This is a genomic window from Streptomyces sp. NPDC007164 (assembly GCF_040634135.1).
GTDB lineage: Bacteria > Actinomycetota > Actinomycetes > Streptomycetales > Streptomycetaceae > Streptomyces > Streptomyces sanglieri.
Map to the genome: position 1 here is coordinate 1 of NZ_JBEYFB010000033.1, position 57,671 is coordinate 57,671.

The 57,671-nt window shown below is 70.1% G+C and carries 43 protein-coding genes and 1 pseudogene; 10 read left to right on the forward strand and 34 right to left on the reverse strand.

The genetic code is table 11. The features are described from left to right. Positions 1–222 (forward strand): annotated as a pseudogene (locus ABZ622_RS30550) (ATP-binding protein); the annotation flags it as partial. A gap of 73 nt (positions 223–295) precedes the next feature. On the opposite strand, the gene ABZ622_RS30555 reads toward ABZ622_RS30550, so the two are convergent. From ABZ622_RS30555 to ABZ622_RS30595, 9 genes are all read right to left on the reverse strand, one after another. Next, positions 296–499 (reverse strand): acyl-CoA carboxylase subunit epsilon, encoded by a 204-nt coding sequence (locus ABZ622_RS30555; RefSeq protein ID WP_360548661.1) that lies wholly within the window; start codon positions 497–499, stop codon positions 296–298. Between the two features lie 66 nt (positions 500–565). Further along, entirely contained in the window at positions 566–2,149 is a 1,584-nt protein-coding gene (locus tag ABZ622_RS30560; RefSeq protein ID WP_360548663.1) for an acyl-CoA carboxylase subunit beta, read from the reverse strand. A gap of 153 nt (positions 2,150–2,302) precedes the next feature. Beyond that, complete coding sequence (locus ABZ622_RS30565) at positions 2,303–3,538, reverse strand: carbohydrate ABC transporter substrate-binding protein (RefSeq protein ID WP_360548665.1); 1,236 nt, start codon at positions 3,536–3,538, stop codon at positions 2,303–2,305. Continuing rightward, entirely contained in the window at positions 3,535–4,542 is a 1,008-nt protein-coding gene (locus ABZ622_RS30570) for a hypothetical protein (protein WP_360548667.1), read from the reverse strand. Before ABZ622_RS30570 ends, ABZ622_RS30565 begins: the two co-directional genes overlap by 4 nt. Beyond that, positions 4,539–5,948 (reverse strand): hypothetical protein, encoded by a 1,410-nt coding sequence (locus ABZ622_RS30575; protein WP_360548669.1) that lies wholly within the window; start codon positions 5,946–5,948, stop codon positions 4,539–4,541. Before ABZ622_RS30575 ends, ABZ622_RS30570 begins: the two co-directional genes overlap by 4 nt. Next, on the reverse strand, positions 5,948–8,296 hold the full coding sequence (locus ABZ622_RS30580) for a tetratricopeptide repeat protein (protein WP_360548671.1): 2,349 nt from the start codon (positions 8,294–8,296) through the stop codon (positions 5,948–5,950). The genes ABZ622_RS30575 and ABZ622_RS30580 overlap by 1 nt, the downstream gene beginning before the upstream one ends. Continuing rightward, positions 8,293–9,675 (reverse strand): serine protease, encoded by a 1,383-nt coding sequence (locus ABZ622_RS30585; protein ID WP_360548673.1) that lies wholly within the window; start codon positions 9,673–9,675, stop codon positions 8,293–8,295. Before ABZ622_RS30585 ends, ABZ622_RS30580 begins: the two co-directional genes overlap by 4 nt. Positions 9,676–9,832: 157 nt before the next feature. After that, a complete protein-coding gene (locus ABZ622_RS30590; RefSeq protein WP_360548675.1) occupies positions 9,833–13,705 on the reverse strand; it encodes an endo-alpha-N-acetylgalactosaminidase family protein in 3,873 nt (1,290 codons plus the stop codon). A 124-nt stretch (positions 13,706–13,829) separates the two neighbouring features. After that, positions 13,830–14,867 carry a helix-turn-helix domain-containing protein gene (locus ABZ622_RS30595; protein ID WP_360548677.1) on the reverse strand — a complete coding sequence of 346 codons (1,038 nt, stop codon included), beginning with the start codon at positions 14,865–14,867 and terminating at the stop codon, positions 13,830–13,832. Positions 14,868–15,026: 159 nt separating this feature from the next. Here ABZ622_RS30595 and ABZ622_RS30600 point away from each other — a divergent pair, with 159 nt between their 5' ends. Next, positions 15,027–15,863, forward strand: coding sequence for a serine protease (locus ABZ622_RS30600; protein WP_360548679.1), 837 nt, complete (start codon positions 15,027–15,029; stop codon positions 15,861–15,863). A 101-nt stretch (positions 15,864–15,964) separates the two neighbouring features. Next, positions 15,965–16,936 (forward strand): helix-turn-helix domain-containing protein, encoded by a 972-nt coding sequence (locus ABZ622_RS30605; RefSeq protein ID WP_360548681.1) that lies wholly within the window; start codon positions 15,965–15,967, stop codon positions 16,934–16,936. 88 nt (positions 16,937–17,024) lie between these two features. Here ABZ622_RS30605 and ABZ622_RS30610 read toward each other — a convergent pair whose 3' ends face one another. Further along, a complete protein-coding gene (locus ABZ622_RS30610; RefSeq protein ID WP_360548683.1) occupies positions 17,025–18,398 on the reverse strand; it encodes a deoxyribodipyrimidine photo-lyase in 1,374 nt (457 codons plus the stop codon). 58 nt (positions 18,399–18,456) lie between these two features. Beyond that, positions 18,457–20,010, reverse strand: a complete 1,554-nt coding sequence (locus ABZ622_RS30615; protein ID WP_360548685.1) for an SDR family oxidoreductase — start codon at positions 20,008–20,010, stop codon at positions 18,457–18,459. A gap of 229 nt (positions 20,011–20,239) precedes the next feature. Here ABZ622_RS30615 and ABZ622_RS30620 point away from each other — a divergent pair, with 229 nt between their 5' ends. Further along, complete coding sequence (locus tag ABZ622_RS30620) at positions 20,240–20,617, forward strand: nuclear transport factor 2 family protein (RefSeq protein ID WP_360548687.1); 378 nt, start codon at positions 20,240–20,242, stop codon at positions 20,615–20,617. 287 nt (positions 20,618–20,904) lie between these two features. Here ABZ622_RS30620 and ABZ622_RS30625 read toward each other — a convergent pair whose 3' ends face one another. Continuing rightward, on the reverse strand, positions 20,905–21,366 hold the full coding sequence (locus ABZ622_RS30625) for a hypothetical protein (protein WP_360548689.1): 462 nt from the start codon (positions 21,364–21,366) through the stop codon (positions 20,905–20,907). A gap of 111 nt (positions 21,367–21,477) precedes the next feature. Between ABZ622_RS30625 and sigJ the strand changes: the two genes are divergently transcribed. After that, positions 21,478–22,395, forward strand: a complete 918-nt coding sequence (gene sigJ / locus ABZ622_RS30630) for an RNA polymerase sigma factor SigJ (protein WP_360548691.1) — start codon at positions 21,478–21,480, stop codon at positions 22,393–22,395. 6 nt (positions 22,396–22,401) lie between these two features. Here sigJ and ABZ622_RS30635 read toward each other — a convergent pair whose 3' ends face one another. Together ABZ622_RS30635 and ABZ622_RS30640 are read right to left on the reverse strand one after the other, a co-directional pair. Further along, on the reverse strand, positions 22,402–23,274 hold the full coding sequence (locus ABZ622_RS30635; RefSeq protein ID WP_360548693.1) for an MBL fold metallo-hydrolase: 873 nt from the start codon (positions 23,272–23,274) through the stop codon (positions 22,402–22,404). A 117-nt stretch (positions 23,275–23,391) separates the two neighbouring features. Further along, on the reverse strand, positions 23,392–23,835 hold the full coding sequence (locus ABZ622_RS30640) for an ATP-binding protein (protein ID WP_360548695.1): 444 nt from the start codon (positions 23,833–23,835) through the stop codon (positions 23,392–23,394). 111 nt (positions 23,836–23,946) lie between these two features. On the opposite strand from ABZ622_RS30640, the gene ABZ622_RS30645 reads away from it, so the two are divergent. From ABZ622_RS30645 to ABZ622_RS30655, 3 genes are all read left to right on the forward strand, one after another. Beyond that, on the forward strand, positions 23,947–24,771 hold the full coding sequence (locus ABZ622_RS30645; RefSeq protein ID WP_360548697.1) for a helix-turn-helix transcriptional regulator: 825 nt from the start codon (positions 23,947–23,949) through the stop codon (positions 24,769–24,771). Further along, positions 24,768–25,016: a DUF397 domain-containing protein gene (locus ABZ622_RS30650; protein WP_360548699.1), complete on the forward strand. Its 249-nt coding sequence runs from the start codon at positions 24,768–24,770 to the stop codon at positions 25,014–25,016. The genes ABZ622_RS30645 and ABZ622_RS30650 overlap by 4 nt, the downstream gene beginning before the upstream one ends. Positions 25,017–25,174: 158 nt before the next feature. After that, entirely contained in the window at positions 25,175–26,404 is a 1,230-nt protein-coding gene (locus tag ABZ622_RS30655) for a glycoside hydrolase family 64 protein (protein WP_360548701.1), read from the forward strand. A gap of 639 nt (positions 26,405–27,043) precedes the next feature. Here ABZ622_RS30655 and ABZ622_RS30660 read toward each other — a convergent pair. From ABZ622_RS30660 to ABZ622_RS30675, 4 genes are all read right to left on the reverse strand, one after another. Next, positions 27,044–27,481 carry an Imm1 family immunity protein gene (locus ABZ622_RS30660; RefSeq protein ID WP_360548703.1) on the reverse strand — a complete coding sequence of 146 codons (438 nt, stop codon included), beginning with the start codon at positions 27,479–27,481 and terminating at the stop codon, positions 27,044–27,046. Next, positions 27,478–32,274, reverse strand: coding sequence for an RHS repeat-associated core domain-containing protein (locus ABZ622_RS30665; RefSeq protein ID WP_360548768.1), 4,797 nt, complete (start codon positions 32,272–32,274; stop codon positions 27,478–27,480). Before ABZ622_RS30665 ends, ABZ622_RS30660 begins: the two co-directional genes overlap by 4 nt. A 104-nt stretch (positions 32,275–32,378) precedes the next feature. Beyond that, entirely contained in the window at positions 32,379–34,085 is a 1,707-nt protein-coding gene (locus ABZ622_RS30670) for a hypothetical protein (RefSeq protein WP_360548705.1), read from the reverse strand. 134 nt (positions 34,086–34,219) lie between these two features. After that, on the reverse strand, positions 34,220–37,111 hold the full coding sequence (locus tag ABZ622_RS30675; RefSeq protein WP_360548707.1) for a LamG domain-containing protein: 2,892 nt from the start codon (positions 37,109–37,111) through the stop codon (positions 34,220–34,222). Positions 37,112–37,936: 825 nt separating this feature from the next. Here ABZ622_RS30675 and ABZ622_RS30680 point away from each other — a divergent pair. Beyond that, positions 37,937–38,224: a DUF1905 domain-containing protein gene (locus ABZ622_RS30680; protein WP_360548709.1), complete on the forward strand. Its 288-nt coding sequence runs from the start codon at positions 37,937–37,939 to the stop codon at positions 38,222–38,224. A gap of 27 nt (positions 38,225–38,251) precedes the next feature. On the opposite strand, the gene ABZ622_RS30685 is transcribed toward ABZ622_RS30680, so the two are convergent. The 6 genes from ABZ622_RS30685 to ABZ622_RS30710 form a co-directional block, all read right to left on the reverse strand. Further along, positions 38,252–39,034 carry an alpha-ketoglutarate-dependent dioxygenase AlkB gene (locus ABZ622_RS30685; RefSeq protein WP_360548711.1) on the reverse strand — a complete coding sequence of 261 codons (783 nt, stop codon included), beginning with the start codon at positions 39,032–39,034 and terminating at the stop codon, positions 38,252–38,254. Continuing rightward, complete coding sequence (locus tag ABZ622_RS30690; protein ID WP_360548713.1) at positions 39,018–40,253, reverse strand: hypothetical protein; 1,236 nt, start codon at positions 40,251–40,253, stop codon at positions 39,018–39,020. The genes ABZ622_RS30685 and ABZ622_RS30690 overlap by 17 nt, the downstream gene beginning before the upstream one ends. 65 nt (positions 40,254–40,318) lie before the next feature. Beyond that, a complete protein-coding gene (locus tag ABZ622_RS30695; protein ID WP_266688398.1) occupies positions 40,319–40,564 on the reverse strand; it encodes a hypothetical protein in 246 nt (81 codons plus the stop codon). Further along, a complete protein-coding gene (locus ABZ622_RS30700; protein WP_360548715.1) occupies positions 40,561–41,514 on the reverse strand; it encodes a hypothetical protein in 954 nt (317 codons plus the stop codon). The genes ABZ622_RS30695 and ABZ622_RS30700 overlap by 4 nt, the downstream gene beginning before the upstream one ends. Before the next feature lie 61 nt (positions 41,515–41,575). Next, on the reverse strand, positions 41,576–42,052 hold the full coding sequence (locus ABZ622_RS30705; protein WP_360548717.1) for a hypothetical protein: 477 nt from the start codon (positions 42,050–42,052) through the stop codon (positions 41,576–41,578). Positions 42,053–42,226: 174 nt separating this feature from the next. After that, positions 42,227–42,751 (reverse strand): hypothetical protein, encoded by a 525-nt coding sequence (locus ABZ622_RS30710; RefSeq protein WP_360548719.1) that lies wholly within the window; start codon positions 42,749–42,751, stop codon positions 42,227–42,229. Positions 42,752–43,067: 316 nt separating this feature from the next. On the opposite strand from ABZ622_RS30710, the gene ABZ622_RS30715 reads away from it, so the two are divergent. Continuing rightward, positions 43,068–43,697: a YceI family protein gene (locus tag ABZ622_RS30715; RefSeq protein ID WP_360548721.1), complete on the forward strand. Its 630-nt coding sequence runs from the start codon at positions 43,068–43,070 to the stop codon at positions 43,695–43,697. A gap of 105 nt (positions 43,698–43,802) precedes the next feature. On the opposite strand, the gene ABZ622_RS30720 is transcribed toward ABZ622_RS30715, so the two are convergent. The 10 genes from ABZ622_RS30720 to ABZ622_RS30765 form a co-directional block, all read right to left on the reverse strand. Continuing rightward, positions 43,803–44,771, reverse strand: coding sequence for an NAD(P)/FAD-dependent oxidoreductase (locus tag ABZ622_RS30720; protein ID WP_360548770.1), 969 nt, complete (start codon positions 44,769–44,771; stop codon positions 43,803–43,805). A 185-nt stretch (positions 44,772–44,956) separates the two neighbouring features. Further along, positions 44,957–47,608 (reverse strand): SpoIIE family protein phosphatase, encoded by a 2,652-nt coding sequence (locus ABZ622_RS30725; protein WP_360548772.1) that lies wholly within the window; start codon positions 47,606–47,608, stop codon positions 44,957–44,959. A gap of 207 nt (positions 47,609–47,815) precedes the next feature. Continuing rightward, positions 47,816–49,183, reverse strand: coding sequence for a hypothetical protein (locus tag ABZ622_RS30730; RefSeq protein ID WP_360548723.1), 1,368 nt, complete (start codon positions 49,181–49,183; stop codon positions 47,816–47,818). A 53-nt stretch (positions 49,184–49,236) separates the two neighbouring features. Continuing rightward, positions 49,237–50,661: a GH1 family beta-glucosidase gene (locus ABZ622_RS30735; RefSeq protein ID WP_360548725.1), complete on the reverse strand. Its 1,425-nt coding sequence runs from the start codon at positions 50,659–50,661 to the stop codon at positions 49,237–49,239. A 27-nt stretch (positions 50,662–50,688) separates the two neighbouring features. Beyond that, positions 50,689–51,702 (reverse strand): ABC transporter ATP-binding protein, encoded by a 1,014-nt coding sequence (locus ABZ622_RS30740; protein WP_360548727.1) that lies wholly within the window; start codon positions 51,700–51,702, stop codon positions 50,689–50,691. Beyond that, positions 51,699–52,679 (reverse strand): ABC transporter permease, encoded by a 981-nt coding sequence (locus ABZ622_RS30745; protein WP_360548729.1) that lies wholly within the window; start codon positions 52,677–52,679, stop codon positions 51,699–51,701. The genes ABZ622_RS30740 and ABZ622_RS30745 overlap by 4 nt, the downstream gene beginning before the upstream one ends. Before the next feature lie 3 nt (positions 52,680–52,682). Continuing rightward, positions 52,683–53,663, reverse strand: a complete 981-nt coding sequence (locus ABZ622_RS30750; RefSeq protein WP_360548731.1) for an ABC transporter permease — start codon at positions 53,661–53,663, stop codon at positions 52,683–52,685. Next, complete coding sequence (locus tag ABZ622_RS30755; protein ID WP_360548733.1) at positions 53,660–54,793, reverse strand: ABC transporter ATP-binding protein; 1,134 nt, start codon at positions 54,791–54,793, stop codon at positions 53,660–53,662. The genes ABZ622_RS30750 and ABZ622_RS30755 overlap by 4 nt, the downstream gene beginning before the upstream one ends. A gap of 31 nt (positions 54,794–54,824) precedes the next feature. Continuing rightward, a complete protein-coding gene (locus ABZ622_RS30760) occupies positions 54,825–56,498 on the reverse strand; it encodes an ABC transporter substrate-binding protein (protein WP_360548735.1) in 1,674 nt (557 codons plus the stop codon). A gap of 126 nt (positions 56,499–56,624) precedes the next feature. Then, on the reverse strand, positions 56,625–57,599 hold the full coding sequence (locus ABZ622_RS30765; protein ID WP_266911749.1) for a LacI family DNA-binding transcriptional regulator: 975 nt from the start codon (positions 57,597–57,599) through the stop codon (positions 56,625–56,627). Positions 57,600–57,671: the final 72 nt, after the last annotated feature.

Below are 57,671 nucleotides of genomic sequence, written 5' to 3' on the forward strand. Positions count from 1 at the left end.
TGCTTCCCCGCCGTCGACTACTTCGAGAACAGCGGCCTGCCGTTCGTCATCGCCCTCAACGGCTTCGACGGACACCAGCCCTACACCCCCGACGAGGTCCGCGAGGCCCTCCAGATCGGCCCGGACACGCCGATCCTGACGACGGACGCGCGGCACCGCGCGGACGCCAAGAGCGCGCTGATCACGCTCGTCGAGCACGCCCTCATGGCGCGTCTGCGGTAGGGCCCCCGGGCCGGACATACGGAAAGGGCCCCGCACTCCCGAAGGAGTGCGGGGCCCTTTCGCGCGTGGTCCGTCAGCCCTGCCAGGAGTGCGGGGCCCGGAAGCCCGGCGTGCGCTCCAGGCGGCGCCAGCCGGCGGTGTCGCGGCCCCGGTGGGCGGGGGGTGCGGCGGGCTGGGCCGCGGCGCGGGCGAGCAGGACCGCGGTTATCGCGGCCAGCTCCTCGGGGTCGGCAAGGCCCTTCTCGACGCGCAACACGGACTCGGCAGCAGTGCTCATGGGTTGTTTCTCCGTCTTCTCGGCAGGTCTTCGCGGGCTCGGCAGGGGTGCTGCGCGGGGTGCGGACTACTGCGGGGGGTTGCCGTGCTTGCGGGACGGCAGGTCAGCGTGCTTGGAACGGAGCATGGCGAGCGAGGCGATCAGCACCTCGCGGGTCTCGGCGGGGTCGATGACGTCGTCGACCAGGCCGCGCTCGGCTGCGTAGTACGGATGCATCAGTTCCGCCTTGTACTCCTTGACCATGCGCTTGCGCATGGCTTCCGGGTCCTCGGCGTCGGCGATCTGCCGACGGAAGATGACGTTGGCGGCGCCCTCGGCGCCCATCACCGCGATCTCATTGGTCGGCCAGGCGTACGTCAGATCCGCACCGATGGACTGGCTGTCCATCACGATGTACGCACCGCCGTAGGCCTTGCGCAGGATCAGCGAGATCCTCGGCACCGTGGCGTTGCAGTACGCGTAGAGCAGCTTCGCACCGTGCCGAATGATTCCACCGTGCTCCTGATCGACCCCGGGCAGAAAGCCGGGTACGTCCAAAAGAGTGATGATGGGGATGTTGAATGCATCACACATCTGGACGAAGCGGGCCGCCTTCTCGGAGGCTTCGATGTCCAGGACGCCGGCGAGGGTCTGCGGCTGGTTGGCGACGATGCCGACGACCTGGCCGTCCATCCGGGCCAGGGCGCAGACGATGTTGCGGGCCCAGCGCTCGTGGATCTCCAGGTAGTCGCCGTCGTCGACGAGCTCCTCGATGACCTTGTGCATGTCGTACGGGCGGTTGCCGTCGGCCGGGACCAGGTCCAGCAGGACGTCGCCGCGCCGGTCGGCGGGGTCGTCGCTCTCGGCGGTGGGCGGGTTCTCGCGGTTGTTGGAGGGCAGCATCCCGATCAGGTAGCGGACCTCGGCGATGCAGGTCTCCTCGTCGTCGTACGCGAAGTGCGCGACGCCCGAGGTCTCGGCGTGCACGTCCGCGCCGCCGAGTCCGTTCTGGGTGATCTCCTCGCCGGTGACCGCCTTCACGACGTCCGGTCCGGTGATGAACATCTGCGAGGTCTCGCGGACCATGAAGACGAAGTCGGTCAGCGCGGGGCTGTAGGCCGCGCCGCCCGCGCACGGGCCGAGCATCACGCTGATCTGCGGGATCACGCCCGAGGCCCGGGTGTTGCGCTGGAAGATCCCGCCGTATCCGGCGAGCGCGGAGACGCCCTCCTGGATACGGGCGCCGGCGCCGTCGTTCAGGGAGACCAGCGGCGCACCGGCCGAGATGGCCATGTCCATGATCTTGTGGATCTTCGTGGCGTGGGCCTCGCCCAGCGCACCGCCGAAGATCCGGAAGTCGTGCGCGTACACGAAGACCGTGCGGCCGTCGACCGTGCCCCAGCCGGTGATGACACCGTCGGTGTACGGCTTCTTCTCCTCCAGGCCGAACCCCGTCGCCCGGTGCCGGCGCAGCTGCTCGACCTCCTTGAACGAACCCTCGTCCAGCAGCAGCGCGATGCGCTCACGCGCCGTCAGCTTGCCCTTGGCGTGCTGCGCCTCGGTCGCCCGGTCACTCGGTCCGCGACGGGCCTGCTCGCGCAGTGCCAGCAGTTCGGCCACCCGGCCACGGGTGTCGCTCGGCTCGCCCGGGGTTTCGTCCACAACGGTCATGTACCGACCCTACGAAGCCGGGCAAGTAAACCCTGCCGTCGACTCCGTACAGTCTCCTGACCGGTTTCCTGGCGGAGCCCGACAGAATCCGGAGCGCATGCAGGCGAAGTACCAGCCGGTACCGGGCAGTCTTTGTGCGAGTCCGACAAAGGCTCACTGTGGTCTGCTGCACACCCCGGTCAGCCTCGGGGTGTAGGCCGGTTGGGCGTCCTGGACCCGCTGGACATCGTTCAGCCGGTCCCGCACCGGGGCCCCGGGGTGGGCCATGGTCAGCAGCACCGCCTCGTAGAAGGCGTCCCGCACGGCGGCGGGCATCACGTCCGAGGCGTCCAGACAGAGCGGCACCCGCTGGTCGGTGAGGCGGTCGCTGATCTGCTTCTCGACCGTACCCTTCCGGGCCGGCACCTCGGAGTCCGGCGAGAATACCCCGGCCCTGCGGCCCCACTCCTCCTGGGCCGGGCGCGAGGTGAGCCGGGTGAGCAGGTCGCGGGCCTGTGCGGAGCCGCTGAAGAGCGCGGCGAAGTCGGCGGACACCTCGCGGCCCTTGATCGTCGGGCCGGAGGGCAGCAGCCGGGCGGAGTCCGTGAAGGCTGCCCGTCCGCTGCGCTCACCGTAGAAGGAGCGGGCGAAGGAGCCCTGGTGCTCCAGGTCGCAGCCGCCGTCGAAGAGCAGTCCGTGGCCGCCCGGCCGGCCCCGGTGGTCGCGGCGCATCGACCGGCCGTCGGCGTCGGGGTCCTGGGCCAGCAGTCCGGCCCACAGGCTCCAGGCGTTGACCACCGGGTCGTCCGTCCACTTCAGGGCCCCGGTCGCCCATCGCTCGTACAGCACCGGGCCCGCCGTCTGCAGGATCAGGTCCTCGATCCAGTCGCTGCCCGGCCAGCCCGAGGCGCCGTCGTCGCCCATGCCGATGCACCAGGAGGCCAGCGGGGCGGGGTGGGCGGGCGGCGGGCGGTCCTTGCGGTACCAGACGATGCTCTTGAGGTCGGTCTTGAGCGGCACCCAGAGGTCGGCCTCTATGCCCCTGGCCTCCGGCTGCCAGGGCCTGCCGTACTTCGCGGCGGCGCCCTTCGCGCCCAGCGGGTGCAGTCGCCGCTCCGCGGCGTACTCGACGAGGTCCCCGACGCCCGGCAGGATCGCGATGTCGGGCGGGTTGCCCGCCTGCACCGCGGCGAGCAGGACCTCCCGGCTGGCGGCGGTGCCCTGGTAGGTGTACGGGGTGCCCAGGGTGTCCAGGACCGCCTTGAACTGCTTCTCCTGGTCGTCGGTCCACGGCCCGAGGATCGTCACCCTCGGCTGTTCGTCGCCGCCGCCGGGTGCGGCGAGCCCGCAGCCCGCCGCGGCCAGCGCCAGACACAGCAGCAGCAGAACGGCTCGGGCGGACGCCCTCATCCGGTCCTCCAGTAGTCGGCGTTCAGGTGCCGGCCAATGCCGACGGCGGGCAGCAGCACGACCAGGGCGGCGGCCGCGAGCGCCCCGTAGTACATGCCGCTCTGCCAGCCCCGGGCGGCCAGCCCGGCGCGCACCCGGGTACCCATGTCGGTGACGGCCTGCTGGGATCCGGCGAGATCGGTGTGGTGCCCGGCCTGCTGTTCGATCCGGACCAGTCCGTCGCGGGCCGCGCCCAGCCGGTCCTGGGTCTCGCTCGTCGCGATCAGCGGGCCCGTCGCCAGGAAGACGACGGCCAGCAGCGAGATCAGCAGGCAGAGGTCGAGGCTGTGTCCGCAGCGGGTGCGCAGCACCCACAGCGCGGAGAGGGTGATCAGGACCATGGCCAGCAGGCCGAGTTCGGCGACCGCCCAGCCGGACCACTGCACGGGGCTCATCGTGCTGAGGGTGTCGACCCTGGCCATCTGGTGCCCCTGGAGGACATCCAGCCGCGGCACCACCCCGGTGCCCTCGCGGGTGAGCAGGGTCCCGGCCTCCGCGAACTTCTCCCGCTGCATCAGCGGGTCCGTCACGTACTTCACCGCGCCGGGGGTGATGGAGCTGCTGTACGAGGTGAGCACCCCGTTCACCGTTTCGAGCACCCCGCGGCCGCGGTCCCCGTCGATCTGTACGTCGGAGAGCCGGGACAGGCCCTGGTCGGCGGCGGCGAGCTGGTTCTCGTACTGCGCGCCGGCGCCGACCACATCGGCGATGCCGCTGTCCACGGACGCCCCGGCCTCCTTGTGGGCGCGCAGCAGGGCGAGCTGGGTGGCGGCCACGCCCTGCACGGCCGGGGCACCGCGGGTGCGCATCTCGCCCGCCGAGATCTGGACCTCGCGGTACGAGACGAGCAGGGCGCTCATCGAGACCAGGGCGGCCACCAGCATCGCGGCCAGATGGCGCTCCAGCAGTCTTCGGGTCCGGGAGCGGTAGGTGTTCCTGTCCGATCGGGCCGGTCCGGGGCTCACAGCCGCCTCCCGCAGTCGATGCAGAATCCGGCCGCGGGCCCGGCCGGGTGGTCGCAGTCCGGGCAGCGGATCCCCGGGCCGGACACCGGGGGTCCGGGCAGTTCCACCGGGTGCCCGGAGGTGATGTTCAGCAGCCCCAGGCGGACGGTGCCCGGGTCGACGGCCGGCCCGATCCTGACCCGTCCCTGCGGGCCGTCCACGATCCGGGCGACCTTGCGGACCTCGTCCAGAACCCAGTCGGCGGCGATCTCGGTGGCGAGCCGGACGGCGACTCCGAGCTGTGCCTCGGCCCGCTCGTGGCTGTCCAGATCGAGGGCGGTGTACCCGTGGTTGAGGGCGGTCCGCATCTGGGTGGAGACGTTCATGGTGTGGATGTCGCGGCCCACCGCGCCGGAGATGCGCGCGGTGTCCGCGGCGGTGCCCGCCGGCAGCCAGCGGACCACGACCGGTTCGACGGCGCCGCCGACGGCGACCTCGGCGAGCTGGAGGGGCACGCCCAGCGGGTCGTTGCCCGCGTCGGCCCGCAGGGTCAGGAGGTAGTCGCGGGACTCCGGCTGCCACTGGTGGGTGCGGAACTCCAGCCGGTGCGGATCGCCTTGGACCCGGTCCGGCTCCAGCCGCTGCTGGTGCGGCGCGGTCTCGGTCAGCGTCACTTCCCGTACCACCGGGCGCACCGTCACCTCGATGGGGAGTTCGGGGCTGCGGACCCTGCGGAGCCGGGCCAGGGCGGTGGCCATGGCGGGGGCGAAGTCGTCGGGCGAGGAGGCTGCGGTGCCGTGCAGCCGTTTCGCGACGGCGAGCAGCGGGACCGGATCCCAGCCCGCTCCGGGTGCGATGACGTCGGCGGTGAACGTGCCCTCGCTGCGGGCGAGTTCGAGGCTCAGGGCGCTGTCCGGGCGGGCCGCGTCGTCGCCGTCGCCCCGGCTGCCGCCGTCGGTGACGAGGATCAGGTGCCGTACGGGCAGGGCGCGTTCGGCGAAGAGTTCGCGCGCTGCGGCCAGCCAGGTGGTGTATCCGGCCGGGGCCCGCCCCTCGCCGGACGCGGCGATCCGGCCGACGCTGAACGCGGCCCGGCTCCGGTCGTCGGGGCCGGCCAGCGCCCACCGGCCGCGCAGCGGGTAGCACTGCTCCCCGCCGCCGCCCAGCACGGTGTACGAGAGCCCGTCGGGCAGTGCGCCCACCGTCTCGGTCAGCGCGGCGACGGCCGCGTCACGGCGTTCGGCGGTCACGTCCACCGCGACGACCAGCGCGATGTCGACGGCGGGCACCCGGTCGCGGGGCCCGGCGGCGACCGCCCGGACCCGCACATGGGCGTCGATCCGGGCGTCCTGGTCCGGCCGCTGCTTCCTCGCGACCTGGACGGTGAGGCCGATCCCGAGTCCGGGCGTCGCGGCGGTGCGGCCCATCAGCTGCCTCCGGGGGTACGGCGTCGGGGCGGGAACCAGAAGCGGGTCTGCGGGCGGACCGCGTGCGAGAGGTCGATGAGCTTCTCGTGGTCGGCGGTGTCCCGGCACTGCCGGGCCATCCAGCGGTAGCAGCGCGCCAGTTCCTCCCGTACGGCCCGCTCCCCGGGCACCGGTGCCGGTGGCAGACCGCGCCGCCACCAGCGGTCGTCGGGGGGTGCTTCGCCGGCCGCGGCCCGGACCGCGTCGAGCTTCCATTCGTACAGTTCGGTGCGGAGCAGCCGGGCCGATTCGTCGCCCGTGACCGCGGACGCCGGATGCCGTCCGGGTCCGCCCTCGCGCAGCGGCACCGCGGCGAGCACGGCGTCGATCCGCCGCGTCCCGGGCAGCAGCGACCGCCCGCCCGCCGCGAGCCGGGCCGCCCGGATGCGCAGCGCGGCGATCCGGGCGACGGCGTGGTCCCGCGACTCGTCGGGCACCAGGTCCAGGACCTCGGCCGCGGTGTCCCGGTCGCCGCGTCCCAGGGCCAGCCTGGCCAGGCCCAGCGCGGCGCCGACGTGGGAGGGGTTGCGGGCGTGCACGGCCCGGAAGAGTTCGTACGCCGACGGGATCGGACCGGCCGGGCGGTCCGGGCCCAGCTGCTCCGCGACATAGGCCAGGGCCAGCTTCGCGGCGTACTCGCCGGGCAGCGCGCGGTGCACGGCGGCGAAGTGCTCCAGGGCGGCCTCCAGCAGCTGCCGCCGGTCGTCCAGGACCTCCGCGCTGCGCAGCGCGACGAGCCCCCGGTGCCAGCTGAGCCGCCACTGCCGCACCGGGCCGGGGCCGGGGATGGCGTTCGCCGCCTCCACCTGTTCGCGCGCCCGCGCCAGCGCCTCGCCGCCCTCCTGGCCGAGCAGCAGCCGGGCGTTGTGCAGGCAGATCTCCACCGACCGTTCCCCCGCGGCGGGCTGGGCCAGCAGCCGGCCGGGGTCGTAGCTGCTCACCAGGAAGCGGGCGGCCTCCGGGTCTCCCGGGTAGGGCCGGGGCGCCGGCAGCCGCCGGGCGATCTCGGTGGGGGTGGGGAGCCCGGTGTCCAGGGCGGGTGCCCCGGGTGTCCGGTCGCGGCGGTGCGGGGTGCGGTCCAGCCAGTGCGCGTAGTCGGGTACGGAGCCCAGCCGCCCGCCGAGCAGTTCGGTGGACGGGGTGAAGTAGGCGGAGGGTTCGGTGCGGTCCCGTTTGCCGCGCAGCGCCCGGATCTCCCGCAGCACTCCGCGGAGCTGGCCCGCCATCTCCTCGGCGTCGGCGAACCTGCGTTCCGGGTCCTGGTCCGTCGCCCGCTCCACCACCAGCCGGAAGGAGCTGGTGCCGAGGCCGGGCACGTCGTCGCCGACCGCCCAGCCCGCCAGTTCGGCCAGGGTCGCGCCGACCGTGTGGATGTCGTGGGCGACGGTCAGCGGGCTGCCGCTGACCATCTCGGGCGCGGCGTACCTGGGGGTGATGACGGGCGGCGGTTCGGTGAGTCCCTGTTTGCGGACGCCGCCGAGGTCGATGACCTTCACACCGTCGTGCTGGTGGACGACGTTGGAGGGTTTCATGTCCCCGTACAGGAATCCCATTCCGTGCAGATGGGCGAGGGCTTCGAGGATCTGGCAGCCGTAGGTGATGACGTGCTCGATGTCGAGGACGAAGTTGCCCTGCCGGGTCGCCTCGACGACGGCGGACAGGGTCCGGTCGCCGACGTCCTGCATGACGATGTAGCCGCCGGAGACCGTGCCGTCCGCGCCGGCGGTGCTGACGAAGTCCCGGATCTGGACGATGCGTTCGTGGCGGATGGCGACGAGGCTGCGGCGCTCCTCGGCGGCCTGGACGGCGCCGCGTTCCGCGTACCGGTTCAGCATTCCCTTCACGGCGACGAGGTCTTCCAGGTGGGTGTCGAGGGCGAGGTAGACCCAGCCCTGGCCGCCGTGGGCGATGGGCCCGAGGATCTGGTACTGGTCCTGGAGCAGCGGCCCTTCCCGGTCGAGTTCGGGGCGGTAGGAGTACGGGGCGCCGCATCGGGGGCAGTGGCCCTCCTCGGGCGGCGGGGCGGCGGTGTACGGGGCGACGAAGTACGTGGTGCAGGACTTGGACGAGCAACTCATCCGGACGTGTGCCCGGGTCACGGCGGCGCCCAGCCGCTGTTCCGGGGTGCTCGGGCTGAGCAGGGGCAGTTCCAGCAGCCCTCCGGGTCCGCACCTGTCCGGGGCGGTGGGCAGCGGCGGGAGTCCCGGGCCGTCCTCGGAGCGGCCGCAGGTGTCGCAGTAGCCGGTGGACCGCACGGTGCCGTCGCAGGGGGATCCGGTGAACCGGCGGTGCGGGCAGGGGATCCTCATCGGCGGCCGGTCCGGTTCTGCTCGTCGCGCGGTCCGGGTACGTCCGCCCGGCCGTGCCGTTCCAGCTCCGCCCGGAGTTCACTCAGCAGGGCGCGCAGGGCGTTGAGCCGGTCGCGCGGGTCCGCCACGGTGCGCAGTTGCGCCAGCCGCCGCCAGTGGCGGGATGTCCCGGTGCGCGGCATGGGCCCCAGGGAGCCCGATTCCACCAGGCCGCTCAGTCCGGCCCATTCCCTCTCGATGTCCTCGACGCGGCCGACCAGTTCGGCGGCCCTCTCGTCGAGGGCCGGTAGGAGCAACTGCCGTGCCACCTCCGTCACTTCGTCTCCGCCGCTGTCCCGCACGACGACGAGCAGCCGGAAGCCGAGCGTCCGCACCCGGGCGAGCAGGGGCACCAGCCGGTGCGGCTGCCGGTCCTCGTCGAGGCCGATCACGGCGAGGGTGGGCCCGGCACCGCCGGCCGCGCCGCCCGTCGGCCGTTCGGGCGGAGTGCCGCCCGTGAGCAGCCAGTCGCGGTAGGCCTGGGCCTGGTGGCGGGGCGGGCGCAGCCGGGTCACCAGTTCGGCGACGAAGTCCTCGGGGGTGGTTCGTCCGCCCCGGTAGACGAGGTGCGCGCGGTGCAGATGGTGTCCGAGGGTGCGGTCGCGGCCACCGCCGTGCGGTACGACGCTGAAGCGCACCGCGGGTTCGTCGCCTCCGGCGAACCATCGCCGGAGGCGCCGGTCCAGCCCCTGGTCCCAGCCGTCCGGCCCGCTCAACTCGGCGACCAGTGGGACGAGTTCGGCGATCCGGTCGACCGGGATCATGTAGGAGAACGCCAGGTCGTTGTCGGTGGGCAGCGCCAGATCCCGGTCGCCGCGCCAGCTGACCACCATCCCGACGACCCGCTCGGGCGATCCGGCCGCCTCGCCGCGCACCTGCACGGCGGCCCCGCTGAACCCCGGTTTCACCACCTGCTCGTTGCGTCCGGCGTCGAGCTGGATCCAGGCGCCGTGCACCCCGCTGATCCGCCCGGTCAGCCACATCCCGTCGGCGAAGGACCGCGCGTACCCGCCGATCCACACCTCACGGCCGCGCTCCAGACTCCGGTCGAGCGTCGCGGGGGTGGCGTGCGGGCGCGGGCTGTCCAGGGCGAGTACGGCGATGTCCTCGCGGGTGGCGCCGAGACCGGGCAGCCAGCCGCCCTCGGCCACCCGTGCTCCGACCGGGGCGATGGCGGGGTTCTCGGCGAACTCCACCCAGATCCTGGCGTCCTCCTCCCCCACCACGTGCGCGCAGGTGAGTGCCCGGTCCCGGGTGAGCAGCACACCGGCGCCGCAGACCGGCCCGGTCGCGTCGCCCCGCCGTAATCGGATTCGCCAGTCCGCCCTCAACTCCCCCATGCTGCACGAGAATACGCGCGTTGCGGGGGCGGATCCCAGTCCTCGGACACACTCCGGTCACTCAATGTCCATCCGGCATCACGGAGCGGGGGCGCTGCCGCACGCGCGACGCGGGACGGGCCGGCCCCCAGCCGCGCCCGTCCCGCGTCGCGTCGTGTCAGCCGCCGCAGTGGAAGCGGGCGTCACCCCAGTCCGCGTGGTCGTTGCCGTTGCCGTCGCCACCGTCGCCGACGACCAGCTCGACGTACTTGGCTCCGGTGACGTCCGCGGTCAGCGACCAGGCGCTGTCAGCCGCCTTCAGCACGGGCGACTTCACCTTCTCGGCGCCGTCGGCGGTGACGGAGAACTGCACGCTGCCGGCGCTCTTCTGCACATCGTCCACGCCGACCTGGGCGGTGAACGAGGTGCACTGCCCGCCCAGGTAGTAGCGGACCTTCGCCGGTGCGTGGCTGCCGAGGCCCTTGGTGTAGACGGTGGAGCCGATGGTCAGCGGGGAACCGTCGCCGGTGCCGGTCTCACCGTTGGAGAGGTCCTTCTCCACCGGGCCCCAGCCGTTCTCGGAGGCCGTCCAGTCCAGGTCGGACGCCCAGCTGTCGGTGGTGGGCGGCGGCGGCAGGGTCCGTACGGAGGTCTGCGCGCCGAGCGTGCGCCGTGCGCCGCCGACCGTGTACTTCGCCTCGGAACTCAGGCCGTACGTCTGGTACTTGGCGTCCACCGGCGGGGTGACCTGCCAGCTTCCGGTGACCTCGGTGCCCGCCGGGACCGAGTCGAAGGAGACGGCGCCGGTGGGCTGCGACTGCCAGCCCTCGGGGACGGTGAGGCTCAGTGCGACACCGGTCGCCGCCGTCGCCTCGTAGTTGGTGAACGAGACCTCGACGGTGTTGGCGGTGCCCGGTTCCAGGGTCTCGGCGGCCGGCTCGACGCCGAGGGTGCCGCAGGCGGCCTGCTCGGAGTCGGGGGCCGGGCCGAGGTCGGTCACGGTGAAGGAGTCGAGCACGAAGTCGGCGCCGTCGGGGGCGTCGGCGCGCTTGCGCAGCCCGGTCCAGGTGTCGCCGCAGCCCGCGGTGACGGTCTCCGCGAAGTGGCCGGTGGTGCGCTGCTGTCCGATGGCGGTGGTCCGGGTCTCGACCGAGTCGGGCTTGCCGTCGGCGGTGATCCGGTCGTAGCCGTCGACCCACTCGTAGGCGCCCGCGTGGCTGGACTGGTAGTCGTACTCGACCTTGTAGCGGTGCCCGTCGGTCATCGGTACGGTCCACGGGGCGGTGCGGTAGACGAGTCCGGAGTTCTCCTCGTGGGACTTGAGGGACTCCTTGCCGCCGATCACGTCGTCGATCAGCTTTCCGTTCCACCCGGCCTGGGTGTACGGGGCGTGCAGCTGGGAGATGACGGTGCGGGGGTCGGTGGAGCCGCCCGCGTCGCCCTTGAGGAAGGGGCCCCAGCCCTGGTCGACGGCCTCGAAGTCCTCGTAGGAGACGGTGTTCGCCCTGGTCTTCGGGGCATTGGCGACGATGCGTACGTCGTCGGCCCGGACGTTCGCGGTGCTGCCCCCGGCCGCCTCGATGCGCAGGGTGGTGCGGCCGTTCGCGGGGGCGGTGAAGTTCACCCCGGCCCGCTGGAAGTACGTGCCGTGCCGCTCGGAGGCGGCGACCTGGTCCTTGGCGGTGGAGCGGTCCACCGCCACGGACTTCCCGCCGGTCGAGAGCGTGGTGTGCCGGGTCTTTCCGGGCTGGACCTCGATGAGCGCGGACGCGGTGTAGCGCTGTCCGGGCCGCAGTCCGTCGATGCGCTGCGAGAGCGCCGCCGTGCCGCTGCCAGAGAGCCGGGCGCCGTTGAGGCCGTTGGCGTCGGTCTCGCGGGTGACGGTGCCGGTCTTCGACCAGGCGGTCAGCCCCTTGTCGTTGAAGCCCGGGTCGTCGACCGGGGTGCCCTCGCCCCACTTGGGGTCGGCGGCCTTCGGGGCCTGCCGCGGGTAGAGGACGTACGGGGTGCCGGCCTTCGCGGTCAGCGTGATCTTCCCGTCGGCCGGCTTGACCGTGCCGGCCTTGACCCGTCCGTTGTCGGTGAGCTCGTAGACGGTGTACGCGCCCTTCGAGGGCACCGCCCAGCTGCTCGTACCGCCGGACTTGCTGTAGTGGTACAGCTTCTTCCCGCCTTCCCACGGCAGCAGGTAGTCGGTGCCGCTGAGGACCTTGCGGCCGTGGTCGTAGAACGTCCGTCTGCCGTCCTCGACCGCGCCCCGGACACCGCCACTGAAGGTGATGTCGTTGCCGTCCCAGCGGGTGATCTGCTGGTGCTGGAGGTACTTGGCGGGCAGGTTGCGCTGCCAGATGTTGTCGGTGAAGGCGTTCCAGTCGGTCTCGCCGGTCCAGCCCTCGAACTCCTCGATGGCCGTCTGCCCGAGGACCGGGTCGTTGTTCCAGACGTCCTTCTCGCCGTTGCGGATGAACCGGATGATCTTCGAGTTGAGGCCCTTGTTGGTGGCGCCGCCGTAGTCGAGGTCATTGGCCCAGTGCGACCAGAGCGAGCCGCGCTCGAACTTGTCGGCCCACTCGGTGGCCACGTTCCAGCCCTGCTTCTGCACGGACCGCAGGGTCTTGTCCGCGATCCAGCCGTGCGTGTAGTAGACGTCGATGTAGAGCAGGCTGAGATTGGGGTCCGTCTCGTCGCGCAGCTGCTGGAAGCGCTTGGCCAGATCACCGCTGTTGATGTCGCGGCGCTGGTCGATGTAGTAGCTCTGGCCCAGCCAGTTCCAGCCCGGCCTGGTCTTGTCGACGAGCTTCTCGTCGAAGGCCTTGGCCTCCGGGTACGCCTCGGTGGCGTTGACGTGGACGCCGAAGGTGGCGCCCCACTTCTTGCCGTCCTTCAGGAGCTCGTTGAGTTCCTTCAGCCCGCCGGCCCGCTTGTTGTAGTCGCCGCCGTAGTCGGGGTGGGCGGAGTCGTGGCCCTCGGAGGCGTACCCCTTGAGGAGCGCCATCTGCCCGAGGCCGTCGGTGGCCAGGGAGATCCGTTTGACGTCGTCGAGGGTGCGCAGGAAGGGGTGGGTGGCCTGGCTGGCGAAGTTGAACGGGATGTGGGTGACGACCCGGTCCGGGGTGTCCTTGCTGCCGGGCGCCTCGGCCCCGATGGAGCGGAACGCGACGGCGCCGTCCTGCCAGTCGACCGACTTGTCGCCGTTGGCGTCCGGGGTGACGACGACCTTCGCCCAGGGGAGGTCGTTCCCGCTCTCCGGCTTCGGTGCCCCGTCGCCCCGGTAGGTCCACTGGCCGGACCAGACGCCGACCCGGACGCTGCCGTCGTCGTCCTTGCGGGCCTGGTGCCAGAACCGGGCGTCGTCGCCGCCGGTGGCGCCGGACGGCTTGTCGTACGAGGAGTTGGACTCCACGGCCGCGGCGAGCGAAACGGTGTTCACGATCGCGTACGAGGCACCGACCGGCGCCTTGTCGGCGGCGGTGTCCGCGGTGACCTTCGCGAAGACGTCGGCGGTCTTCGTCGAGTCGTTGTCCAGCCGGGTGAAGGCGGTGGCCCCGCCGGTGTCCGCGGAGCCGACGGAGACCAGGTCGTGGCCGGGGATGTCGATGGTGCCGACGCGGAACGCCTCGGTGTCGCGGACCGCCGTCACCTTGAAGGTGGTGGCGCGTCCGGAGACGGAGAGCGAGGCGTCGATCTCGATGCCGGGCAGGTCGGTGAAGGTCAGCGTGTAGCGGGCGGCCGAGGCGGTGACCACCGGGGTGCCCTTGAGCTTCACCGGGTGCGCGGTGCCGTTGAGGGTCACGGCGGTGACCGGCCGGGTGCTGCCGAACAGCCGGCTGCCGGTGGCCCGGTCGGTGTACGCGAGGACGCGCGGGAAGTCGTCGGCGACGGCGACCGAGAGCTGCGCGGACCCGATGACGGTGGCGCCCGCGGGTACGGACGGCCCGACCGCGGCGGGTGTGGGTGCGGCGGCGGTGGCGGGGAGCGCGGTCCCCACCAGTGCCAGGACGGCGGCTGAGGCGGCGGCGACAGCGCCCGCCGAAGTGAATCTTCGCGACATGTGCTCTGAGTAGTCCCCGTGACCGGACACCGTCAACGACCTGCGACGACTCGGGGTGCTCCAGTCCAACAACCGCTTCGCGTAAGTCCAAGTGGATGGTGGGTGTCCTGCCGGGTACGCGTTTTCAGCTGCGGCGGCCGTCGGCGCTGCCCGGCCCTTCGGGCTCCGCCGGTTCGGCGTTCCTGCCTTCCACCCCGGTCAGGGCGGCCGCGAGGGACCGGAACGCGGTGCGGTAGATCCGCGGACTGGTGCCCGTGTGGTGCTGGAACTGGTGGCGCAGGTTGGCGGGGGTGCCCAGCCCGGTCCGCGCGGCGATCCGCTCGACCGGCTCGTCCCCGCGCTCCAGCAGGCGCTGCGCCGCCTGGACGCGGGCGCGCAGCAGGTACTGGAGCGGGGAGAGCCCGGTCTCGGCCCGGAAGCGCCGGTTCAGGCCGCGGACGGTGAGCCCCGCGTGGCCGGCGATGTCGCTCAGCGTCAGGGGTTGGCCGAGGTGGGCGTCCATCCACCGGAGTGTGGGCCCGAGGGAGTGCGGGCCGGCCCGGTGCCGGGATGCGACGGCCGGGGCCTCCTCGGCACCGGCGGGTGCGTGGAGCTGCATGAAGACCTGCCGCTCCGTCTCGATGGCGACCGGTGTGCCGTGGTCCAGGGTGATCAGGTGCAGGCAGAGATCGAGGCCGCCGAGCACCCCTGCCGCGCTGTGGAACGGGTCCGCGTCCACGACGGCCCCCTCGGGATCGACCTCGACCAGGGGATGGCGCCGCGCCAGCTCCGCCGCGTACTGTCGCCCGGTTGCCGCTCCGCGTCCGTCCAGGAGCCCGGTGGCGGCGAGGGTGAACGTCCCAGTACCGATCGCGCCGATGCGGCTGCCCCGGTCCGCGGCGGCCCTCAGCGCGTCCGCGACCGCGGGTTCCGGCTCGTCGCGGAACCCGGCGTGTCCGGGCAGCAGTACGGTGTCGGCGCCCGCCAGCCCGTCCAGGCCCCAGGGCGTGTCGATGCCGAAGGGCGCCGGGGAGCCGGTACCGCGGAAGCCGGGAGCGGTGCAGTACCGCAGCTCGTACGCGACCTGCGGGTGGTGCCGGGCGGCGGTGCCGAAGCACATTCCGGGCCCGGTGAGTTCATGGCCCGGCACCCCGTCGAGCGCGAGGACGGCGATCACTGACATGTCCAGAATTTAGCCGAGGGTGACATCAGGACCGCTTTTTCCGGGCGGGGCCGTTCCGGAGGATGGATGGTGCGCGGCGCCGGAAGCGAGAGAACTCCCGGACGCCGGTTTCGCACCTCCATCACGCGCACGACGCGCATCGGAACGAAGGAATCACCCGTGTTCACACGCAGTTCGTCGTCCCCCGGCCCGTCCCGGCCCCGCAAGTCCCGCTCCCGCCGTGCGGGACGGTTCGCCGCCGTCGCCCTGGCCGCGACGGCCTGCGTCACGGCCATGTCCGGCAGCGCCAACGCCATCGTCAACGGGCAGGAGGCCACGGAGCGTTACCCGTTCATGGCCACGCTGCCGCAGGGGGCCGGCGAGGTGCACGCCCAGTGCGGCGCATCGCTGATCACCTCGCGCTGGCTGGTGACGGCGGCCCACTGCGTCAACCCGGAGGCGCTGGACGGCATCGTCCGCATCGGGTCCGCCGACCGCGAGTCCGGCGGCACTGTGCGCAACATCAAACGGACCGTCACCCATCCCGCCTACGACATCGAGTCCGAGCCCAGCACGAACGACATCGCGCTCGTCGAGCTGGACCGCCCGGTCAAGGAGAAGCCCATCCGCATCGCCAAGAAGGTGGGCAGTCCCGGCACCCCGACGCGCCTGCTCGGCTTCGGCACCGTCCTGGACACCGACCACCTCCCCGACGCGGTGTTCCCGGACCGGCTCCAGCAGCTGGACACCCGCATCGGCGCCGTGAACGAGTGCTCACCCGGCCGCGCCGACAAGACCCGGATCTGCACGATCAGCAAAACACCGGGCGCCATGGCCTGCTTCGGCGACTCCGGCGGCCCGCAGATCCAGCGCGGCCGGGACGGACGCTGGGAGCTGGCCGGCGCCACGTCGGGCGACGGCGACACCGACCCGACCTGCGGCACCGGCCCCGGGATGTACACCAACGTTCCCGCGTACTCGAAGTGGATCAACAAGACCATCCACACGCACCGCTGACGCGCCACGTACCCGGGCGGGCGGAGGTTCCTCCGGCCGCCCGGGTACGCCCCGACCGTCCCGGCCCCGTCCTGATGTCACTCTCGGATAGATTCTGAAGCATGTCCGTAATCGCCGTTCTGGTGCCCGACAGGCTCCCCGGACACCAGCTCACCACCCCCGGGCTGGTCTTCGGGACAGCGACGGCCCGCCATCCCGGCGCCGACTACGAGGTACGCCTCTGTGCCGCCCCCGGCCTCACCACCACGGGCGCACCCGCCCCGCTCCGGATCTCCGTCCCGTGGGGGCTCGACGGCCTCGCCGACGCGGACGTCGTCCTGATCCCCGGCCAGGACGACGAGGGCCCCCGCGACGAGCCCGCGGCCCCGGTGCTCGCGGCGCTCCGGTCGGCGGCGACCCGTGGCTGCCGGATCGGCGCGATCGGCACCGGGGTCTTCACCCTCGCGGCCACCGGGCACCTCGACGCCCGCCGCGCCACGACCGGCTGGCGCCACACCGAGGAGCTGGCCCGCCGCCACCCCCGTATCGAGGTCGACCCGATCGGCACGGTCGTGACCGACGGCCGGTTCCTCACCTCGGCCGGGGTCTTCGGCAGCATGGACGTCTGCCTGCGCCTGCTGGCCCAGGACCACGGTGAGCGGGTGGCCGGTGAGACATCCAGGGAACTCCTCACCCCGCTCCTGTCCCACGGCGACCGCGTCCAGGAGACCATCGACCGCGAACTCGCGGAGAGCGCGGGTATCGAACCGACGCTGCGCTGGCTGGAGGCCCGGCTGCACCTCCCCCTGACCCCGGCCGACATCGCCGCACACGCGGGTATCAGCGTCAGCAGCCTCAACCGCCGCTTTCACGCACAGACCGGCGCCACTCCGGCCCAGTACCTGCTGCGGCGGAGGCTGGAGCGGGCCCGCGAACTGCTGGAGGACACCGACGAGGGAGTGGAGCAGGTGGCGGCCCGCTGCGGCTTCACCTCGGCGGCCGGCCTGCGCCACCACTTCTCCCGGCTGACGGGCACCACACCACGCGCCTACCGCACCCGCCACAGGGCGGCCTCCCCGCCGTCCCCGGGCTGATCCGCGACAACTGGGGCCTTCCCGGCGACTGTGGGGCCGATCGCCGGGAGGGCCCCGGAACTCGTTGTCCGGCGACGCCCCCGGCGGCTCAGTCCCGGCCGCGGGCGTGCTTGAACCGTGCCAGGCCGTCCACGAGACCGATCAGCGGCTCCGGGTAGTCCAGTTGCGCCCGTTCGCGATCGGGCAGCCGCCACGGTTCATGGATGCGGTTGCTCGCCACGTCTCGCAGTTCCGGCACCCATCGGCGTACGTACGCTCCTTGCGGGTCGAAGCGTTTGCCCTGGACGACCGGGTTGAGCACCCGGTTGGGACGGGTGTCGGTGCCGGTTCCGGCGACCCACTGCCAGTTGAGCTGGTTGTTGACGATGTCGCCGTCCACGAGAAGGCCGAGGAAGTGCCGGGCGCCGATCCGCCAGTCCACGTAGAGGGTCTTGGCCAGGAAGCTTGCCGCCAGCAGACGTGCCCGGTTGTGCATCCAGCCCTCGTACCGGAGTTGGCGCATCGCCGCGTCGACGACCGGATACCCGGTGCGGCCCTCGCGCCAGGCGGCGATGTCCTCGGCCGCCTCGTCCTCGGTCCGCCACCGGTCGTGCCGCGTGCGGTAGTCCTGGACGGACGCCGCCGGGCGTGCCGCCAGTACCTGATGGTGGAAGTCGCGCCAGCACAACTGGCGCACGAACGCGTCGGCCCCCGGCCCGCCGTGCGTGCGGGCCCGCTGGACGAGTTCCACCGGCGAGAGGGCCCCGAAGTGCAGGTACGGTGACAGCCGCGAGGTCGCGTCGCCCGCCAGGTCGTCGTGGCGGTCCTCGTACCCGGACAGATCCTTGCGCGCCCAGCGGGCGAACCGTTCACGCCCCCGCGTCTCCCCTCCGGCCGGAAGACCGGGAGAGACGCCCGACAGCCCGTCACGGGACGGCAGCGGCTCGCCGCGCACCGCGTCGGGGACGCGCACGGTGCGTGGCGCCGGGCAGGGATTCCTCAGCCGCTCCTGCGACCAGCGGCGGAAGTAGGGGGTGAACACGGCGTAGTGGTCGGATCCGGCCGGAGTGACCGTCCCCGCGCCGACGGCGGTGACCACGCCGTCGTGCACGCGCAGCGCCACGTCGTGACCGCCGAGGGCGTCACGCAGCCGCTCCTCCCGGCGCTGGGCGAATCCGGTGACGCCGGCGGACATGTGCACCTCGGAGGCGTGGCACTCCGCGACGAGCGCGTGGACCTCCCGGACGACCGGCCCCGTGCGCACCACCAGCCGGCCGCCGCGTCGGCGCAGCGAGGCGTCGAGGTCGGTCAGGCACTCCGCGAGGAAGGCGCTGCGGTTCGGCGCGTCGAAGCCGGCCGCGTGGACACCCGGATCGTGTACGAACAGCGGCACCACCTCGTCCGCCGCCGCCAGCGCGGCGCGCAGTGGCGGGTGGTCGTGCAGCCGCAGATCCGAGGTGAACAGGACGACCGCGACGGTCATGGCGTCACTCCTGGTGTCATGAGGTGGTGCTGACCGGCGCCGGGCCCTGTCGGGCGACTCATCGCCGGGAGCTGTGGGCGTGGTCGCCGTGCGACGAGGTTCCGCGCGCGCTCATGCCCTTGGCGGCGGCTTGGGTGATGTTGCGGGCCATGCCGCCGAAGACCACGGAATGGAAAGGGGCGACGGACCACCAGTAGGCGTGGCCCAGCAGACCGCGGGGGTGGAACAGCGCTCGTTGCCGGTAGCGGGTACGGCCCCCGGAGTCCGTCTCGGCGTACATCTCCAGCCAGGCCAGGCCCGGCAGCCGCATCTCCGCGCGCAGCCGGAGCAGCCGTCCGGGCTCGATCTCCTCGACCCGCCAGAAGTCCAGTGAGTCGCCGACCCGCAGGTGCTCGGCGTCGCGCCGTCCGCGGCGGAGCCCGACGCCGCCGACGAACCGGTCCAGCCACCCCCTGACCGCCCAGGCCAGCGGAAAGGAGTACCAGCCGTTGTCGCCGCCGATGCCCTCGATGACCTTCCACAGGGCCGTTCGGGACGCGTCGACCGACAGCTGCCGTTCGTCCTGGTAGAGGCTGCCTCCGGCCCAGTCCGGGTCCGTGGGCAGCGGATCGCTGGGCATCCCCGGTACGGCGGCGGACGACCAGCGGGCGGCCACCCGGGCCTCGCGCACCCGCCGCAGTGCCAGGGCCAGCGCCTCGTCGAACGGCAGCGGCAGGCCCGGAGGGTCGGGCACGTACCGGGCGATGTCGTGCTCCTGGCAGACGACCTCGTGACGCAGTGACTCGGTCAACGGTCGGGCCAGGGAGGCGGGCACCGGGGTGACGAGTCCGACCCAGTGGCTGGACAGCCCGGGGGTGAGTACCGGGACCGGCACGATGAGCCGCCTGGGCAGTCCGGCGACGGCGGCGTAGCGGCACATCATGTCCCGGTACGTGAGGACATCGGGCCCACCGATGTCGAACGCGCGGTCGACGTCGTCCGGCATGGTGGCCGAGCCGACGAGATAGCGCAGGACATCACGTACCCCGATGGGCTGGGTCCGGGTGTGCACCCAGCTGGGGGTGACCATGACCGGCAGCCGCTCGGTCAGATACCGCAGCATCTCGAAGGAGGCCGACCCCGAGCCGATGACGACCGCTGCTCGCAGCACGGTGGCGGGCACCGGTGCGTCGAGGAAGATGCGTCCGACCTCGGCCCGGGAGCGCAGATGCGGGGAGAGCGACTTCTCGGGCACCTTCGGTGGCGTGAGCCCGCCCAGGTAGACGATCCGGCGCACGCCGGCGGAGTGCGCCTGTTCGGCGAAGATCCGGGCCGCACGGCGGTCGGTGTCCTCGAACGCGGAGCCGGTACCGAGGGCGTGCACCAGGTAGTACGCGACGTCGATGCCGCGCATGGCCGCGGCGACCGAGCCCGTGTCCGTCACGTCGCCCTGCACGGTCTCGACGTCACCCGCCCAGGGGTGGTCACGGAGTTTGCGGGGGGTGCGGGCCAGACAGCGCACCCGGTGGCCCGCTCGCAGCAGTTCCGGTACGAGACGTCCGCCGATGTACCCGGACGCCCCGGTGACCAGGCAGTGCAACCCTGCCGTGTCCCTCCGCTCGTTCGTGCCCACGATCGTTCCTCCAGGTGCTCGCTCCGACCGCCCCCATGTCTCGCCCCGATCATGGCCTCCACGGGGTGACCGCGCCCGGCACGGCGGACGGACTCGCGCGTCGTGGACCGCGATGCCGGACGGCTGATCGCTGCGGAGGGGGTGCTAGCTGTGACCGGGGTGGTTCACCGTGATCGGAAGACGGCTCGCGGGACGAGCGCACGCGAAATTTGGCTGGTATTACTGGGGCATGCAGGAAGAGACCGCACGCTCCGCGATCGACACGTTCATCTCCGCGTTCAACGCCTCGGACGACAGCTATGTGACTGCCCTCCTCTCCCAGGCCCTGACCTCAGACGTGGTCTTCTGGGGGCCGTTGGGCCGCAGCGAAGGAATCGCGGCGGTCGAGCGGTTCGTGCTGGACATCCGGCGCCACCCAGCGGGGACCGGCACGATGGTGCGCTGCTCAGCGGTGGACATGCCCGGCGAGTGGGCCCGGTACAAGTGGGTCTTCACCACGCCGGATGGAGGCCCCCGCCTGGCGGGAATGGACGTCGTCCATCTGCGGCGGAGCCTCATCGACCAGGTCATCGTCTTTGCGGGGGAGATCGATCCGTCCGCCTCCTGAGTCATCCTTCTGTCGCTGTCCTTCTCCTGAACCTGCCCCTTCGACGCTCGGCGGCTGCGGTTCGCAGTTGGTCAGGCTGCGGTGCTGAGGGGGCGTCCGCCCCAGCGGAAGTCCTTTTCGCTGCGGATGCGGGCACCCTTCACGCCGCCGCAGCTTTTGCCCCTCCTGGTCGGTCAGTCTGCGTACACGCACAGGCTCAGCCACCGCGCCTCCAGCGATCGGATCGGACGTCACCGCACATCCGGCCGTCGCGACCACCAACCCGGCGTACCTTCACGGTCACAGCACTAGTTCCTGTCCGGTCCCGATCCGCCGGACAGGCCCCGGTCTCGTGCCGCTCCCGTGTCCTGGCGGGCCAGCGCCAGCACGCTCAGGCCGAACATCAGGACGCCCAGCGGGACATGCACCGACGGGATGTGCTCGATGCCGAGCACCACCTGCGCCGAGGCGAGGACGAGGAACCCGGACGCGTACGCGACGGGCCGGGGCGAGCCGCCGCCCGGCCGCCAGGCCAGTACCGCGGCGAGCACGTACAGCATCGAGGCCCCGTACATCACGCGCGCCCCGACGCCGTGCAGCAGTTCACCGTGCGACGAGGACAGCAGCACCCCGGCGCTGACCGCCTGGAGGAAGATCGTCAGGGTCTGCAACGCGACCGCCACCCGCAGGAACCGCGCACCGCGCGGTGCCGCGGCCGTCGTCGCCGCTGTCGTCGTTGTCGCCGTCGTGGCCGTCGTCCGCGTGGTCATGATGCCGTCTCCTTGTCCGCCCGGGAGCAGTGGATCGATAAGGTCTCACCAGCCCGACGACGCAGCACCGCGAAATGCAAGGCGAGAGCGGCGGGCCGGGGGGAAGTGGTCATGGCCGGGGTTGCACCGGAGTGGGGCGCGGCGGAGGTCGCCGGTGAGCGACGCCAACTGATCAATATCGCCTACCGGTTGCTCGGCACACTGGCCGAGGCCGAGGACGCCGTGCAGGAGGCGTACGCCCGCTGGTACGCGCGGCCGCGGAGCCAGCGGGAGTCCGTCGTCTCTCCCGGTGCCTGGCTGACGACGGTGACCGGGCGCATCTGCCTGGACGTGCTCGGCTCGGCGCGCGCCCGGCGCGAGCGCTACGTCGGCGCGTGGCTGCCCGAGCCGCTGCCCGACCCCGGGGAGTGGGCCGGCGGGCGCGTCACCGACACCGCCGACCCCGCCGACCGGATCACCCTGGACGAGTCGGTGACCATGGCCTTCCTCGTCGTCCTGGAATCGATGACGCCCGCCGAGCGGGTCGCCTTCGTGCTGCACGACGTGTTCCGCTACTCCTTCGCCGAGATCGCCGGGGTCGTCGGCCGCACCCCGGGCGCCTGCCGGGAGCTGGCGAGTTCGGCCCGCCGCCGGGTACGCGCCGAGCGCGCCCCGGTGAGCGCGGCGGCGGCGCAGGCCGAGGTGGTGCGGCAGGTGAAGGAGGCGTGGGAGGCCAAGGACATCACGGCTCTCGTCGGCGTCCTGGACCCCGACGCCGTGATGACCGCCGACGGCGGCGGCCTGGTCGGCTCCGTGCTGCGCCCGGTCGAGGGCGGCGCGCTCATCGCCCAGTACATGATCGCGATCGCCGACAAGGCGCCGGGGCTGCGGCTCCTGGAACGTACGGTGGCAGGTGCGCCCGGCCTGATCGCCCAGCACGCCGGCGTCACCGCGACCGTGGCCGCGTTCGACGCCTCCGGCGGCCGGGCCACCCGGATCTGGGTGGTCCGCAACCCGGAGAAGCTGCGCCTGTGGACACCGGGCGAGTGAACGTCCTCACCAGCGGAGAGCCGTGAAGTCGATCGGCCGGGGCCGCAGAAGCCCCGTACGTTCCGCCAGCGCCTCCAGCCGCCGGGACATCTCGTCGGCGTCCAGCCGGCACCGGTCGCCGTGCCCCGGCAGCACCCATTCGAACCGCAGCTTCCCCGCCGTCCGCGCCAGCGAGGCGGCCAGCTCCTCGATGGAGTACCAGGTCACGCTCTCCGCGACTTCGAGGTCCTCGGTCGTGCGCGACCAGTAGAAGCTGTCGCCGCTGAAGCAGTACCGGTCGTCCGCCAGGTACAGCACGCTCCCCCGGGTGTGGCCGGGCAGCGGATGAGCGACGACGCCCTCGCCGATCTCCACCGGGTCGAGCCCCCGGATCACCTGGTCCGCGTCCGGGACCGCGTCGAGATCGCCCTCGTGAATCCACAGCCTGGCCCCGAAGTGGTCGGCGTAGCGGCGCCCGTGCGCGACGTGGTCGCGGTGGGTGAGCAGTACGTCGGTGACGGGCCCGGTGGCCGCCACATACCGCTCGGCGAGTCCGGGGCTCCAGCGCGGGGTGTCGATCATCATGGCCGTGCCGGACGGGCGCCGGAGCAGATAGGAGTTGGCACCGGCGGTGTGCGTGGAGTTGTGCCCACAGACCAGTACGCCGTCGTCCAGCGCCATCGGGAACGGGTCGAGCGAGGGGTCCGGCTGTCCGGACGCGGGCCGGATCGAGCGGGTGTGACAGGCGAAGACGGCGGCGTGTAAGCGCCGGTTCTCCGCCTCGTCGTCCGGCTGCCGCAGGATCCGCGACGCCCCTTCCTCCTCGATGATCAGCTCGGGTGCGAACTGTCGGGCGACGTCACAGTTGGTGCAGCGGTCGTCCACGTACCAGCCGTCCACGGCAGAGCTCCTTCATTTCCACGGGGTACGACCCCGTCGAGGGCCGCAGTTCCAGGAATAGCCCACGCACGACCGGAACCGGTAGACCGCGCCGATCTTGTATCTCGGCCCCCGGGTCTATCTCGCCGACATGCCGCAGCCCGCCCCCACCGACACCTCGAACTCGCACCACACCACCTTGCCGGGGTTCCGCTCCCCCACCCCCCACTTGTCGGCGAGCGCCGCCACCAGCAGCAGCCCGCGGCCCCCTTCCTCGTCGGAGGCCGCCCAGGAATCCGCGGCCCGGACCTCCCCGTCGCCACTGTCGTGGACCTCGATGCGCAAGGTCCCGTCGGCCGGCTCCAGGCGGATCCGGAGGCGGAACCCACGGCCGGGCGGGACGCCGTGCAGCAGGGCATTGGTGACGAGTTCGCTCACGCAGAGCAACACGTCGTCGGCCCGGGCCTCGCACGCCCAGTCGACGAGAGCGTCCCGCACGAACTGTCGTACGAGCGGGACGGACCGGCGTTCGCGACGGTGGAACACCTCGCGGAAGTGGGGGAGTTGGGTTGTCTCGTTCACGCAGCAAACATCACACATAGTCACTACAGTTGAGCAGCGCGTGGAGTCGTACATCTCCGTTGTACGACTCCTGACGGGTCATTCGAGGTCCGTGACGGGGAGAGGCAGTTCATGCAACCGGCAAAGATGAAAAGCAAGCGGATCACGTCCTGGCACCTGATCGGCGCCCAGCTGGCGATGTTCCGCAAGGCGGCCCGACTGACCCAGGCGGCACTGGCCGAGCGGTGCTCGGTGGGCGACGACACGATCGCGTCGATCGAGCAGGGGCGCCGAGCGCTGCAATGGGACTTCGCGGCCCAACTGGACGAACTGCTGGACACGAAAGGGGCGTTGCAGGTCGCGGTGTCGAAGGTGCCGCAGAAGGAGCGGTTCACGGCATTCGTTCAGGACTTCGTGGACTACGAGCAGGAGGCGGTGACGCTGTTCTCGTACCAGGACCGAGTGGTGCCGGGGCTGCTCCAGACCGAGGAGTACGCCCGGTTCCTCTTCTCCTGCCTCTACCCGCCATTGGAGGAGGATGAGCGGGAGGAGTGGGTAGCAGACCGGCTCGATCGGCAGAAGCTCCTCAACCGCAAACCCCGCCCCATGCTCCACTTCCTGCTGGAGGAGAGCATCCTGCGCAGCCAGATCGGCGACCCCGCCATGCTGCGGGAGCAGATCCGGCATCTGCGCCAGTGCATGGAACTCCCGTTCCTGGGACTCCAGATCATGCCGATGAAACTACCGAAACACGCCGCGTTCGACGGTCCGATGGTGCTGCTGGAAACCCCCGACCACGACCACCTGGCCTATGTGGAGGGACAGCTGACCAGCTACCTGCACGACGACCCCGACGTGGTCAGTGTGCTCCAGCAGAAATGTGGGATGCTCCGTTCGCAGGCGCTTTCCGTCGAGGAGAGCGCGCGCCTACTGGACGAACTACTTGGAGAGACATGACCCACGCACGTACCACCGCCCTCGCCTGGTTCAAGTCCAGCTACAGCAGCGACCAGGGCGGCAACTGCCTCGAAATCGCCTACGACTGGCGCAAGTCCAGCTACAGCGGCAGCCAGGGCGGCGATTGCGTAGAGGTGGCAGCCCACGCCGCCGCCGTGCACATCCGTGACTCCAAGGTGACCGACGGCCCCGTCCTCACCGTTCCCCCCGCTGCCTGGACCGCGTTCCTGGACGCTACGGTCTGATCGCGTTGCGGCCCGGTGCGCCGGGCCACAACCTCCCCCGTACTACGTCGAGTTGTGAAGACTTCCCGTTTCTGAGAGCGCTCTCAGTCATAAGTCTTGACGCCGGATGCGGCCCTCACGAGAGTGGTTGACCCCCCACACACCTCGGGAGTCCTCTCGTGATTTCGCGCAGACTGTTCCTGACGGGCGGCGCCGCCGCCACCGCGACCGCCCTCACCTACCCGGCCTGGGGCAGCGCCCTGAGCCCGAGCGCCTCCGCCGCCCCCACAACCTGTGAACTCGCCCTGGACAACCGTTCGTTGCCAGGCAGGGTCAACGCCTACGTAACCGGCCACGAGCAGGGCACCGACCGCTGGGTCCTGTTGCGGGCCGACGGCAGCGTCTACCGCCCCGACTCCCCCGCCGCCCCGCAGACCCCGCTCCCGGTCGACTGCGCGATCCCCCTGAACCCGGCGGGCAGCGCTCCGGTGGTCCTGACGCTCCCCCAGATGTACGGCGCCCGCGTCTACTTCGTACGCGACGACACGCTCACGTTCTATCTCAACCCCGGCCCCGCCCTGGTCGAGCCGGCGTTCGCGACGTCCACCGACGCCAACTACGGCCGTACGTGGTCCTTCTGCGAGTTCACCTTCAACCCGCAACAGCTGTACGCGAACATCAGCTACGTCGACCTGGTCACCGCGCTGCCGATCGGCCTGACCCTGGCCGGCGACGCGACGCACACCGTGGCGCCGCTCCCGGACGGCGCGGTGCAGCGGATCGCGGACGGCCTCACCGCCCAGGCCGCCGCCGACGGCCAGCCGTGGGACAAGCTGGTGATCCGCGGGGCGGACGGCAACGTACTGCGGGTGATCTCACCGCAGAACCTGATGGCACCGTTCTTCGACCGCCCGGACGAGATGCCGTTCCGGGACGTGTTCACGTCGTACATCGACCGGGTCTGGGAGAAGTACCGCTCCACCGACCTGCGCATCGACCTCCAGGGCGGCCGGGGAGTACGCACCGGCCGGGTCACTGGCGACCTCCTGACCTTCGAGGGCGGGCACACCTTCACCAAGCCCGTCTCCAAGGACGTCTTCACCTGCAACCACGGCCCGTTCGCCAACAACCCGGGCGACCCGGACGACAAGAAGGCCCTCCTGGCCCGCCTGGCCTCCGGCTTCAACCGCTCCCTGATGCTCACCCACCCCGACCAGCCCAACGGCACCTCGACCGCCGACTACTACCAGGACCCGGCCACCAACCACTGGTCCCGCGTCGTCCACGCCAACACCCCGATCGGCTACGCCTTCCCCTACGACGACGTCCGCCCCGACGGCGAACCCGACGTCTCCGGCGCCGCAAACGACGGCAACCCGCGCCGCTTCACGGTGACCGTGGGGGCCTGAGCCGGGCGCACAGGTGGTCACGCCCATGCAGGTCGCCCGTCCACACCGAGACGCCAGCGGCGTGGACGGGCAGACAGTCCACGTCATTGGTCCGACTCGTCCACCCTGAGTCCGGGCTGCGTGACACCAGTCGTCGAACCTGACGGTCAGCCTGACATCGTCGCTCCCGTGGAGGTCGGCCAGGGTGACCATGACGGACCAGATGGGCCCCGCTGGTGGCCGGGCACGGCATCGCGACGGCCGAGGCGCTCGACACGAAACATCCTTCGGGGAAGTGCCCACTGGCTCGTACTGCGATGCGACCGGCTGCCCGCAGAGATCGATGAACTCCTGGGGAGGGCGGCAAAGCCGCCGGACAAGCTGCGCATAAAAGCGTCGGGAAAAGGATACTCTTCGTCCCATTCGATTCGCTTGATCTCCACCCAGCTGACCCAGCTCACGCCCATCCCAGCTGTTGTCTCCGCGAGCAATGACCACCGAGGCGAGCTGACCTTTTCGTAGAAGCCGAAAAGACAACGAAAGGCATCATAGGCACCTCGCCGCCCTCAGGCTTTCACCGGCGATCTATCCAGCAGGTGAAAGCCTGAGGTCAGGCCGTCGCGCAGCCCCGCTTCGCTGAGTGCAGGGGCAAATTGACAATTACCAGACTTCCGGCTCCTGCCATTGAACGCACATCGGGCGTCTCCCTCCGGAAGAAAGGAATTCCTTAGCAGCCTGACGCACCAGAACAAGGGGAATTTCTGCGGTGGCGGGAAACTCGGTTGGATTCTCAACCACAAAGTAGGAAACCTCCGCTCCGCCACTTCCCGAAGATCCGAGTGAGACAAAGTTCTTCTCGTCCATGAAGCTCAGAACGCCTACCTGCCGCTCCCCGTCGGCGCCAACCATGAACTCATGATCAGGAAATCCTGATGGCAGAAGCTCACGCTCCGAGCTGTGCAGAACAGCCAAGTTCTCGAACTCAGGGCCGTTAGCGAGAGCGTCGATCAGCGCGTCGACGTCTTCAGGGGTTCGAACTACCAACGGTTCGTCTGCATGCTGTTCGCGATAGTACGCCTGAACCCTGTTATGCGTCACTTTCCACCCATCCCTACATGGCCATTCCCGTACGTCCACGAGCTGTAGCCACCTTGCCCGTTCGGCCAGTGTACTGTTAGTTCTCTGTTTCCCAGCATAGTGTTGAGTACTTGATCACAACCCATCGGCTGCCTGCATGGTCCTGCAGGGTTGTCGATGATGAACTCGGCCTTTTTTATGTCGTCCCGAATCATGATCGCAGTGAATTTCTGTTCAGCATCGCTAGCACGGGCCGAGGTTGACGCACCCCTAGTGATACCTACCTCCCTGAGTCTTTCATTGGCGATTTTCAGCAACTCCTTGTCGAGCACCTTGTTTCCGCTTTGGACAGCGTAGATCTGTCCATCAGCGGCAACACCGAGTCCGGACGTTGGCCCACCCTTCCTGAAGGGATTTGACTTGACTACGTCCTTCAAAGACTTCACTGCCTGCGCAAAGCTGAGGGCTGCACCGGTCCGGCTTGCGTTTCCTAGAAGACGACTCGCACCCCCAGGGCTCCAAGGGAAGACCGCCTCGTCGTACGGACCGTACTCACACAGGCCATCCACCCCGCACATGAGGTGCATCTCGGGCGGGCCGAAACCGAGGACTTCATTCCAGAACCACTTGGCAGCCTGGCCTGCAGGGTCACTGATACCTGCGTCCTTGTACGGACCAGAGGTTGGTTTCGGCCCCGGACTCGGGCGCGGGCGCGAACCATCGCCGCCAGTAGTCGCCGTGCTGCTGTCGTTTCCATGCGTGCCCGCGGACTTTCCCGGTGTGGGGCTTGCCGGCCCAGCAGGTCCGCCGTCGCGCCGGGGCTCGCTGTGCCCCGTGCCGTCGTCGATCCACATACCAGTGGGGTCAGCCGACGTAACAGGGTTGTTGTTGCCGTACGCGTAACCGTTCAGGGACTGGTGCTGACCGGGATCCAACACAGGATCGACGCTGATGAACTGGCCGACGGCCGGGTCGTATTCGCGGGCGCCGATGTGGGTGAGGCCGGTAGTCGTGTCGGCGGGCTTGCCCAGGAAGGCCTTGTCGTCGGGCCAGGTCGTGGACTTCGCACCGCGTGAGGCGCCAAAGGGGGTGGTGTAGCGCTTGGTGACGTCCTGGGTGGTGGCGTCCATGGCGATGCTGCTGGTGCCGTGGTGGTCCGCCGCCAGGAAGCTGAGCTTGCTGCCCTCGGTGCCGGACGTCGTGGTGCGGACCGCGAGGGTCTGGCCCGCCGCGCTGTAGTAGCGGGTGCCGGTGATCGTCTTGGTCGCGCCCTTGGTGGTGAGGCGTACTTCGGTGGCTCCGAGGTAGAGGACGGTGTCGCCGTCTCCGGTCGCGCGGCGGATGAGGAGTTCGCCGTCGGCGTCGTAGAGGTAGGTGGTGCCCAGGGCGGGCTTGGTGCCGGATGCCGGTTCGGTGGTGGAGGCGAGTTCGCCCTCGGTGTTCCAGCCCAGGGTCTGGGTGCCTTGGGTGCCGGGACGGGCTGTGGTGTTGCCCGCCTTGTCGTACTCGTACGTGGCCGCCTTGGCGCCCGTGGTCTTGACGAGCGGGTGGGGCTGGCCGGTCGGCGTCTTGTATCCGTACGTGGTGGTGGCGTCGCCCGTGGCCGCATGGTTGGTCTCGGTGTCGCGCTGGCCGGCGTTGTTGTAGGTGTAGCTGGTCCAGTACGGGGCGGCACCGTCGAGGTTGGCGGTGGTGCGGCCGCCGGTGGCGCAGTCGGCGGTCTTGGGGGTCCAGGCCTCGGTCAGGCGCCGGTTGGCGTCGTAGCTGAAGCACTGATTGTCGGCCTTGGTGGTGTCGCCGAGGGTGGTGGGATCGAAGATGGACTGGACGTTGCCCGCGTCGTCCTGGGTGAAGTTGAGGTCCTGCAGCATGTACGGGTGGGTCTGGTCCGTGACGTGGCTGCGGGTGAGACGGCCCGTGCCTGCCTCGTACTTGTTGGTGATGTAGGTGTTCTTGTCACTCGCACCGAGGGTGAGCTGTTCGGCCTGGCCGAGGGCGGAGTAGGAGGCGTCGACGAGGTAGGTGTTCGCTCCGGTGAGTTTGACGGGCAGGTCGGACCTGTAACCGACTCCGATGATCTCCTTGGGAAGCCCGCCGGCCCCCGGCTCCTTGGTGTTGCTGAGACTGCCGTCGAGGAAGTAGTCCACGCCGAACGTGAGCGTGGGCTGCACCGCCCCGGAGGTGACCAGCGGGTCGTCGCTGGGCAGCACGACGTCAGTGGTGATGGCGCGGCCGAGGGTGTCGTAGGCCGTGACCTGCTTGGTGTAGGCCTGCCCAGTGGTGCCGCCGACATAGCGGGTGGAGGCGGTGGGCTTGCCCTTGAGCAGGGTGTCGAAGGTCCACTGGGCGAGTTTGTTGGCGTCCGTCCTCGTGGTCTGCCACAGGCCGGTCTTGCGGCCGATCTCGTCGTAGCCGTAGAGCAGCTTCGCGTTGCGTGAGTCGGTCGTGGAGTCGATCTGGTCGAGATCGGTGTACGCGGTGGTGGACGCGCCCTTGTCCGGGTCGGTCGCGCCGGTCTGGCGGCCGAACAGGTCGTAGGTGTAAGTCCATTTGGCGTCGTCGATGCCGGTGATCTGCGACTGCTTGCCGTCGCAGGTGTAGTCGTACTTCACCCGCGTGTAGGCGGTTCCGGTCGTGGCGCCGTACGCGGTGTCGTTCGGTTCGGTGCCCGCGTAGGTGCGGGTCTCGGCGGTGCGGCCCAGGACGTCGGTGATGGTGCGGGTGGCATTGCCGCCCTTGACGGCCGTGGTGGCGGTCGAGTCACCGGTGTAGCTGGTGGCGGTCGACCAACGGTCCTCACCGAAGACGGTAAACGTGCTGGTCGTCGGACGTGCTGCCTCGTCGTACGTGGTCCGCGTCAGGGCCGGGGTGTGGGCGTAGGAGGCGCGGGCGTACTTGCCGTCCGGAGCGTTGAGGTTGTCGTAGATGTCGGCGTACGTCTCGTAGGCGAGGCCACGTGAGTCGTAGCGGGTGTCGGTCAGTACGCGGCCCCCGAGCGGCGACTCGGTCTGCGTCTGGAGGGGGCGCAGGAGTGCGTCGGTGATGGCGTAGCTGGTCCGGTAGCTCTTGTTGTCGCCCTTGATGGTGGCCACGGATGTCCAGGGCTGGCTGCCGCGGGCGAAGTTGTAGGCGTACTTCGCGTTCGGAGTGTCCGATTCCTTGTGGCGGTTGGGCGCCCAGGTGCCGGTGATGCGGCCGAGTGCGTCGTAGCTGTTCTCGGTCTTCTTGACGTTGGCGTCGAGGGTGCTGGTGACCGAGCCGCGTGCCGGGTCGACGTAGGTGTACGTCTTGTGGGACTGGCCGTTGGAGGCGAGCTTGGGGGCGGCGACGATGGTGGAGGTGAGCGGGCCGGCCGCTGCGGGGTAGTACGTCGTGGTGGTGGCGTTGCCCTTGGCGTCCGTGACGCTGAGCGGCCGTCCGAGGGTGTCGTGCGTGGTCCTGGCGACCGTCTGCCAGCCGCCGTCGAGGGCAGGGGTGCGGTCGTTCGTACCGATCGCGGCCGGGTAGGCCTTGGCCCTGCCGGTCCAGGTGGCAAGGCCTCGGGTCGGTGACTGGGAGGCCGACCAGCCGGTGGCTGTCGCGTTGTCGTACACGATGGCCGTGTCGGAGAGCACGTCGCCGCGGGTCTTGGAGTCCGCCGGGAGGTTCAGCTTGTCGTCGGTGATGGCGGCCCCGGAGCTCAGGCAGGCGGATCCGACGACTCGGGTGCGGGAGACGAGACTGGTGAGCCCCTTGTCCGTGCTGCGCGCGTACCAGACCCGGGTGCAGGTCTCGTCCCCGGTCTTGGCCTGGTCGCCGACGGCCTCGGACTGGGTGACCATGCCGTACGTGTCGTCATAGGTGTGCGAGGTGTAGCTGCGGCGCCACGTGTTACTGAGGGGCAGATAGGTGTAGGCGTAGGTGCGGCCGGTGCGGACGAAGTACGCCTTGGCGTTGGCGTAGGACCGCTGCTGGCTGGCGGTCAGCTGGTTCCAGAAGTTGTTGACCGTGACGCTGACCGGCTGGGCACCGTTGTAGGTGAGCTCCTCACGCAGGGATCCCGCGTACTGGTCGTAGTCGGTGGCGTCCGCGACGTCCAGGCCTGCCACGTCGATGCCGGCGATGGTGGCGCTACGCGTGGTGGTGGTGTCCTTGCGTTTGTCGCCGTGCATGCCCTGCATGTACAGGCGGACAGTCTTGGACTGGGGGCGACCGGCCTTACCGGTGTAGGCGGTGACCTTCTGGTAGCCGCGCCAGCTGGACCAGCTCCGCTCCTTCTCCGGGGTGAAGGGGTCGTCGTTGTAGTGCCAGCCGGGGCGCTCGTAGGTGTAGGAGTTCTCCACCGTCTCGTTCTGACCCGCGGGGTCCGCGGTGGACACGGAGATGACGTTGTACTTGTGGAACCAGTCCAGTTGCGAGTCGCCGCCGTTGATGTCCCAGTACACGGGGTAGCAGGACAGGCTGTTGTCGTCCTCGGCCTTGGGCATCTTGCTGCCGCGGACGCACTCCGGCTCGGAGAGTGTGACCGTGGTGATGGCGCCCGTCTCGGTGGTGATGGTGTTGATGCGGGGACGCTTGAACGGGAGGACGTTTTCGCTGTCGGAGGCCACGCGGTTGGGCCGCATGTGGTAGCCGAACTCCACCGGCGGCACGGTGACGGTGCCGCCGTTCTTGCCGGTGCGCTGGAGCGACTTGAGGGTCAGCGTCTTGTCGGACGGGTTGCCGATGTCCGCGCCGTCCAGGAATTCGTAGGTCAGGCTGTAGCTGTCGACCGGCTTGTACGCGTCGGGCTCGGCCGCCGTGGACCATACGTTGGTGTCGATCCCGGTGAGCATCTTGCGGGTGAAGAACGCGGGCCCGGTGGCCAGACAGTCGGTCTCGTCAGCCGTGCAGATGGCGTCGAAGGGGACGTCCGGCCATCTCTTCGCGGTGTCCTCGGTCAGTGAGGAGCAGTCCGTGGCGGTGCAGCGCTCCTCGTAGCTGAACTCCACGGTGCCGGAGGGCTTGCCGGTGAACAGCGTGTCGGAGCGCTGGCCGTACTTGATCTCTTCGAGGTAGCCGCCACGTGTGTAGGCGGCGAGCTTCGTCTTGTCGCCGTTCTTGGCGTAGTGGTTCGTCTCCGCCTTGTACCAGTAGGTGGAGGCGTTGCCCTGGATGTCGGTGACGAGGTCGAGTTCCAGCGCCATGCCTGGGTCTTGGCGCGGCCGGAGAAGCCTGTTCCGGAGGAATATCCGGGCTCGCCCGAGTCGTCGCCGAAGACAGGGACGGTCCAGACCGAGTTGGTGCGCTCGGTGCCCGCACCGGGGAGTTTGTTCAGGCCGAAGGTGTAGGTGGTGCCGTCGCCGGTGACGACCTTCCAGTACTCGCCCTTGCCGTCTCCCTTGCCACCGACGATGTCGTCGCCGTCGTCGCCGTTGTCGGCGCCGGTCTCGTGGGTGACCTGGGAGGCGTCGTCGTTCTTCAGGTGCCAGACACCCTTGGCGTCGTCCCTGACGAGTTCGGTGGACTTGCCGTTGAGGACGAGGGAGGCGTTCTCGTACTTCCAGCACTGGTCGGACTTGTCGGGCAGGGCGTTGTCTCCGTCATCCTCGCAAACGCCGTACTTGCGCTCGATGTAGGAGGAGGTGAGGTCGAACCCTTCACCGAGCATGGAGCCCTGGTTGTTGGTGTTCGAGGTGCGCCCGTCCGTGCTGCCGGAGTTGTAGGAGAGCGAGAGCGACGGGGCGGGGCCGGCCGCTGCGGGCGGGACACTGATCGGGTAGGACCAGGTGAATGCCCCTGAGGAACCGCCCGCTTCCCAGCTGGAAGAGGCGGCTAGGGGGGTTGCCTTGTAGTCACCGGACGCGGATGCCGGAGCATCGGCGGCAGCCGTCACGGCGAACACACCCGCCGTCGGAGCAGCGCTCTTGGCAGCGGTCGTCTGCGCCAGGGAGACCTGCGCGGAGACGCTCTGCTTCTTCGCGTCGTTCCTGGACGGGACGGGCGTCTGCGTGCGGCACTCGGCCTTCTGCGGGCTGCTGAGCGCGCAGGCGGGCAGGGAGACCAGGCCGAGGCGAGATCCCCAGTTGCCACCGATCGTGTCGGCGAAGGTGGAGTAGTCGACGTTGATTCCGGCGGTGCCGGGGGATTCGGCCGCGGCGGTGAACACGATGCCGGTGACACCCGCGTTGCGGGCCGTCTTCTGCTCCAGCACGTTCACCGTGGCGGTGCCTGCGGCGGCAGCGGCCGGCTTTCCGCCGTGCGCGGCGGCCTTCGCCGGGCGGGGGGCTGTCACCAGGACGGGGCCCGTTCCCGGCTTGCCGGATATCTTCTGCGTGCTGTGTGAAGCCTTCGGCCAGTGGGCGGCGCGCTCGCTGCGTGCCTGTGCGGCCTGCTTGTCGTTGGCGGCTCTGTTCTTCGCCACCCGCTCGCGGGCCTCCTTCGCCCCGAGCGCGGAGACCGCCCTGACCTTGCTCACGAGGGGCGCCGGAACGTCCGGCCGTCCCAGCGGGTCCGCCGCGACGGCAAGAGGGGTGAGACCCGCCGGCACGGACAGGACCAGGACCAGCGCCCCGACCACGGGTATACGGAGTTTCCGGGTGCCCGGGGCGGAGCGGCGCTTTCCGCCGTGTTTCAGAAACGAGGCGAAGGTTCTGGACACAGACACGTCTTCTTCTCCAGGGGGTGCCGCCGTCCGGCAACGAGCGGCGGCGATGTGGCGGAGCGGGGCTGGAAGCTGGCGGGGGCCGTCATGAAGTCCGGCCCCCGCTCCATGCGCGGTCGGGTACGGGGCAGGAAGGGTCAGGTGCCGACGATGTCGCTCACCTGGGCTTCGTCGCCCAGCGCTCCCGACCAGATCCGGATATCGCCGATCCGCCCGGGCAGGTAGTTGCCCCAGGCGCCGAGGTATCCCTTGCCGACGGAGAACTCACCGCTCCCTACCTGTGCGGTGTAGGTTATGGGGCCGTCACTCTGGGGGTCCGCGGTGAGGTAGAGCTGGATTGTGCCGCCCTGGGCGTCATAGACACCGGTGAGGCGTACCTCGGAATCGAGGACGGCGTCCTCGTTGCTGACGACTGATGTCCCTGTGCCGTCCGCGGTCAGGCGGCCGAAGTGCCACTGGCCCACAGGCACGGTCTTGTTCACGGGGTTGCCGTTCTCGTCGATGACCGGTTCGTCGTTCTCGTCGAGCGCGGGTTCCTGCCGGGTGCCGGTCTTCTCGAACCACAGGCTCCAGGAAGATCCGGTGGCCGTGCGCTGGCCGAGGATCTGGGCTCTGTAGCCATCCGGCTTCTTCACCATCCCGGCGGCGTCGACGACGGCCTGCGTCGTCACCGTGAACGAACCCGAGTCATCGACCACCGGGCCCGACGCGCTCCCGGCCCCTGCTGTGCCGTCCAGCACCAACTCGTCGCCGACCAGCGAGGCTCCCGAAGAGAGGGACAGGGCTCCGTCGTAGCCGGCGGCACTGTTCGTCAGGGAGGTGCCGGTCGCCTGAGCGGGGTTCCATGCGGCGACGAGTTCGACAGAAGGCTTCTTGACCGCGTCGAGAAGCCTGCTCTCCTCCTTCACCTGCACGTCGGTCAATGCGGCCTGCCACGTCGCGACTTCATCGATCACGCCCGGGAAGTGGTCCGCGTACGTGCCCGACGATTGAGCGCGACCGATCTGCAGCGGACCGGTCGCCGCCCATGCCGTTGCGAACGGTGTGGTGCCCTGAAGCTCACCGTTGACGTACAGGCTGATCGTTTTGCCTGCGGAGTCGAACACTCCCACCAGGTGGGTCCACACCTTGGGAAGTGCCTGGTTCTTGGAGCTGACCCGTTGGTAGGACGGCGTCCCGCCGGCCGGTGTGTCGGCGGTGGCCTCGCGGAAGGACCATTTCTTGGTGCTCTGCTCGTAGCCAAGGTGGAACGGACTGCGATTCACTCCGTTCTGCCCCAGCACGGTGGCGTCCTGAGAAGCCGAGCCCAGGCGGACCCACGCGGCCACGGTGTACGAGGCGCGGGTGTCGATGACAGGACCCGCTGTCGCGGCGTAACCCGTGGTGCCGTTGAGACTCAGGCCGCTGTCCGTGACCTTCTCGGCCGGGGTGGTCTCGGTGGCCGGCTTGGCCGTGATCTCGCCACGGCGTCCCTGGGTGGTTCGGACCGCGCCACCGGCGAGGGCGGCGTTGTCCTGGAGCTTCGGGTCGGTGGTGGAGGAGTCCACCGCCTCGTTCCCCGTGTCGTGGAAGTTCCATCGTCCGACCGGTCCGTCGCCCTCCTTGACGACGAAATCGACGGAGTTTTCGGCTCCTGGGCCGTTGTTGTCCTTCGCCGCCACATCCAGGGTGATCGTGCCCGAGGTCGGCGGGACAGGAGCGATCTTCACGGTCGCTCCGGGCACGTAGGCCGACCATGCCGTGTCGGTGGACAGCTTGTACCGGTACGCGGTGTTGACGTCCCCGGCTGCCGGGCCGAGGGTGAAGGACCCAGCCTGGCCAGGCTTGCCTCCTGGGACACACGCGTTCGGCAGGCACAGGGTGTACGGGCCGGTGGCGTTGAACGTGATGGTCGGGGGCTTGGGCGCCTTGCTGTCGACCTTGAAGTAGCACCAGCCGGTCGTGGAAGCGTTCGACGGACCGGCCAGGTATTGAGACCCGTAGTACGACCGGGTCCAGGCCCGGTAGCGGTACACCGTGTTCTCTTCCAGTGTTGCGGAGAACGAATCGGTCGCCTTGAAGTTGTCGCCGACCGGAGTGGACGGGACCAGCATGTCTCCCACTGCCTTGGTCCAGGTCGTGCCGGTCTTCTTGTCCAGGGACATGACGATCCGCAGGCTGGCCCCTCGTTCTCCACCTGATTCCGTTTGGGTCGTGGCGGTCAATGCGGGGGTGGGATCGGTGGCGATCGCCGGGGCGGACTCGTTGGTCGTGCACGTCTGGCTGGACCCCGTGACCAGGCCGATGGCGCTCGGCTTGGCCGGCTTGCCCACGTAATCAACGCTCAGGACCGCGTCGTCGTCGAATCGCTTCCACGAGACCGTGTCCTTCTCGTCCTTGGCCATCAGCATCAGCGTCAGGCGTGAGATCTTTCCGGCGGCGAAGTTCCGAACGGTCGGCGTCAGGTTCTCGTCCGGCTCCGCCGCGTTGTCATGGAATTTGATCGGAGCGCGCGGCTGTGACGGACTGCAGTTGCTGCCGCGTCCGGCGGACACGTTCCGGTCGCCCATCTGGTCCAGCTTTGTGGGGCCGGGCCACTTCGACGACGGCGAGATGTTGTTCGTACGCTCCAGATCGACCCACCGCGCGTCGCAGGAGAACGACCACGTCTCCGTGACATTGAACCGGGCGTCCAGAATGTGCTTTCCCTTCAGATTGCCCGGGTCGAATTCGAAGTACATCCGGTTCACGTATCCGCTGCCGCAGTAGTACGAAATGCCGCCGATCACCGCGGATCCGCACTTGCCCACGCTCATGCCGTTGTCGCCGCCGGAGAACTCTCCGTCGGTGCCGCCGGAGGAGAACGAGAGGCCCACGGCCGCTGCCTTCGGACCGACCGAACCGTCGGTTTTTTTCACCAGCGTTGCGTCGGGTTCCACCCAGCCGCCACCCTGGGCGGCGACCCGGACCGGTGCGACCGACTTCTCCAGCGTGAACGTCGCCCCGTCGGGGTTCGCGAACACCGTCTCCCGCTCGGTTCGCTCCTCCACGACTTCCACACGCTCACCCGATGCAGCCGCAGCCCTCAACTCCGGTGAGGCCGATTCCTTCGCAGCGTCACCAACCGATGCGGGAACGGCCGTTGCCTGCCAGGTCAGAGCAGGAACCGAACCCATCACCGTGGCCGTGACGGCCAGCGCACACACCGTGACGCGCTCGACGCCACAACCCACCGTTCACAAATCCCGCCCCATTACCCACATAACCTTCACAAAAGTCAGCCAAATATCAGGGCGAGATCAGGGTCAGTCAAGAGTGACCTGCGTCACTCCAGCGAGGGCTTGCGGCAGCTAAGCCGCCGAGCCCGTGAAGCGAGTACAGCCGACCCGACCGCGAGAAACAGACCGTGAGGTACTTAAATTCATGGAAGCGCTTGCCCCAGGCGACCGTTTCGTTTCTCCCGGCCCACTGACGTGCGGAGGCAGGATCCCTGCCTAAAGCCGAACCATCTTCCGCAATGCAAATCTCGCTCAAGCCGCGTCAAGGCCCCGCCGAAGGGGGCAGGTGGACAACTTGCGGAGACACAACTGCCAATCGGAAGAGAGCAGAAGGAAGTCACCGCCACGCCGAGCCGATCAACTTATCGCCACTCTGCGTGACGAATCCGCAACCGCGATGGTCCGGGCGAGGCTCAGCCAGGTCGCCGGCACGCGAGCTGCCGAACCTGAGCCACGGGGACCGGCAGCGGGCCTTCAACGAGCCGCAGAGTCCAGGAGCCGCCTCCCACGGGCAGGCGACCGCCACCTCCGGTGCCGAGTGGGCCCGCGTGTACGCTGCCCGGAATCCGGACCGTCCCCGATGAACGGATCGACCTCGTGCACGTTGAATTCACCGGCCGCGTCATCGAGTGGCGGGGGCCTTCGCCGTTCTACTTCGCCGCCGTGCCCGCCGAACAGGCCTCCGACATCCGCGAGGTGGCCGCGCTGGCCACGTACGGCTGGGGTGCGGTCCCCGTGGACGCGCGCATCGGCGAGACCGCCTTCACCACGTCGCTCTTTCCCAAGGACGGCGGATACCTGCTGCCGCTGAAGAACGCGGTCCGCAAGCCGCAGGGGATCTCGGCCGGTGACGAAGTGACCGTGACCATGGCCGTGCAGCTGTAGCCGTCGCGCCGCGCCCCTCCCCCGGGGTCAGACGGGCGGCATCAGATCGCTCTCGCTGATGGTGTACGCCAGCTGGGGGTAGACGAAGTCCGTTTCGTTGTTCTCACGGCGCCGTAGTCGGTAGAACTCGCGCTTCTGCTCATCGTCGGCCGGCCTGAGGCGCGCGCCCTGCGGAAGGTATGCGTGTCCGTCGCGGAACCGGAGGAAGGTGTTCGACGTCCGGAACGTCACGCCCAACCACTGGTTGTCCGGCGTCCCGGCGGGCGCGTCCATGACGATCTTGTGCCGAAGTCGCCGATTCGATTCGACGGAGAACGCAACGATGCTGTTGTGGGCGAGGGGGATCTCGAACTTCTCGCCCTCGGACTCCTTCGACTCGAAGATCAGCTTCCTCGGCGGGCCCGCTTCGGGGTATTGGTAGCAGGAGAAGACGGCGATATACGACTCGTCGGCGAGATCGAGGGCCTGGTCGGAATGGCTGCCCATGGTTCGGTAGGCGTTCGTGTAGTTCTCGATGAGGGCGTTGTTGAAGCCGACCGGAAGCGCAGCCCGTTCTTGAATCCGTTCTTGAATCCGTTGCGCCAGCCGTTCGTGCACCGCCCGGAAACGCTGCGTCGGGCTGCCGTATCGAGTGGTCGTACGTACGAGAGGCACACCGTCCGCCTCGTCGGCCCTGGTCAGCACGGCGCCTCGGCGGCCTTTTCCCACGTCTTCCAGACGGGCCGACGCGGACAGCTCCCCAAAGAGATTCCCCTCGGTCGGCAACGCGTACGAGAGGATCTCGTCCGAGATCTTAGACGTGGGGGGCAACGTAGTCTCCCGAGTTCATGCTGAAGAGGAATTCGTCGCCGTAGTCGATGAAGGACGAGGTCCTGTTCTCCTCGGCGTACAGCCTGCGCAGCTCGTCCATGCCCTCCGCTGTGGGCGGCCCCAGCTTCACCAGGTCTCCGTCTCCGGCCGCCTTGAGGTACGTCTGGCCGTCCTTGTGAACGGCTTCGGCGCTCGAACAGCGCACCACGTATCCCAGGCGGGTCGGGAGCGATTCGGCGTCCAGCGGCGAGGGCCGGATTTCGTGCGTGTACAGGCGGTTGGTGGACAGCGGCATGAAGAACACGGAGCCGGGGTGGAGAGTCAGGGTGAACTGCGCGGGCAGCGCGGCCCCGTCGCGTTCCCCGTTCGGATCCTTGAGGCGGAAATGGAGTCTGGTCAGCCCGCTGGCGCCCTTCAGACCGTAGTCGAAGGCGTCTTCGGCCAGGGGCCGCAGCTTGTCGAGCCGGTCGTAGAAGGTGCAGAAGGCCATGATGCCGTTGGCGGGCATGTCCTTGGTCTTGTCGGCATGGGCCGAGATCTTGGCCTTGGACTGCTTGCGCCCGGCCGTCGCAAGGGTGTTGTGGTAGATCTGAGCGAGAACGTGATTCAGCGGCGCCTGGTTCCGGAAGACAGCGGCGGCCTCGCGGTTCAGCTCCTCGACGATGCCCGTGTCGGTCGGGCCGAAGCTCTCGGTCGGCCCCGAGAGATTCGTGGAGCACCGGAGCAGGCGGAAATGCAGTTCGTCGCCGTTCTGCGTGACGGGCGTCAGATAGATTCCGCTGCGACGGGCCGTTCCGGGCTTGGTGGACTCCGTCAAGGACTGGAACGCGTGCTCCGCGCTGATCCGTCCGAAGTGATCGGCGCCGGGGCCGAAGAAACGGGGGTAGTACACGCCGACGCCGTGTACGCGGCGGGGAACCCGGCCGAGGCCCACGAGGCTCCAGGGACTGCCGTCGTCCTCGTCGTAGCCGCGTGACAGCTCCCGGACAACGAACACCCGGTCCGCCGCCCGCAGTTGACCGGCGCTGATCCCGGACACGTCGCCGCACAGGTAGACGGTCCGCTGCGCGAGGTCGGTCGAACCGGAGGCAATGTCCCCCGGCGTGATCGTGGACCCGAAGAAGTCCCTGACCACGTCATGGTCCCGCAACGCCGAAGGCGCGACCAGGAAGTTGCCCGCATCCTCGATGCGGGCCTCCGCCGACTCCGTCGTGTACATCGAACCGCACCTTCCAATCGCACCACGCGCACTCCGGGACATGGACCCGCGGAGCCGCCCTCTCCTCAGCGCTCCCGCGTGTACGTCACGATCCACGCGACGGTGAGAACGACTCCGAGCACCCCCACGCCGAAGATGCCGGCGGACTTCCAGATCCCCTCCCCGGCCACCGCGGCGCGCACCCCGCCGGCGAGCCCGCCGACGGCCATGGCGACGCCGAGGACGAACGCCCGTGATCCCCGGGGGCTCAGCCAGTGCCACAGGTTGGGACGGCGGCGGCCGGGCGGCGGCGGGCCTGCGGAGTGCGTCACCGGTACCTCACCTTTCCGGGTGCTGCCGGGGCTTCCACGTGGGTGTCACCGGGTTCCTTCTTCGACGGGGTGTAGTAGAAGTCGATTCCCGTCGCCACCACGGCGACGGGTGCACCGAATATCTTGCCGCCGAACTTGCCGATCGAGTTCATGAACGTGGGGCGGTGGTGTTTCCCCTTCACGTCGCTCAGGATCGATCCCTTCTCCAGATGCTTGCTGGCCTCGCCGGCGGCGTAGGCAGGCGTGCCGCCGATGAATCCCTGTATCGCGCCGTTGACGTCTCCGCGCAGGAGTGCCTCGCCGCCGCCCATCCAGGACCGGTAACTGAGGAACTCGGCAATGGGCTTGATGGTGCCGCTGCCCCACTTCTTGGGGGGCTCGTACTCCGTCTTGTCCAGCTTCGTCCGCTGCTCCTGGACCATGCCCGTCTTCGCGTCCTTCAGCGAGCCGTAGTGCATGGTGCTGAACTCGTGCGGGTCCTTGGTGAGATCTCTCAGTCCCCAGGCACAGAGCGCGTCGGCGTCGACCGCGCGCTGGAGAATGGCCTCCAGCCGATCGACGAGTGCGTCGACGTCACCCTGGGCCGCGCTGGAGCCCTCCGGATGCGTGATGACGCCGTCCGGGTCGATCTTGAGGCCGTGCGGCGGGTTCTCGTAGATCGTTTCGAGATCGGCCTTGGCTCGCGTCAGCTCACCGTAGGCGTCCTTGAGGATGTTGACGATGCTCTCGGCCTGGATCACCGCGTCGGTGAACTCGGCCGCCGTCCTCGTGACGAACGGCTTGGTGACGGAAGCGTTCTCGCCCTTCCAGGCCGTCCCTTGCGCATAGGAACTCATGTCGCCCGCGTCCTTGGCGAGTTCCTTGAGTTTTTTGACCATGGCGACCCAGTCGTCGATCGCCGAATCGAGCGGCTTGGTCTTCAGGTTGAGAAGCTGCTGGAAAACCAGCACCGTGCACCTCGCCTGGGTGGGGAATGAAGGGCAGTGAGCAGGAAGGGAAGGAGGGGCGCAATCAGATGATGGGGCCTTCGGGCTTCGGGATCGAGGGCTTGGTGTCCTCTTCGGGAACGTCGTAGTAGTCGGCGATCTTGGACGCGCTCACCTGGGCGGCGACCCACTCGTCGTCCTTCTTCTTCGACGCCTTCGAGAAGTCGAGGTGGTTGGAGATGTGCGCGCAGGCATCGGCCAGCGTCCCGACCTGCTTGTCCCAGGCCTTGGATGCGGCGGTCAGTGCCTTGCCCATCTCGAACCCGTCCGATGCCAGGCTCGTACCGGCGGCCTCGGTCGTGGTCCGGGCGTGCTTGCCGTCGGCCTTCAGGTTGTTGTGCAACCGGTAGGCGAAATGGCCGATCTTGCCCAACTCGTCGTCGTGGACGACGAGGTCCCCGCCGGACGGCCCCGCGCCCGGACCCTCGGCCGGCGCGCTGTTCAGCTGCATGCGGGCGGCCGCGTCCGCCTTGAGGCCGGCCCACTCCTCTTCGAAGGACATGAACCCTCCTGGTGATCGCGATGGCTGGTCAGCTCGGTTCGGAGCCTCGGCAGTTGACCATGCTAATCCGTCACGCGTTCGGATCGACGGGGTGCCCTCGTCCGCCGGAAAACAGAGCGGGGTGCTCCTGTCCGGCGGACAGGGGCACCCCGTGCGGGTCGACGTGCGCCGAGGTCAGCAGCCGCCGCAGTTGTAGAACGTCACGTCCCAGTGGTTGCCCTCGTCGGCGTAGACGTTGCCGGAGCCCGCCTGGTACTGGGGGGCACCGTCACCGCGCACACCGATGTAGGTGAAGACGTTGTGGACGTAGTTGGTGAGGCAGGTCGACTTGGCGAAGTCGAGCTTGTAGCCGTTCCAGTGCGAGTACGTGCCGCTGGCATGGCCGGTCTCGGTGCCGCCGGTGATGTTCAGCGCGCAGCCCGTGGCGCCCTTGAGGGTCTGGGCGCCCTGGGCGGTGGCCAGGTTGAGCTGGTCGAACGAGGTGCAGGTGGCGACGTTGCGGTTGGAGCAGCCGCCGGAGGACGACCAGGTGACTCCGGAGGAGCTGAACCGGGCGGTGGCCTCGGCGTGCGTGAGCTTGGTGGCGGCGTGGGCCTGGGGGGCGCCACCGCCGAGGACACCGACGCCGGGGGCGAAGAGAACGCCCAGGACGAGGGCGAATGCGGTCAGGACGGGGCGCAGTCTCATATGGGACAACATGGGGGACTCCTCCTGCTCATGACAAGTAAGGGTATGCAGATACTGCCCGAGTTCTACGCGCGTCCGCCAGAGGGGGGCGGCAACGGTCGGCAGTAATTGAGCCGACGTTCGGTCTGCGTTCACGGCGCCCTTCGATCGACGCTCCCCACTGGCCCCTTCGACCGACGCCCCTGATCGGCACCGCTCATCGGCACCCTTCGAGCGACACCCTTCCACCCAGATGTTGAATGTTGAACTAGATCGCGCTACAGTCATTCTCGTTGAAGGTTAAACAATCACTTCGACCCCGCTCGATCACGTCCCCCGAGGAGGAGCCATGGCTCTGTTCAACCGCAAGAACAACAACGCCCCGTCCGCCACCACCGCGACCATCGCCCCCGCCGTGGACCCGGCCCTGGCCGCCCTCACCGGCGAGTACGCGATCGACCCGGCGCACAGCAGCATCGGCTTCACCGTGCGGCACGCGATGGTCACCAATGTGCGCGGCTCCTTCGGTGAGCACGAGGGCACACTGAAGCTGGACGGCTCCGACCCGGCGAACTCCACCGCGTCCATCGACGTCAGGATCGGCAGCATCGACACCGGCATCGCCGACCGCGACGGCCACCTGGTCAGCGGCGACTTCTTCGACGCCGAGAAGTTCCCGCTCATGACCTTCCGCTCCACGCATGCCGAGCAGCTCGGCGGTGACACGTACCGCGTCACCGGTGACCTCACCATCAAGGACGTCACGCGTCCGCTCTCCATCGACCTGGAGTTCAACGGCTCCGCCACCGACGTCTACGGCAACGAGCGGGTCGGTTTCGAGGGCAGCGCCGACATCCTGCGCTCCGACTGGGGCCTGACCTGGAACGCGGCGCTGGAGACCGGCGGCGTGATGGTCAGCGACAAGGTCAGGCTCAACTTCGACATCTCCGCGATCAAGTCCGCCGTGACTCAGGCCTGACGCCCTGCGCCACCCGCCACGCCTGAACCCGAGCGCGCCCGCTCCCTCCTCCCCCGCCGGGGAGGGAGGCGGGCGCTCGGCGTTTCGGGGCGGGCCCGGTCGGCGTCAGGCGCGGCGGGCGGCGACCGCGCGGTTCACGTCGTCGGTGATCAGGTCCGCGTTGATCGCGGCGGCGGCCTGTACCCCGGCGGCGGCCGCCGCGACGACCTGGCCCTTCGGGTCGGCGACATTGCCGGCCACCCAGATGCCGGGCACCTCCGTCGCCCCGGCCGCGTCGGACTCGACGTACGTCCCGATCACCTCGCCGCCCATCTTCAGTTCGGCCGCGCCCAGGCCCAGGCCCGCCAGCACGTCCGCGCGGGCGGTGAAGCGGGGCTGCACGACCACGGCCTCGCACGCGACGCTCCGGCCCTCCGCCAGCCGCACCCCGGTCAGCCGGTCGTCCGTCACATCGAGGCCGGTCACCTCGCCGTCGACCACGGCGATGCCGCGGGCGGCCAACTGCTCGTACTCCCCGTCGGTGAACTCGGGGCCGGTGTGGCGGAAGAGGGTGATGTTCTCGCTCCACTGGCGCCACAGCAGCGCCTGGTGCACGGCCAGCGGTCCGGTGGACAGGACGCCGATCGGGCGGGCGGCGACCTCCCGGCCGTGGCAGTACGGGCAGTGCAGGACCTCGCGCCCCCACCGCTCGGCCACGCCCGGCACCGGGGGAAGTCCGTCGGCCAGGCCGGTGGTCACCAGGAGCCGCCGCGCCACGACCACGGCCCCGTCCTCGCGTACGACACGGAATCCCGTGCCGTCGGGCAGCCGCTCGGCGCCCGCCACGGCGCCCCGGACGACCTCACCCCCGTAACGGGTCACCTCGTCCCGGCCGATGGCCAGCAGCTCCGAGGGCGGGATGCCGTCGTGTCCCAGGTAGCCGTGCATGTGTGCGGCCGGGGCGTTGCGCGGGTGTCCCGCGTCGATCACCTGGACACTGCGCCGTGCCCTGGCCAGGGTCACGGCTCCGCTCAGTCCGGCGGCGCCGCCGCCGATCACCACCACGTCGTAGGGGCGGTCCGTACCGCCGTTCATGCCCCGATCACCGGTCACGTCGCCGGTCACGTCGTTGGTCATGTCGCCGGTCGCGCCGCCGGTCATGTCGCTCATGGGGAGCACCTCTCTCTCGCCTTCTTCCGAGAGGGTCCGCGACCCGGCGTCATATCGGCAAATATCATTGCTGGAACGGCAAACAACGGAGAAGGGGTGAAGGGGTGACGTCAGAGGGCGTTCGGCTGCGGCTCGTCCGCCTCGGGCTCGCCGACCGTCTGCTCCGACCAGATGACCTTGCCCGTCTCGGTGTAACGGGTCCCCCAGCGTTCGGCGAACTGGGCGACGAGGAACAGGCCCCGGCCGCCCTCGTCGGTCGTCGCCGCGTAGCGCAGATGCGGGGAGGTGCTGCTGCTGTCGGAGACCTCGCAGATCAGGTTGCGGTCGTACAGCAGGCGGACCTCGATGGGCGCCGTGCCGTAGCGCACCGCGTTGGTGACCAGTTCGCTCAGGATCAGCTCGGTGGCGAACGCCTCCTCCTCCAGGCCCCGGTCGGTGAGCCACTGGGCGACGTTCTTGCGGACCCCGGCGACGGCCGCCGGGTCGGTGGCCACCGCCCACTGTGCGACCTGGTCGGGATCGAGCGTGCGGGTGCGGGCCACGAGCAGCGCGACATCGTCGTTCGGCCGGTCGTGCAGCAGCGCGTCGAGCACGTCGTCGCAGGTCTCCTCCGGTGTCCGGTCGCGGCCGGCGAGGGAGGCGCGCAGCAGGGCGAGGCCGGTGTCGATGTCCCGGCCCCGGCGCTCCACGAGCCCGTCCGTGTACAGGACCAGCCGGCTCCCCTCGGGTACGTGGAACTCGGCCGCCTCGAAGGGCATGCCGCCGATGCCGAGCGGGAGTCCGGTCGGCACCTCGGGGAAGTCGACCGTGCCGTCGGGCAGGACCAGCACGGGCCCGGGGTGGCCGGCCCGGGCCACCGCGCAGTTCCCGGAGACCGCGTCGTAGATCGCGTACAGGCAGGTGGCTCCGGCGATCTCCGCGTCGTCGTCGGCCTCGTCCCGGTCGATCCGGCTGACCAGTTCGTCGAGATGCCCGAGGAGTTCGTCGGGAGCGGGATCCAGCGAGGAGAAGTTGTGGACGCTGGTGCGCAGCCGCCCCATGGTGGCCGCGGCGTGCAGACCGTGTCCGACCACGTCGCCGACGACCAGCGCCACCCGGGCGCCGGACAGCGGGATCACGTCGAACCAGTCGCCGCCCACCCCCTCGTACGCGGGCAGATAGCGGTAGGCGACATCGAGGGCGTTCTGCTCGGGCAGGCCGCGCGGCAGCAGACTGCGCTGCAGGGTCACGGCCAGCGCGTGCTCCCGTGTGTAGCGGCGGGCGTTGTCCACGCCGACCGCGCCCCGGGCCACCAGTTCCTCCGCGAAGGACAGGTCGTCCTCGCCGAACGGCTCCGAATCGCCCGAGCGCCAGAAGTTGGCCATGCCCAGAACCGTGCCGCGGGCGTGCATCGGCACCGACAGCAGCGAGTGGAAGCCCCGCTGTCTGATCCGCTCGGCCACGTCGGGATCCCAGTTCCGCCAGCCCAGCTTCAGGAAGTCGCTCTGCAGATCGGCGTCGTCGCTGTGCACCCGCATGGCCCGGGTCCTGGTGGGGACGAAGCCCACCACATGGCCGACCGGGTACAGCGGGTGGTCCGCGCGGACCGCCGCGACGGCCGTGCGGCGCATCTCCAGCGTGCCACCGTCCGGTGTCGTCGGTTCGTCCCCGCGCAGTACGGGGTCGGCGAGGTCGACCGACGCGGCGTCGGCGAATCCGGGGATCGCCACGTCCGCCAGCTCCTGGGCCGTGCGGGTCACATCGAGGGTGGTGCCGATCCGGGCGCCCGCCTCGTACAGGAGCAGCAGCCGTTCGGTGGCGTACTCCGCCTGTCCCGTGACCGCGCGCAGTTCCGTGGTGTCCCGCAGCGTCACCACCATGCCGGGCGGCCCGCCGTGCGTGTCGGTCGGGCGGAGGTTGACGGCCAGCAGCCGGTTGCCGGCCCGCAGCACCTCGTCCGTGACGGTCCGGCCGGTGACCAGCAGTTCCGCGGTGTCCGGGTCCAGCCCGAGGTCCGCCACCGCCCTGCCCTCGGCGTCCGGTGGCAGGTCGAGAAGCCTGCGGGCCTCGTCGTTGGCGAGGGTCAGTCGGCGGTCGGCCTCGACGATGAGGACGCCCTCGCGGACCGCGTGCAGCACCGCGTCGTGGTGCTCGTACATCCGGGTCATCTCGGCGGCCCCGAGGCCGTGGGTCTGGCGGCGCAGCCGCCTGCTCAGAAGCGCCGCGCCGCCCGCGGTGAGCGCCAGGGCGACCGCCGCGGCGCCCGCGGCGAGCGGGACGGAGCGGTCCGCCACGCTGTTCACGGACTCGACGGTGATCCCCACCGAGACAATTCCGGCGATCGAGCCGTCCGTCCGGGGCACGGGCACGACCGAGTTGACCGAGGGCCCCAGGCTTCCGCTGAAGGTCTCGGTGAACCCGTGCCCGGCCAGTGCCTGTTTGTACGGGCCGATGAGGTGTTTGCCGATCAGCGCGGGGTCGGGGTGGGTGTACCGGATGCCCTGCCGGCCCGCCAGGACGATGTACTCGACATGGGTCAGCTTGCGGACCTCCTCGGCACGCGGCTGGAGGATCGCGGTGGGATTCCTGCTGTCCAGTGCGGCGGCGGTTCCGGGCGCGTGGGCGAAGGTCTCGGCGACGCTCAGGGTGCGGGCGCGGGCGTCGGCCATGCTGTCGCGGCGACCCTGCACCACCAGCGCGACGGCCCCCGCCGCGATGAGCAGCATCACGAGGCCGAGGACGAAGACAAAGACCTGGCCGGCCACGGTGCGCAGGCTGAACAGGGAGCGCAGTTCGCGACCGGGCGACCAGGGCGCCGGGTCCCGGCCCGACGGCGCGGGCGCCTGTCGGCCCGGGCGTCCTCCATCGTGCCGATGTGATCGCCGGACGGGGCGTCGTAGCCGCGCCCGGAATCGGCCGATACCAGACATAACTTCAGGTCTAGCATGAATCGCACCTGCCCGAGCGGTCATCGGTCGCCGGTCGGCGGCTCAGAACCCGCCCCCGTCGAATCCGCCGCCGCCCCCGAAGTCGCCTCCCCCTCCGAAGCCTCCGCCGTCGAAGCCCGAGGAGTCGAAGTCGGCTCCGGAGAAGTCGCCGCCGCTCCAGTCCCCGCCGGAGCCGAAGTCGCCGCCGCCGTACTCCGCCGCGTACGCGGGGCTGGACAGCATGGAGCCGAGCAGCGTGCCGGCGAGCAGGCCGGGGAGCAGGCCGCCACCGAAGTAGCCGCCCGCCCACGGACCGTAGGCCGGGCCCGCCTCCCAGTACGGGCGGCGGCCGTCGGGGGTGTCGACGGTGCGGCCCAGCGGTTCCTCGCCCGCGCGCAGCCGGACCTCGTCGGCCGCGCAGACCGGGACCTCGCGTGCCGTGCCGCCGGACGGGGACCAGCGGGCGTCGGCGACCGAGGGGCCGTGGCGCGGGTCGAAGAAGCACGGCGGGCGGCGGGCCGGCAGTTCGCCGCCGGTCCGGCGGGCATCGAGGACCGCGAGGGAGAAGCGGCCGTCCTCCAGGGCCTGGGTGACCCCGCGCACGTCGGACGGGTGGCGGGCCGCGGACATGCGGGACTTCGCGGTCTCGTACGAGTCGAGCGCCCGCTCGTAGTCCGCGCGCATGACGTCGTCGGCGCCCGCCTCGGCGGGGTGGAAGTCGAGCCGGTCCAGGGTTTCGCCGTACGCGGTGATGTCCTCGTCCACGACGACCCGGAGCTTGTCGAGCGCGGCCCGCTCCTCGCTCTCCTTGCGCTTCCGGTTGCGGAGCACGATCGCGCAGGCCGTGCCGCCGCCCAGCACCAGGAGCGCGCCGACCGTGATCAGCCCGACGGCGGACGACGACCCGCCGCCGGACGAGCCGCCCCAGGAGGCGGGGGCGCTGCCCCGTGCCTGTTCCACGGCCCGGTCGACGAAGGCGTTCAGCTGGGTCGCGGCGCCGGTGTCCGCGCCGGGTGTCTTCACCGCGGCGGTGAGGTTGTGGACCGCCCGGGTGGGCATCACCTGCGGGTCGGCGCCCGCGTCGAAGCCGTTGCCGAGGCGGACCGCGTAGACACCGCTGATTCCGGTGTCGGTGCGCAGGGTGGTCAGCAGGGTCTTCGCGGGAAACGCGGAGGTCCGCGGCAGCACCGCCACGAACACCGGCTTGTCGGCGTCCTTGATCTTCTTCGTCAGGGCGGCGACCTGGCCCGGTGAGAGCTGGCCGGACGCCGCCGGGTCGACGTACACCGGGCTCTTGCGCAGGGCCTGCGCGACGTCGTCGACGGTGGCTGCCCCGGTCGACGGCGTCGCGCCCGGGGCCATACCGAGGACGGCCGCCGCCAGGATCAGCAGCAGGCCGATCAGCACCGTCGGGAACAGCCTGTTCCGCATACTTCGAAGCTAACCCGAACGGGTGGCGGGTGCGACAGCCCGGCCCGCCGCGCTCAGCCGCCCCGGGTGAGGCGGATGGTGTCGCGGTACCACTTGGCGCTGTCCTTCAGCGTCCGTTCCTGCGTCCCGTAGTCGACGCGGACGATGCCGAACCGCTTGTCGTAGCCGTAGGACCACTCGAAGTTGTCCATCAGCGACCAGGCGAAGTAGCCCCGGACGTCGGCCCCGGCGGCGCGGGCCGCGGCGACGGCGGCGATGTGGTCGGCGAGATAGGCGGTGCGGTCGGCGTCGTGGACCTGTCCGTCCGCACCGACGGTGTCGTCGAACGCGGCGCCGTTCTCGGTGATCACCGTCGGGACGCCGTAGTCCTGCTCCAGGCCCACCAGCAGGTCGGTGAGGGCGGTGGGGGTGATCTCCCAGTCCATCGCGGTACGCGGCAGATCGCGCTCCACGCCACGGGTGACGGGCAGCCCTTCGGCGTCCACCGGGGAGCCGTCCTCCGTGACGCCGGAGAAGAGGGTGCCGCGGTAGAAGTTGACGCCGAGGACGTCGATCGGGGTGGCGATGACGGCCAGGTCGCCCTCCTGGACCGGGAGCACGGCGCCGCGCAGGGCGAGGTCGGCGACGACGTCCTCGGGGTAGCCGCCCCCGACCAGCGGGTCCAGGTAGAGGCGGCGGCCCATCCCGTCGGCGCGGCGGCAGGCCTCGGCGTCCTCGGGGCTGTCGGTCTCGGGGGTGGCGGTGCCGAGGTTGAGCGTGATGCCGAGTTCCAGTTCGTTGCCCCGGGCGGCGGCCGCCTCGCGGATGTGCCGGGCGGCGAGGCCGTGGCCGAGGAGCAGATGATGGACGGCCCTGATCGCGTCGCCGAAGTCCTGCCGGCCGGGCGCCTGGTTGCCGTACGCGTAACCGAGCATGGCCGAGCACCACGGCTCGTTCAGCGTCGTCCAGTGCTTCACCCGGTCACCGAGCGCCTCGTGGGCGAGCGCGGCGTACTCGGCGAAGCGGTGGGCGGTGTCACGGGCCGGCCAGCCGCCGGCGTCCTCCAGCTCCTGCGGAAGGTCCCAGTGGTAGAGGGTGACCCAGGGCGTGACGCCGGCGGCCTCCAGCTCGTCGAGCAGCCGCTTGTAGAAGTCCAGCCCCTTCGCGTTGGCCGGGCCGCGCCCGCCCGGCTGGACGCGCGGCCAGGCGAGCGAGAAGCGGTACGTGTCGACGCCCAGGTCCGCGATCAGCCGCACGTCCTCGGGCATCCGGTGGTAGTGGTCGCAGGCCACATCGCCGTTCTCGCCGCGGACGACCATGCCGGGCGCCCTGCAGTAGGTGTCCCAGATGGACGGGGTCCGGCCGTCCTCGGCGGCGGCCCCCTCGATCTGGTAGGCGGCGGTGGCGACGCCCCAGCGGAAATCGGCGGGCAGGCCGGGGACGGCACGGGCGGCGAGCCCGCGGGCCTGGGCGTGGGCCTGGGAGATGACGGGATTCATGGGTCTCCTGTGGTGTGCTTGGGGTCGCTACGGGCGGGGTGCGGCGGTCGCCGGGGCCGGCCGGTGGAGCCAGCAGGCCACCGTGCGCGACTCGTCCCCGTCCGGTGCGGCGAGCACCGGGACATGACCGGCGCAGGCGTCGAGCGCCTTGCCGCAGCGGGGGTGGAAGGCGCAGCCGGCTGGCATCGCGGACAGGTGCGGGGGCGAGCCGGGGATGCCGGTCAGTTCGCGGCGGGCGCCGTGCAGTGCGGGGAAGGAGTGCAGCAGCCCGTCGCTGTAGGGGTGGTGGGGGTCCCGGTAGATCGCGGCGGCCCGCGCCTCCTCGACGATCCGGCCGCCGTACATGATCGCGATCCGGTCCGAGAACTCGATCAGCAGTGAGATGTCATGGGTGATGAAGACGACCGAGAAGCCCAGCTCCTCGCGCAGCCGGACCAGTTGGCTCAGGATCTGGCGCTGCATGACGACGTCCAGGGCCGTCGTGGGTTCGTCCATGACGACGATCTCGGGCTCCAGCGCGAGCGCCATCGCGATCATCACGCGCTGGCGCATCCCGCCGGAGAGCTGGTGCGGGTAGGCGGCGAGCCGGTCGGCGGAGATGCCGACGAGCGCCAGCAACTCCCGTGCCCGCGCGGTCCGTTCGGCCCGCTTCATCCCGGGGCGGTGGGCCCGCAGTACGTCGGTGAGCTGGCTGTGGACCGTGTGCACCGGGTTGAGCGAGTTCATCGCGCCCTGGAACACGATCGACAGCTCCTGCCAGCGGAAGGCCCTCAGCCCGGCGGCCGACAGGGCCAGCAGATCGAGCGCCCCGCCGTCCCTCCGGTGGTAGTGGACCTCGCCGCCGGTGATCACCCCGGGCGGCGAGAGCAGCCGGGTGACGGCGTACGCGAGGGTCGACTTGCCGGACCCGGACTCGCCCGCCAGGCCCAGCACCTCGCCCCGGTGCAGGGTGAGGTCGATGTCGCGCAGCGCGTGCACGGCACCGTCCCCGGTCCCGTAGTCCACGTTCAGCCGGCGGACGGTGAGGACGGGCTCGCTCATGAGCGGGTCTCCTTCTCAGAGGTGCCGGTACGTGCCACCGGGGTGAAGCCGACCCGCATCCGGACCTTCCGGGACGCGCCGGTCTCCGTGCGCAGGCGCGGGTTGACGAACTCGTCGATGCCGAAGTTGATCAGGCCGAGCGACATGCCGAGCAGGGCGATGCAGAGTCCGGCCGGGACGAACCACCACCACGCGCCCTGCGCCAGGGCCTGGTTGGACTGCGCCCAGAACAGGACGGTCCCCCAGTTCCAGTCGGAGATGTCGGCGACGCCGATGAAGGCGAGGGTGATCTCGGAGAGGATCGCGAAGACGACGGTGCCGACGAAGCCGGAGGCGATGACCGCCGTCAGGTTCGGCAGCACCTCGAAGAGGATGATCCGCCAGGTCGATTCGCCCGTCGCGCGGGCCGCCTCGACGTAGTCCCGGCGCCGCAGCGACAGTGTCTGGGCGCGCAGCACGCGCGCACCCCACGCCCACGAGGTGAATGCGATGACGGCGGCGATCAGGAGGTCGCCGGCGTCGGAGACGAGACTGGCGATGATGATGATCAGCGGCAGTCCCGGGATGACCAGGAAGACGTTGGAGAGCAGCGAGAGCAGTTCGTCGGCCGTGCCGCCGAGGAAGCCCGCGCTGACGCCGATCAGTACGGACAGGACCGTCGCGAGAATTCCGGCGACGAAGCCGACGACCAGGACGCCGCGGGTGCCGACGAGGATCTGCGAGAGCACGTCCTGACCGGTGTGCGTGGTGCCGAACCAGTGTTCACCGGAGGGCGGTTGGAGCAGCGCGTCGCTCATGGCGTCCGGGTCGTACGGGGCGATCCACGGCCCGATGACCGCGATCACGGCGAAGAAGGCGAGGATCCCGAGACCGACGACGGTCTTGCGGCCGCGCAGGAAGCGCAGACGGCGCCGGCCGGGTACCGGGGGCTCGGTCGCGTCGGTCACGGCGACCTCGTCGGCGGCGGTGACAGCCATGTCCTAGGCCTCCCTTCGGGTACGGGGGTCGAGGGCCAGGTAGATCAGGTCGGCCAGGAGGTTCGCCGCGAGGACGGAGAGCGTGATGATCAGGAAGACGCCCTGCATCAGCGGGTAGTCCTTGGCGCCGACGGCCTGGAAGAGCTGGAGGCCGATGCCTGGATAGGAGAAGACCATCTCGACGAGGAGGGTGCCTCCGACAATGAAGCCGATGGAGAGGGCGAAGCCGGAGATGTTGGGCAGGACCGCGTTGCGTGCCGCGTATCCGAACATCACCCGGCGCTCGGAGAGCCCCTTGGCCTGGGCGACCATGACGTAGTCCTCCGAGGACACCGTCACCATCATGTTCCGCATCCCGAGGATCCAGCCGGCCACCGCGCTGAGCACGATGGTGAGGCCGGGCAGCACCCCGTGGTAGAGCGCGCTGGAGATGAACGGCCAGTCGAAAGCCGGGACGAGCGCGTTGTCGTAGCCGCCCGATTCGGGGAAGAGCGGCCACTTCACGGCGAACAGCGCGATGGCGATGAGCCCCAGCCAGAAGTACGGGATGGCCGAGATGAAGGTGGTGACGGGGAGCAGCCCGTCCAGCCAGGAGCCGCGCCGCCATCCGGTGAAGACCCCGATGCCGGTGCCGAGCACGAAGCTGATCAGGGTGGTGAGGCCGACGAGGGCGAGCGTCCAGGGCAGCGACTGGGCGATCACCTCGCTGACGGGTGTCGGGAAGAAGGTGAAGGAGAGGCCCAGGTCGCCGTCGAGCAGATGCGACCAGTAGTCGGTGTACTGCTGCCAGAGCGACTGGTTCTTGTCGAGGCCGAAGAGCGCGGTGAGCGAATCGACGGCACTGGTGTCGAGCCGGCCCTGGAAGCGGGCGAGCAGCGCCTGGACCGGGTCGCCCGGCATCATGCGCGGGATCAGGAAGTTGATGGTGATCGCGGCCCATGCGGTGACCAGGTAGAAGGCGAGCCGTTGCAGCAGGTATTTCACTTCGCGGCTTCTTTCTGCGTGCGGTCCCCGCCGTCGCCGCGGCCGGATCCCCGGTCCCCGGCCCCGTCCGGCCGACCCTCCTCGTCGCCGCAGCCGGTTGTCCGGCCCCCGGCCCCGTCCGCGTACAGCCAGCAGGCCGCCCACTGCCCGCCTTCGAGTTCGAAGCGCGGCGGCGGTTCGGTGCGGCAGCGCTCCAGGGCCTTCGGGCAGCGGGGGTGGAAGCGGCAGCCGGCGGGCGGTGCGATCAGCGAGGGCGGTTCGCCGCTGCCGGTCTCCTCCTGTTCCGTCTCGGCGACCGCCCGGTCCGGGTCGGGCGCGGAGGCGATGAGGAGCTGGGTGTAGGGGTGGGCGGGGTGCTGGGTGACGGTCTCGCTGTCACCGCCCTCGACGATCCGGCCCGCGTACATCACCAGCGTGGTGTCCGCGAAGTAGCGGGCCGACGCTATGTCATGGGTGATGTAGAGGATCGCGAGGCGGAGCCGTTCCTTGAGGTCCTTCAGCAGATTGAGCACGCCGAGCCGGATCGAGACGTCCAGCATGGAGACCGGCTCGTCGGCGAGCAGCACCTGGGGATCGGCGCCGAGCGCGCGGGCGATGGCCACCCGCTGGCGCTGTCCCCCGGACAGTTCGTGCGGGAACTTGTCCAGGTACTGCTGGGGCGGGGTCAGCTGGACCCGGTCCAGCAGGGCGGTCAGGCGCTCCTCCAGCTCCGCCTCGCCACTGCCGGCCCGGCCGTGGATCCGCAGGGCCCGGGTGAGGTGGTAGCGCACGGTGTGCACCGGGTTCAGCGAGGCGAACGGGTCCTGGAAGACGATCTGGACCCGGCGTACGTAGGCGCGGAAGGACCGGCCCCGTGCGGCCTTCACCGCCGTGCCGTCCAGCCGGATCTCGCCCCCGGTCAGCGGATACAGCTGGGCGAGCAGCCGGGCGACGGTGGATTTCCCGGATCCCGACTCCCCCACCAGCGCCGTGACGGTGCCCCGGCGCAGTTCCAGCGAGACGTCGTCGACGGCGTGGACGGTCCGGCGTCTGCCCGCGAGCAGGTCGCGTCCGGTGCGCCGTACCGGGAAGTGCTTGGTGACTGAGCGTGCTTCGAGCACGACGTGGTTGTGTGCGGGCTGTTTCGACATGGCCGGTCCCTGTGTCCCGTGATCCCTGGCTCTACTTGGCGGGCTTGAGCTTCAGCACGATCTGGAGCGCGGACGGCTGGGTGTGCTGCGGCGGCGCGTACGGGTCGGCCTCGGTCGGCCAGCCCACCCAGTTCTTCGTGGAGTACTCGGCTCCGATCGGGGCGGCGGCCGTCGGGATCATCGGCGCCTGCTCGACCATGATCTTCTGGAGGGTGTTCATGGCCTCGGTGCGGGCGGAGTCCTCGGTGGCGCCCGCGAATGCCTTGAGCGCCCCGGTGGCCTCGTCGTTCTTGAAGCGGCCGAAGTTGCCGAGCTGGGAGGCCTTGCCGACGGGCTGGAGCAGCGCGCCGTCCATGATGTTCTGGTACATGTCGTACGGGGTGGCGCCGCTGTTGGTCCAGTGCAGGGTGGCGTCGAAGTCGCCGTTGGCGACGTCCGCGCCCCAGGCCTCCGCGGTCTGCGTCTTGACCTGGGCCTCGATGCCGAGCTGCTTGATGTTGTCCTTGATGATCGCGAGGCCGGTGATGTAGTCGTTCCAGCCGGCCGGGTCGGTGAAGGTCAGCTTGACCGGCTTGCCGGCCGGGTCCTTCAGCACGCCGCCGCCGAGTCGGAATCCGGCCTCCGCGAGCACCTTCTTGGCACCGGCCACGTCGGGGGCGGTGGTGGCGCTCTTGTACTCGGGGGCGAGGAAGGACTCACCGGCGGGCAGCGGGATGCCGGTCGGGTTGGTGATCTCCGGGTAGAGCGTGGCCTCGGCCTGGGTGTGGATCGCCCTGCGGTCGACGACCATTGCCATGGCCCTGCGCAGCGCCGGGTTGTCGAGGGGCTTGCGGGCGGTGTTGAACCAGAGTCCGTGGACGCCGAGCCCGGAGGGGAACCACAGCTTGTGGTTCTTCGGGTCCTTGGCGACGAACAGCTGCTTGTAGTTGGGCATGAAGACGAACGACCACTCGACCTTGCCGTTCGCCAGCGCCGTGGTCGCCGCGCTGTTGTCGTTGTAGGCGGTGTAGCGCAGCTCCTTGACCTTGGACCCGCCCTTCCAGTACGTGGGCGTGGCGGTCAGTGTGGTGGTCTGCGGGGTGAACGTCTTGAGCTTGTAAGGGCCGGAGCCGACGGGCGTGCGGTTGGGCCAGGTCTCGGGGTTGTCGACGCCTTCCCAGATGTGCTTGGGCACGATGAACTGCTGGATGATCTTGTTCTGGTTGACGTACTGGGAGTCCTTGAAGGTCAGCACGACCGTCTTGCCCCGCACCGTGATCCCGTCGAACGGGATGCCGTTGCCGTTCAGCGCCGGGTGCTTCTTCAGCAGCTCGAAGGTGTACGCGACGTCGTCGGCGGTCAGCGGCTTGCCGTCGGCCCACTTGGCCTTGGGGTCCAGGGTGAAGGTGACCTGGGTGAAGTTGGACTCCCACGTCCAGCCGGTCGCCAGCCACGGGGCGGCCTTGTCCGCGGGCCGGATCTGGTTCGTCATGGCCAGCGGCTCGTAGATCATGAAGCGGTAGCCGAGCGTGGCGCCCGCCGAGGTGCTGAGGAACGGGTTGCTGTTGTCGGTCTGCGGCCCGTCCGGCTTGCCCAGGGTCAGTACGCCGGAGGCGCCGCCCCCTTTGTTGGCACCCGAGTTGGCGGACGAGCAGCCGGCGGCGAGCGCGACCACCGCGGTCGCGATCGAGAGCGCTCTCAACGTGGCATGACGTCGTACGGACATGGCGACTCCAAGAGGGACTGCGGTCGGAAGGATCCGGAGGTACGGAGGTACGGAAGTACGGAAGTACGGACGTGCGGGGATACGGAGGTGCGGGAGTGCGGCGGGCCGTGTACTCCGGCCGGACCGCTACGGCGCCGAGTGGCGCACGACCAGTTCGGTGGGCAGCACGACCGGTGCTTCGGGTACGGGCGTGCCGCCGAGGTGGGAGAGCAGCAGCCGTGCGGCCGTCTCGCCCATCCGCCGGGTGGGCTGGCGCACGGTGGTCAGGGGCGGTTCGGTGTGCTCGGCCATCGGGATGTCGTCGAAGCCGACCACGGCGATGTCGTCCGGCACGGAGCGCCCGGCGGTGCGCAGGGCCCGCAGCACACCCGCCGCGCTGATGTCGTTGTGTGCGAAGACCGAGTCGAACTCGGCGCCGGAGGCCAGAAGTTGCTCCACGGCCAGCCGTCCGCTGCGTTCGGTGAAGTCCCCGTGCACGACGAGATCGGTGGGCAGCACGGTACGGAATCCGTCGAGCCGGTCGCGTACGCAGCCGAAGTGCTGGGGACCCGTGATGACCAGGGGCCGGGTCCGTCCGGCGGCGAGCAGATGACGTGCGGCGCTCGCGCCTCCTTCGCGGTTGGTGGTCACGACGGAGGGGAATTCGGGGTGGTGGCCGCGGTCGTCGATCAGCACGATCGGCAGGCCGCCGCGGTGCAGTGCGGTGAGGTGGTCGAGGGTGTTCTCGGGTTCCACCACCAGGAGCCCGTCGAAGGCGCGTGCCGACACCTGGCCGGTGAAGCGCCGTACGGACTCGGCGCCGCGGTTGCAGGTGAAGAGCAGCAGCCCGTAGTCGGCGGCCTCGACGGTGTCCACGACGCCCTGGAGCACTTCACCCATCCACGGCCAGGTGAGCGAGGGCACCAGCATGCCGACCGTACGGCTGCTGCCGCGGGCCAGTCCGACGGCGCCGGAGCTGGGTACGTAGCCGAGCTGTGCGATCACTTCACGAACGCGGGCCGCCGTGGAACCGTCCACCTCGCCCTTGGCGTTGACGACCCGTGACACGGTCGTCTTGCTGACGCCGGCCTCGCGGGCGACATCGGCGATGGTGACACGCATCGGGGCCTCCGGGACAAGGCATGGCGGACAGCTGGAACCGGTACCGCAACCGGTTCCGGAACCGGTACCGGC

Bases quoted from the DNA above. Each gene is read 5' to 3' on its own strand.
- ABZ622_RS30575 (WP_360548669.1), bottom strand. From the start codon at position 5,948: ATGGGCCGCACCGCCGCGACGCCCGGACTCGGGATCGGCCTCACCGTC.
- ABZ622_RS30580 (WP_360548671.1), bottom strand. From the start codon at position 8,296: ATGAGGATCCCCTGCCCGCACCGCCGGTTCACCGGATCCCCCTGCGAC.
- ABZ622_RS30730 (WP_360548723.1), bottom strand. From the start codon at position 49,183: ATGCGGAACAGGCTGTTCCCGACGGTGCTGATCGGCCTGCTGCTGATC.
- ABZ622_RS30710 (WP_360548719.1), bottom strand. From the start codon at position 42,751: ATGTTGTCCCATATGAGACTGCGCCCCGTCCTGACCGCATTCGCCCTC.
- ABZ622_RS30690 (WP_360548713.1), bottom strand. From the start codon at position 40,253: ATGTACACGACGGAGTCGGCGGAGGCCCGCATCGAGGATGCGGGCAAC.
- ABZ622_RS30760 (WP_360548735.1), bottom strand. From the start codon at position 56,498: ATGTCCGTACGACGTCATGCCACGTTGAGAGCGCTCTCGATCGCGACC.
- ABZ622_RS30705 (WP_360548717.1), bottom strand. From the start codon at position 42,052: ATGTCCTTCGAAGAGGAGTGGGCCGGCCTCAAGGCGGACGCGGCCGCC.
- ABZ622_RS30650 (WP_360548699.1), top strand. From the start codon at position 24,768: ATGACCCACGCACGTACCACCGCCCTCGCCTGGTTCAAGTCCAGCTAC.
- ABZ622_RS30610 (WP_360548683.1), bottom strand. From the start codon at position 18,398: ATGACCGTCGCGGTCGTCCTGTTCACCTCGGATCTGCGGCTGCACGAC.
- ABZ622_RS30645 (WP_360548697.1), top strand. From the start codon at position 23,947: ATGCAACCGGCAAAGATGAAAAGCAAGCGGATCACGTCCTGGCACCTG.
- ABZ622_RS30720 (WP_360548770.1), bottom strand. From the start codon at position 44,771: ATGAACGGCGGTACGGACCGCCCCTACGACGTGGTGGTGATCGGCGGC.
- sigJ (WP_360548691.1), top strand. From the start codon at position 21,478: ATGGCCGGGGTTGCACCGGAGTGGGGCGCGGCGGAGGTCGCCGGTGAG.
- ABZ622_RS30565 (WP_360548665.1), bottom strand. From the start codon at position 3,538: ATGAGGGCGTCCGCCCGAGCCGTTCTGCTGCTGCTGTGTCTGGCGCTG.
- ABZ622_RS30555 (WP_360548661.1), bottom strand. From the start codon at position 499: ATGAGCACTGCTGCCGAGTCCGTGTTGCGCGTCGAGAAGGGCCTTGCC.
- ABZ622_RS30595 (WP_360548677.1), bottom strand. From the start codon at position 14,867: ATGTCAGTGATCGCCGTCCTCGCGCTCGACGGGGTGCCGGGCCATGAA.
- ABZ622_RS30735 (WP_360548725.1), bottom strand. From the start codon at position 50,661: ATGAATCCCGTCATCTCCCAGGCCCACGCCCAGGCCCGCGGGCTCGCC.
- ABZ622_RS30665 (WP_360548768.1), bottom strand. From the start codon at position 32,274: ATGCTCACCGGGATCGACACCAACGTATGGTCCACGGCGGCCGAGCCC.
- ABZ622_RS30590 (WP_360548675.1), bottom strand. From the start codon at position 13,705: ATGTCGCGAAGATTCACTTCGGCGGGCGCTGTCGCCGCCGCCTCAGCC.
- ABZ622_RS30620 (WP_360548687.1), top strand. From the start codon at position 20,240: ATGCAGGAAGAGACCGCACGCTCCGCGATCGACACGTTCATCTCCGCG.
- ABZ622_RS30755 (WP_360548733.1), bottom strand. From the start codon at position 54,793: ATGTCGAAACAGCCCGCACACAACCACGTCGTGCTCGAAGCACGCTCA.
- ABZ622_RS30585 (WP_360548673.1), bottom strand. From the start codon at position 9,675: ATGGGGGAGTTGAGGGCGGACTGGCGAATCCGATTACGGCGGGGCGAC.
- ABZ622_RS30765 (WP_266911749.1), bottom strand. From the start codon at position 57,599: ATGCGTGTCACCATCGCCGATGTCGCCCGCGAGGCCGGCGTCAGCAAG.
- ABZ622_RS30605 (WP_360548681.1), top strand. From the start codon at position 15,965: ATGTCCGTAATCGCCGTTCTGGTGCCCGACAGGCTCCCCGGACACCAG.
- ABZ622_RS30745 (WP_360548729.1), bottom strand. From the start codon at position 52,679: ATGGCTGTCACCGCCGCCGACGAGGTCGCCGTGACCGACGCGACCGAG.
- ABZ622_RS30560 (WP_360548663.1), bottom strand. From the start codon at position 2,149: ATGACCGTTGTGGACGAAACCCCGGGCGAGCCGAGCGACACCCGTGGC.
- ABZ622_RS30625 (WP_360548689.1), bottom strand. From the start codon at position 21,366: ATGACCACGCGGACGACGGCCACGACGGCGACAACGACGACAGCGGCG.
- ABZ622_RS30740 (WP_360548727.1), bottom strand. From the start codon at position 51,702: ATGAGCGAGCCCGTCCTCACCGTCCGCCGGCTGAACGTGGACTACGGG.
- ABZ622_RS30715 (WP_360548721.1), top strand. From the start codon at position 43,068: ATGGCTCTGTTCAACCGCAAGAACAACAACGCCCCGTCCGCCACCACC.